Origin of the sequence: Pseudofrankia coriaricola (genome assembly GCF_001854805.1) — a bacterium.
Taxonomy (GTDB): domain Bacteria; phylum Actinomycetota; class Actinomycetes; order Frankiales; family Frankiaceae; genus Pseudofrankia.
This window is the reverse complement of sequence record NZ_MBLO01000069.1, coordinates 57,672-107,457: the sequence shown is the minus strand read 5'-3', so window position 1 is coordinate 107,457 and position 49,786 is coordinate 57,672. Positions and strand designations below refer to the sequence as shown.

Sequence of the window (49,786 nt, the reverse complement as noted above, 5' to 3'; positions counted from 1 at the left end):
TTATATATATAGATGATTAACCTGGCGGATGGAGGCGTCAAGTCTGAGCTGGCCGGGCGGCGGTCTCACCACCCCCGTCAGGCTGGCGACGGGTACCCTGGCGGGTCTTCGGGAGGCCGAGGCGCTGTTCGGCGACAAGGTTGCGGGCGATCTCGGTGGTGCCGCCCTGGATGGTGACGACGCAGGAGTGGCGGGCGGCTCGCTCGATCTCGCCGCCGGCGGCCGCTGGGACGGTGCCTTCGCCGGAGGGCGCGCGCAGGATGCCACCAAGGCCCACGGCATCCTGGAGCTCACGGCTGGCACGCTGGTAGGCGGTGGACGCGAACAGCTTCGCGATCGTGCCCGCGACCGCGGGGGACTGCCCGGAGACGTTCAGCCAGGCGGTGCGCTGGGTGAGCAGGAAGGCGGCCTCGGCGTCGACGCGGGCGTGCGCGATCGCGGTCAGCACGGCCGGGTCGTCGGCCGGTCGCCCCCCGCCTGGCCAGCTGCCGGCCGGCCCGGGGACGCGGGCCCAGGCCGTCACGTCGGCGAGCAGTGGTTCGAGCATCGCGGTGCTGCCCATGACGCCGCGTTCCAGGCTCAGCCCGATGGCCATGACCCGCCAGCCCTCGTCCACGTCGCCGACCCGGCAGGAGTCCGGGACGATCACGTCGTCGTAGAAGACGACGTTGGTCCGCTCGTCGGCGATCGTGTGGATCGGCTGGATCGTGATGCCCGGGGCGTCCATCGGGACGAGGAACATCGTCAGGCCGCGGTGCTTGGGGACGTCGGGGTTCGTGCGGGTCAGCAGCAGGCAGTGGGCCGCGGTGTGCGCGAGGGTGGTCCACATCTTCTGGCCGTTGATCCGCCAGGCGGTGCGCGCGTCGTCCACGGGGGTGGCCCGGGTACGCGCGGCGGCGACGTCGGAACCGGAGCCCGGCTCGGAGTAGCCGAGGACCGCGGTGGCCTCGCCGGTCAGCAGCCGGGGCAGCACGTCGGCCCGCAGCGCCGGGCCGCCGATCTGGTCGAGCACCCCGGCGACGATCATGGTGGTGCCGATGCCGTGGTACGGAGCGTCGGCGAGCTCCAGTTCGCGGAAGAGCGCGCCCAGTTCGTAGGGATCCCTGGCGGCGCGCCCGCCCGGTGCCGAGGCGGCAAGCCAGCCGCGTTCGGCCAGGGCCTGGTGCAGCGCGGGGACGTGCACGGTGCCGGTCCGGCGTGCCTCGCGGCGAACCTCGTCGGTCAGCCAGGACCGGACGAAGGCCCGGACCTCGGCGGCGAACGCGGCGACCGACGGGCTGTGGGCGAAGTCCGTCCCGCCGACGCCGTCGGCACCGGGCTGGGCCGGCGTGCCGGCCGACGACGCGGGGGCGGCGTCGGCGACGGAGCTGTCGACGAGGGCGCGGCCCAGCTCGCGCGCGAGGGCGAGGGGGGCGCCGGCTAGCACCGGGTAGGCGCGGGCGCGGCGGAAGAACAGCTGCGCGTCGTGTTCGACGGCGACCCCGAGGCCGCCGTGGTACTGAACGGCGCGGTCGGCGGCGTGCCGGGCGGCGTCGGTGGCCATCAAGGCGGCCATCCCGGCGAGCTGGCCGCCGTCGGCGCCGGTCTCCGACCGCCGCCCGGTGTCCAGGCTCCAGGCCGCCTCCCGCGCCAGCAGCGCCGCGGCGTCGACCAGTCCCGGCAGGTCCGCGAGGCCGTGCTGCACTCCCTGGAACGAGCCGATCGGCACGCCGAACTGGACGCGCTCCTTCACCCACCGGGTCGCCAGCTCCAGCGCGCCGTCGGCGAGCCCGGCCAGCCATCCGGCCATCAGGACCAGCCACTCCGAGCGTGCCCGTTCGAACGCGACCACCGCCGGACCGCCGCCGAGCACCATCGCGCCGCGCAGGTCGCGGTCGGCGATGGGCAGGTCGGCCTGATTGGCGACGGCGACGCCGGGAGGAGTGGAACGCGCCGCGACCAGTCGCCCGTCGACGACGGCCAGGACCAGGCCGGCGACCGCCCCCGCTGGCACCGCCACGCCGACGCCCGCGCGCACCCGCGTCGCCAGTGTCGCGACCAGCTCGCCGGCGACGACGGCGGGCAGGTCGGGATGCTCCGGCGCGGCCGTCGCGAGCAGCCGCGCGGCCGCGACGTGCTCCGCGAACGGCACCGGCGCGAGCACCCGGCCGAGCTCCACGGCCGCGACGGCCGGCGCGTGCAGGCCGGTACCGCCGCCGCCGTGCTCCTCGGCGACCGCGAGCCCCGGCAGCCCGGCCGCGCACAGCTCGGCCCACAGCCCCGGGTCGTGCCCGAGCGGTTCGGCAGCCCGCGCCGCCGCCAGCCCTGGACGCCGGGCGAGCACCGCCAGGACCAGCTCCCGCGCCGCCCGCGACGCCTCGTCCAGCGACAGGTCCATCCGCGTCTCCCGAGGGTCGGCCGCCATTCGGCTGGGACGGCGGGGCCGTCTGGCCCGACACCGTCCGTTGATATGTATATATTATTCGGGTCGGCGCCTCGTCCATCGAGGCCCGCCCAAGCGGCCCGCGCACTGGCCCCGGCGCACGGGACCCACCCAGGCCGCGCGACGGCCACCGGCCGCGGCCGCGCACCACCCTTGCCGCTTCGACCTGGCGCTAGATAAATCTAGAGCTTTTAGCGAGGGACGTCAGATGAAGGTTCCGTTCACCTGGAAGCCAACCGGCTGGTTCATGGTCGGCTGGTCGGCCGAGTTCCCCACCGGCCAAGGCCGCCCGCTGCGGTACCTCGGTGAGGACCTGGTCGCCTACCGGGACGACAACGGCGGGCTGCATGTCCTGCAGGCACACTGCCGACACCTCGGCGCGCACCTCGGCCACGGTGGCAAGGTCAACGGCGACTGCATCGAGTGCCCGTTCCACGGCTGGGGCTGGGGGCCGGACGGCCGGAACCGCTACATCCCCTACCAGGACCGGCCCAACCGCGCCGCCCAGCTGCGGGTGTGGCCCGTGCGGGAGCAGTACGGCTGCGTGTTCATCTGGCACCAGCCCAACGGCCAGGCGCCCCGCTGGGAGATGCCCGACATCTTCACGGTGTTCCCGCAGTTCGAGACCGACCCCGCCGCCTACTACCCGCCCTACCCGGCCCTGTCCCGCAAAGTGGAGCGCGAGCCGGTACACCCGCAGATCCCGGGCGAGAACGCGGCCGACAGCATGCACTTCCAGTACGTCCACCACGCCACCGTCACCCCGGTCCTGCTCAACTGGGAGTCCGACGACAACGGATGGCTGTTCGAGACCGGCTGGCCCGACAGGCGCAGCGACGACCCGGACGTGATGGCGCTGCGGATCCACAGCTACCTGTTCGGCCTCGGCGGCGCGATCAGCGCGTTCGCCGGCGCGGACAACTACCGCCTCATCTTCGCGACCACACCGGTCGAGGACGGCTGCTCGGACATGTTCTACTCGATCTGGTGGCCCCGGATCCCCGGCGACGAGTCCGACGCCCCGCCGCCCGACGTCCTCGAACGCCTCGAGAAGGAATTCCTCTCCACCCTCGACGACGACCTCGAGATCTGGCGCTACCAGGACTACATCGAGCACCCCACCCTGGCCATCCAGGACGCCAAGCCCTACATGGCCTACCGCCGCTGGGCAACCCAGTTCTACGAGATCCCGGCCGGCGAATAGCCACCACGGACGCCGGACATCCGCATCTCGGCACCGCCCGCGCGAGGCGCTGGCGCCCGTCCATCCGGCCGGATGGACGGGCGCCCGGGGCCGGTCAGGCGGGCCAGCCGGCGTGGTCGCGGGCCCGCCTGATCAGCGTGGAGAGCGGTGGCAGCTGGGTCGGCGTGCCGACGAGGAATCTCGAGCTGACCTACAAGAGGATGCGGATCCGAACTGGATAGGGGATCAGAGCTCGGATCTGGGTACAGTCCTGGCGATCTTTCGTGGCGAGAGGCGGGTGAACGTTGCCGGGACGGCACTGGTCGCAGTCGTCGCCCTGACGAGGCGCGGCCAGATGCGTTGCGCTCAGTTCGTCGCCTGGCGATGAGCCGCGAAGCGCAGGGGAGTCTGTTCCGCACGTCGGTCGCGGCGTCGAGGCTCGGAAAGGGGACTTCATGATTATCGTCGCGGGGCAGATCCTGGTAGACCCTGCCGAGCGAGATCGCTACCTCGTCGGCTGTGTCGGCGTTGTCGAGCACGCGCGCCGGACGCCGGGATGCCTCGACTTCGCCCTGAGTGCCGACCTGATCGACGCGGCACGGATCAACGTGTTCGAACGCTGGGAGACCCTGGAAGCCGTCGAGGCCTTCCGCGGCAGCGGCCCGAGCGACGAGCAGACCGCGGCGACACTCGCGGCGTACGTGGCTGAATATGACGTCGTGGATGTCCGCTCGCTCACCTGAGCCGCGGGCAGAGGCGCGGGCGGGCGGGCGCGGAGGCTGGTCAGGCCACGGTGGGTTTGACCAGGGCCCAGGTCGAGTGCTTCGCGTCCCGCCCGTCGCCGGAGGAGCGTCCGGTAAGTCGCCGCGCCAGCCAGGGGCGGACGTGGCGCCAGTAGTAGCCGGCCTCGGCGAGACGGCGAGACCGCGGCAGCACCTCGTCGGCCGGCGGGGGCGGGGGCGCCGCGACGCCGAGGGCCGCGAGGACGAACGTCGCGGCCCGGTGGTGGCCGAGCGGGTTGAGATGTAGCCGGTCCTCGGACCAGTAGCGCGCCTCGCGGATCTCGGTGTCGGCGAAGACGTTGACGAACAGCACGCCGCGGTCCCGGGCGAGGTCGGCGGCCGCGTCGGTCAGCTCGGCCGCGCGCCGGTGCAGCGTCCGGCCGAAGGGAAGCCGGTTGGAGGGGTCCGCGCCGGCGAGCAGGAGGGGAGTGACGCCCGCCTCCAGGCACCGGTCGACGGCCCTCGCCGTCAGGGCGCTCAGGCGCGCGACGTCGGCGCCCGGGCGCATCATGTCGTTGCCGCCGCCGTTGAGCGTCAGGATCGTCGGCGCCGGGTCGAGGGCGAGGGCGGCGTCGAGCTGCTCGGTGATGATCGGTTCGAGCAGCCGGCCGCGGACGGCGAGGTTGGCGTACCAGACCTCGGCCGGGTGGTGGTGCACGGCGAGCCCGGCCGCGACGAGGTCGGCCCAGCCGCGGGGAGCGCCGTCGTCTCGCTCGTCGCCGACGCCCTCGGTGAAGCTGTCCCCGATCGCGACATAGCGCACAACCGCCTCCTCCGCGACATGCCCGGCGGCGCGGCCGCGCCCCGAGGCCACCTCGCTGGTGACCGTCGGTGGCTGTCGCTCGACACGCACGGCGGCCGACGCACCTGAATGCCCAGCTCATCCGGTCTCGTATGCCATGATGCCTCGGTGGCACTCACGGGCCGCAACGGGGGTAAAGTGAATATGATCTTTGAACGATGTGTGGTCTGCGGGAATCGCCCGGAGCCCACCTGCCACCTAGCTGTCTCCTTGCCCGAAGGGCGGCCGGGAGTGGTGTGCGGCGACCATGACTCGACGGTGTCGGGCTTCCGCGAGGACCTGCTCTTCTGCCTGTTCCGCTTCCACGGCTTGGCGATCGGTGACGCCGGTGCCATGGCCACCGCGGAGGCGATCGCCGATCGTGTCATCGAGGCGCTCGCCGCGGACGGGTCCGCCACCGGGTCTCGATCCCGCGCTGACCGTCCGCCGCGGCTGACGCCCCTGAAGGGGGCGGCCACGGCGGCCAGCACGGCCGCGCTCCGACGGCACGGACGCCCAGTCGACGCCTCCTGCGGATGCTCGTGAACGGCGCGGCAACCCGCGGTTAGCAGAACTCGGGCCCAGGAGTCGACCCGCGCTTCGAACCACCGGTTCGTATCCATTGATCAGATCGTCGAAGCCGAGCCATCGACCAACTCATCGACGTACGGAAATTCGGTCTGATCAGGTCCGGGCCAGATAGCCAGCTCGAGCTCCATCGGTACAGTGACCGCCGACAGTCAGCTCCGACAAGCGTCGCCCGAGCCTCATCACGGAAGATCGCGCGGACGGTACCCGGATTCGACTCCGAGCCCCCACCGGTTCGGATCCGGATACAGACCCGCCGCTGAGGCTCACGGCGGGGCGATGCCGGCGGTCCAACCTTCACCGAAGCGGCACCAGCCAGCCGAACGCGCGAAGGCGGCCGGCTCCATCGTCGCGGCCAGGAGACCGCCAACGTGCCGGCTCGTCGACGTTACAGTCAGCCCCACTCCCCCAACGGTCCGTCTATCTCCACTGAATTAGCCCAACACCCTGACGCGTCGGCGAAACCGGCGGCGTGCTCGCCTGATGCCCGGACATGCTGGCCACGGATCTTTGTCCTGATTGACGGTGGGAAGCGGGACCGGGATGGCGCGTTGGCGCGAACGGCGGGGGCCGGGTGAGCACACCGTGGGCACGCCGTCCTCGGCGACGCCCCCAGCCGAGGAGAAGACGCCGCGGAAGCCGGCCTCGTACACACCGGCGGACACACGGGCCTCAGGCCGGCCGCCCTCGAGCCGGCCGCCCGCCGGCCGGGCCGGCAGGCATGCCACCGCGCGCCGGCCGACGACTGGTCAGCCGGCTGGTCCGCCGCCGGGGGACGACGCGGCACTGGCCCCGCGGGCAGCCGGGCCGCCGCCCGGCCGGCCGCGGCGCCGAGTCCGGATCCTCATCGGCGCCGGGGTGGCCGTCGTGCTGGTGGCCGCGGGAACGGTCACCCTCACCGCCACGCCCGCCGGTGACGGGGCGCGGAGCTGGGTCTGCCACGACTTCGACTGGGGCTGCGCCACCCCGTACGCCCTCACGGTCCAGACCGACCCGGACCAGATGACGCTGGGCGCGGCGAGCACCCCGCGCGTCGCCAGCTACGTGGCCGGCGAGGACGTGGGCATGCCACCGGCGCCTCCGGGGGGCCGCGACGACTGCTACGGCCGTGCGGCCTGGGCCGCGTCGCTCGGCGCGGTACCGGCGGACACCACCCCGGTCCAGCTCAACCTCACCGCCGGCCCGGACGAGACGGTCGAAGTTGTCGGGTTCACTCCGCGCCTCGACGGCCTGGCCAAGGAACCGAGACGCGGGCTCCTGCTCACATGCGCCGCGCCACCCGGCCTGGCGGGAGCGGTGACGAGCATCAACCTCGACATGGTGCTGTCGGCCGCCGGGGCCCGCGTCGTCGTTCCCGCGCCGGCCGGGCAGGCGAGCGTGCTGCCCCCGGGCGCGAGCGGCTCGTTCCTGCTCGCCGTGACGACCGCGACCTGCGACTGCCGCTGGCGGGTCGAGGTCGAGCTCGAAGTCGGCGACGAGAGGCGGATGATCACCGTCGGCCCGGACGGCGCCCGCGACGGCACCGCCGCTGACAACCCGGGCCAGCCCTCCTTCGAGACCACCGGCTCGTCGCAGGCACGTCCTGCCCGCTACATCCAGGGAACATGGCAGTGAGCGGACGGCGAGCACGGCCAGCGCCGGCCGCGCCGACATCGTTCGCATACCGCTGAGCGCGTCCCGCGCGAAGCCCGAGACCACCGGAGGCGGCGTGACGTCCAGGGACCACCGCGGCGAGGCACGGACAGACGGGACCGGTCCCGGGCCGGGCGCCGCGCAGGGACCGCACGCCGGAAGCACTGGGGGCGCCGGGAGCCGCGACGGGAGCGCCGGGAGCCGCGACGCAGGGACGTTCGCCGGCGGGGTGGCCTCGGACGTGCGGCACGCCGGAGTCCGCGCCGGGGTGCGCCGGCTCGGCCAGCTGCTCGGCGAGGCGCTGACCCGGCACGAGGGCGCCGAGCTGCTGGAGCTCGTCGAGCGGGTGCGCGCGCTCGCCCGCGGCGGTGACCGTGACGGCGCCGACCGTGACCGCGGTAACCGCGGTGACCTGCACCGGGTGCTCGCCGCCGTCGACCACCCGACGGCGATCGTGCTGGCGCGGGCGTTCACCGCGTACTTCCAGCTCGCCAACATCACCGAGCAGCTGCACCGGGCGCGCGAGCTGACTGACCGCCCGCGCGGCGCGCTCGAGGAGACCGGCGCCCGGATCGCCGCCGCCGTGGCCGCGGGCCAGCTCGACCCGGAGCTGCCCGCCCAGCTGGTGGACCGCCTCGAGCTGCGCCCGGTGTTCACCGCGCACCCGACCGAGGCGAGCCGCAGATCGGTGCTCGACGTGCTGCGCGGGATCGCCGAGCTGCTCGACGCCGCCGACGACCCACGCGCGCACCCCTCGCGGCGCGCCGTCGTCGACCGCCGCCTCGCCGAGGCCGTCGACGTGCTCTGGCAGACCGACGAGCTTCGGGTGGAGCGCCCGAAGCCGACCGACGAGGCCCGATCCGCCGCCTACTACCTGACGTCGATCGCCACCGACGTGCTGCCCGGCCTGCTGGAGGAGCTGGACGGCGCGCTCTCCCTGGTCGGGGCCGGGCTGCCGGTCACCGCGCGGCCGCTCCGGTTCGGCTCGTGGGCCGGCGGCGACCGGGACGGCAACCCGAACGTCACCCCGGCCGTCACGCTCGACGTGCTCACGCTGCAGCACGAGTTCGGCATCCGGGTCCTGCTCGGCGCCGTCGACGGCCTGATCAAGGACCTGACGGCCTCGACGCTGGTCGTCGAGGTCAGTGACGAGCTGCTGGCCAGCCTCGACGCCGACCGGGCCGCCCATCCGGAGGTATACGACCGGTTCATCCGGCTCAACGCCGCGGAGCCGTACCGGCTCAAGTGCAGCTACATCCTCGCCCGGCTGGCGGCGACCCGCGACCGGCTGGCCGCCGGCGCCGCGCACGTCCCCGGCCGCGACTACCTGAACCCCCGCGACCTGCTCGCCGACCTGACCGTGATGCACCGGTCGCTGTCGGAGCACCGGGGCGAGCTGGTGGCCGACGGGCCGCTGCGGCGCGCGATCCGGGTGGCGGCGGCGGTCGGGATGTCGCTCGCGACGCTCGACATCCGCGAACATGCCGAGCGCCACCACGCCGCGCTGGGCGCGCTCTACGACCGGCTCGGCGAGCTGCCCCGCCCGTACGCCGACCTCGACCGCGCCGAGCGGATCGCGCTGCTCTCGCGGGAGCTCGCGGGACGCCGGCCACTGTCCGGCGCGGCGGCGCCCGTCCCGGCCGACCCGACGGCGGCGGCCGTGCTGGAGCTGTTCACCACGATCCGGGTCGCGCTGGACCGGTTCGGCGACGACGTCATCGAAAGCTACATCGTGTCGATGACACGCGACGTCGACGACATACTCGCCGTCGTCGTGCTCGCCCGCGAGGCCGGCCTCGTCGACGTCAACCCCGGCCCAGCTCCGGGTGCCGGTGCCGGCGCCGGAGCGCGGGCGCGGATCGGGTTCGTGCCGCTGTTCGAGACGGTCGCCGAGCTGCGCGCCGCCGGGCGGCTGCTCGACGGCATGCTCGCCGACCCGTCCTACCGGGCGGTGGTCGCCGCGCGCGGCAACCTCCAGGAGATCATGCTCGGCTACTCCGACTCGTCCAAGGACGCCGGCATCACCGCGTCCCAGTGGGAGATCCACCGGGCGCAGCGGGAGCTGCGTGACGTCGCCCGCCGGCACGGCGTCGTGCTGCGGCTGTTCCACGGCCGCGGCGGCTCGGTCGGCCGGGGCGGCGGGCCAACCGGCGAGGCGATCCTGGCCCAGCCGTTCGGCACCCTCGACGGCCCGATCAAGGTGACCGAGCAGGGCGAGGTGATCTCGGACAAGTACACGCTGCCCCAGCTGGCCCGCCACAACCTGGAGATCGCGCTGGCCGCCGTGCTGGAGGCGTCGATCCTGCACCGCGCGTCCCGCCAGCCGGCGGACGTGCTGGCCGAGTGGGACCAGACGATGGACGCGGTGGCCGACTCGGCGCGCTCCGCCTACCGGGCGTTGACGGCCGACCCGGCGCTCGTGCCGTTCTTCCTGGCGGCGACTCCAGTCGACGAGCTCGGCCACCTCAACATCGGTTCCCGCCCGTCGCGCCGGCCGGGCGGCGCCGGCGGGCTCGCCGACCTGCGCGCGATCCCGTGGGTGTTCGGCTGGACCCAGTCCCGGATCATCCTGCCCGGCTGGTTCGGGGTCGGCACGGGGCTCGCCGCCGCGCGGGCGGCCGGCGCGGGCGACACCCTCGCCGAGATGTACCAGTCCTGGCACTTCTTCCGCACGTTCCTGAGCAACGTGTCGATGACGCTGGCGAAGACCGACCTGCGCATCGCCGCCGACTACGTCACCACGCTGGTGCCCGCCGAGCATGCCGGCCTGTTCGAGGTGATCCGCGCCGAGCATGAGCGCACGGTCGCCGAGGTGCTGGCCGTCACCGGGACGTCGACCCTGCTGGAGCACACGCCGGTGCTCCGCCAGACGCTGGAGGTACGCGACCTGTATCTCGCCCCGCTGCACGCGCTGCAGGTCTCCCTGCTCGCCCGCTCCCGCGCCGACGCCCAGGCCGACCCGGCCGGCGAGACCGACCCGCGCCTGCGCCGGGCCCTGCTGCTGACCATCAACGGCATCGCCGCGGGCCTGCGCAACACGGGCTGAGAAGGACCGGGCTCTGGGACGGGCTCACTGCCGCTGGGCCTGGTCACGGGCGGAGCGGCCGGGCCGCCGGCCGAAGGGTTCTTGGCGGGAGACTTCCCTGAACGCCCACTAGATTGGAGACTTTCGTTCCGTGAGCATCCTCGACGACGCCCGCGAGGGCATGGACCTCGACGTACGACCGCAGGACGACCTCTTCGGCCATGTGAACGGACGGTGGCTCGCCGAGGCGGAGATCCCGTCCGACCGCTCGAGCTGGGGCCCGTTCGTGCAGTTGGCCGACGCCGCCGAGCAGCAGGTCCGCGACATCATCACCCACCTTGCCGCGCAGGACCCGGCTACCCAGGGCGAGGACGCGCGGAAGATAGCCGACCTCTACAACTCCTTCCTGGACGTCGAGACGATCCGGGAGCTCGGCCTGGGCCCGGTGCGGCCGCTGCTGGACGCCGCCAGCGGCCTGAACGACATCCGCGACCTGGCCGCGTTCCTCGGTGAGCTCGAGCGGATCGGCGGCCATGGACTGTTCGGCTCCTACGTCGACACCGACGACCGCAACTCCGACCGCTACCTGTTCCACCTTGTTCAGGGAGGCCTCGGCCTGCCGGACGAGTCGTACTACCGCGACGAGAAGTTCGCCGAGATCCGGCAGAAGTACGTCGCCTACCTGACGCGCATGCTCGGCCTGGGCGAGCACCCCGACCCAGAGGGCGCCGCGGGGCGGATCCTCGCCCTGGACACCCTGCTCGCGAAGGGCCACTGGGAGCGGGCCGAGACCCGCGACGTCCAGAAGACCTACAACCTGATGACGACCGAGCAGCTGACGGCGCTCTGCCCGGCCTTCGCCTGGGACGTCTACGTCACCGGCCTCGGCGGGCAGCTGACCGGCCCGCACGCGACGCTGGCGGAGGTGTGCGTGCGGCAGCCGTCGTACCTCCGGCACCTGGCGACCGTGCTGACCGATACGCCGATCGAGGTGTGGCGCGAGTGGGCGCGCAGCCACGTGCTGCGCTCGGCCGCGCCCTACCTGCCGGACGCGTTCGTCGAGGCTCATTTCGACTTCTACGGCCGCACGCTCACCGGCACGCCCGAGCTGCGGGCCCGGTGGAAGCGCGCGGTGTCGTTCGTCGAGGGCGCGATCGGTGAGGCTGTCGGCAAGGAGTACGTCGCCCGCCACTTCCCGCCGCATGCCAAGGCGCAGATGGACGACCTGGTCGCGAACCTGCTCGCGGCCTACCGCGAGTCGATCTCCCGGCTGGACTGGATGACCGAGGGGACCAAGCGGCGGGCATACGAGAAGCTCGAGACGTTCCGGCCGAAGATCGGCTACCCCGACCAGTTCCGGGACTACTCGCGGCTACTCGTCCGCCGTGGCAACCTGATGGGCAACGCCCAGGCCGCCGCCGCGTTCGAGACCGACCGGGATCTGGCCAAGATCGGCTCTCCGGTCGACCGCGACGAGTGGTTCATGCTCCCGCAGACCGTCAACGCCTACTACAACCCCGGCACCAACGAGATCTGCTTCCCGGCCGGCATCCTGCAGAAGCCGTTCTTCAGCCCTGAGGCGCACCCGGCCGAGAACTACGGCGGTATCGGCGCGGTCATCGGCCACGAGGTCGGTCACGGCTTCGACGACCAGGGAGCGCAGTACGACAGCGCCGGCAACCTCAACGACTGGTGGTCCCCGGACGACAAGGCCGCCTTCGAGGTGAAGTCGAAGACGCTGGTGGAGCAGTACAACGGGTTCGAGCCGCGCAACCTGCCGGGCGAGAAGGTGAACGGCGCGCTCACCGTCGGCGAGAACATCGGCGATCTCGGCGGCCTGACCATCGCGCACCAGGCCTATGTCATCTCCCAGAGCGGCGAGGCGTCGCGCGACGACCGGCGGCGGCTGTTCATGAACTGGGCCTTCGTGTGGCGCACGAAGCGCCGGCTGGAGCTCGAGCGGCAGTACCTCACCACCGACCCCCACAGCCCGCCGGAGCTGCGCGCCAACATCGTGCGCAACCTCGACGAGTTCCACGAGGTCTTCGACACCGCACCGGGCGACGGACTATGGCTGGACCCGCCCGACCGGGTCCGCATCTGGTAGCCGGGTAGCCACCGGGGGCGCGGCGAGGCTCATCGCCGTCGCTCCCTCCCCGAGGCCCGGGCGACGATCTCGCCCGGGCCTCGGCGCCGGCTTCGCCGGAGCGTCTCCCCGTACCCGACGAGGCGTACCTCCGCTCAGCTGCCTTCAACGCTCAGGTCTTGGCCGACGGGCCACCGGGCGCGCCGGTCGTGCCAAGATCCGTCCATGCTCCGCTCCGTTGAGGTCACGGCTGCCCTGGCAGTACCCGTCTCGCCGTTTCACAACCTGCACTGGCGTCCCAGAATCGAGTTCCAGCTCGACTGCTTCGTCTGCGAGCGGACCGGCCGCACCACGGTGTTCGAGAACGGCGCGGAGCGAGCTGTCTGCTCCGGTGACTCGGAAAGCGGGCCACACTTGACTGCCGCGCGGATCACGTCCTTCGACCCCGCAAGCGAGAACGAGCGGAACACCGAGAACGTGACGTGCGGGTGGTAATCGGCATTGAGAATGCTACCCAGCGACGGGATGCCGTGTTCGTCCAGAGCGGCCCAGATCTGTCTGACCTGGCGGTCGGCGTGCTCGTCGAGGAAGAGTTCGATGGCATACGGCAAGGCAGTCTCCGACCCGCCGCGGCGACGAACGTTCCCAGTGGCCGCAGCTGGGCCAAGGCGAGCGGCAGGCCCAGCTCCTCGGCGACCTCGCGCACCGCGGCCTGCTCGAAGGACTCGCCGTGTTCCAGCTTCCCGCCGGGAAACATGAACCGCGACGTCCCGCTCTTGCGGACCGTCAGCACCCGGCCGGCAGCGTCCCGCAGCACCACGGCGCTCACTCGGATCACCGGGGATCCCGGCGAATCAATCGTCACGCGCTCACCCTGGGACTCCAAACCAGCCGACGAGCTCACCTGGGCTCGAACCTGGCGACGAGGCGGTGGGACCTGCGGTCGGGCTCGAAGGCGCGGGCGACCAGGTAGCTCGAGCCCATCCAGCCGCGGCGGGTCCACTGGCCGAAGGAGATCGTCGTTCCCGGGGCGCCGGATGCCGCCGGCACGAGCTTCACGCGTTCGAGGGCGTCCCGCACGCCGCGCGGCGACAGTGGCTCGGCGCCCGCGAACGCGCGTGCCAGCGCCGCGCCGGCGTCGTGGCACAGCCCCGGCGCGTAGTACTCCGGCCGGCGGCCGTACGCGGCCTCGAAGCGGTCCAGGAACCGCTGGCCGACCAGGTTCTCCTCGTCGTACTGCTCCAGCCCGACCCAGCCGACGTACGCGTCCCAGATCTCGTCCGAGAAGTACGCGTCCTCGAACGCGGTCCCCATGTACCGCGGCGGGTCCCACCCGGCGGCCTCGAGCGCCTCGTTGATCCGGATCACGCCGTAGCCGAAGCCGAGGTGCACGAGCGCGTCGGGCCGCGACCCGTGGATGGAGCGCACCGCGTCGGCGATGTCCTGCCCGGTCTGCGCGATGGTCTCCTCCGCGAGGATGCGCAGTCCCTGCTCGCGGCAGGCGTCGCGGAAACTGCGCCCGTACAGCTGGCCGATCACCGAGCGTTCTACGAGCACCCCGACCGTGCGCGCGCCGGCCCTGGCGGCGAGGTGCGCGAGGACGATCGGCTCGTCGGTCATCGACCCGTTCGGCAGCGCGAAAGTCCACTTCCCCAGCCACTGGTCGGCGCCGCAGACGCTGATCGACGGCACCCGGAACCGCCGCTCGATCTCCGGCCGCAGGGCGAGCGTGTTCTCGGAGATGTGCGGGCCGAAGACAGCGAGGCAGCCCTCGTCGACGAGCTCCCCGTAGGTGTCGATGACGGACTTCACGCTGCCGGTAGGTAACCCGTCGGCGTTCCGCTCGACGAGCTCCACCGACCGGTCGAGCAGACCGGACTCCCGCGCCTCGCGGAAGACCAGCGCCAGCGCGTCGAGAAAGTCCTGCCGGGTGTCGTACGCGCTCCCGGGCGGGATGGTGAAGTCCTGAAGCACCCCGAGCTTGATCGGCTCCGCCTGGTGTCCCACGGCCATGGTTCGTCTCCTGTCTCGTCGGCTGCCCCAGCCGGCGGCGTTCGCCTGTTGCCAGCCGTCTCGCGGAGCCGACGACCTCGATGCCATGGCGGTCTGCCGCCGGATGACTCGGGACAGCCAGGTCCGCCGACAGCCGAATCGGCGATGCGGGCGGTTCAGGTGTGCTACGTCGGGATCCAGGATGGCGGGCTGATGCCGGCGGTCAGGTCGTCCACTGTCCGCCGTTGACGCTCAGGTGCTGTCCGGTGACGGCGGCGGCCAGGTCGGAGCAGAGGAACAGCACGGCGCCGGCGCACTCGTCCGGTGTCGGTATGTGCCGCAGCGGCAGCGTGGCGCCCCGCCGGTCGAGCCACTCGTCGACGGTGATGCCCTCGGCCGCCGACTGGTGCTCGGCCGCGTGGAGGATGTTGTCGCCGAGCACGCCGCCGAGGAACACGCCGTTGACACGGATGCCCCACTGCCCGGCCTCGACCGCCAGGGTGCGGGCGACGGCGGCGAGTGCCGCCTTGGAGGCGGTGTAGGCCGCGAGGTTGGGCGGGTTCGACAGCACCGCGCCGCTGTTCACCAGGACGATCGCTCCACCGCCGCGCGCGCGGATCGCCGGGAGCGTGGCCTGGACGAGGTACAGGGTTCCGAAGAGGTTGACGTCGAAGACCGTCCGCCAGCTCGCGGGATCGGCATCGGCGACGGGGGCCCAGTCGCCCTCGTGGTGGGCGTTCTGGACCAGGAAGTCGACGCCGCCGAAGCGTTCCACCGCGGCCTCGACAAGGGCGGTGCAGGAGGCCCGGTCGGTGATGTCGGTCGGCACCACCAGCGGCTCGCGCCCGGCCTGGCGCACCTCGTCGGCCGCCGCCTCGAGGCGGGCCCGCTGCCGGGCGGCGAGGGCGACGTCGACACCCCGCCGGGCGAAGCCCAGCGCGATGCTGCGGCCCATGCCCGGGCCGACGCCAGTGACGATCGCGACCTGGTTGTCCTCGAACATCAGCCCTTCCTATCACCCGCCCGCTCCCTAAAGCTATATATCTTTAGGGAGAGGTGTTCGGGGAGGCTCCGACCCGCGGACCGCGGGCCACGGCGCCGGCACCGAGGGGTGCGCCGCGCGTGGAACACCCAGAGACGAGGAGATCGATCATGGCGACCTCACCTCCGCTGCGGGTCATCCAGTGGGCGATGGGCAGCATCGGGCAGATCTCGGTCCGGCACATGGTCGACAACCCGGCCTTCGAGGTGGTCGGCTGCTACGTCACCTCGGACGAGAAGGACGGCAGGGATGTCGGCGAGCTCGCCGGGATCGACCCGGTCGGCGTGGTCGCGACGCGCGACGCCGAGGCGCTCCTGGCACTGGACGCCGACTGCGTCAACTACGCGCCCCTGTACGTGGACCTCGACGAGATCGTCCGGATCCTTCGCAGCGGCAAGAACCTGGTGACGCCGTCCGGCTTCACCTTCCCGGCCGCGCTCGACGCCGACGTGCGCGAGCGGCTCGAGGCGGCCTGCCAGGAGGGCGGGGTGTCGCTGTTCGGTTCCGGGATCCACCCCGGGTTCGCCGGCGACCTGCTGCCCCTGACCTTCGCCCGGCTGGCATCCCGCATCGACGAGCTCGTCGTCCAGGAGGTGGGCGACTTCCGCAACCATCCCTCGGCGGCGATGATGTTCGACGGCCTCGGGTTCGGCCGGGACCCCGACGACCTGAAGGCCGACCCCCCGCGGATGTTCGACACCATGGGCCGGACCTTCAAGGAGTCGATCTACCTGCTGGCGTCGGGCCTGGGGATCGAGGTCGAGGACTACGACTTCGTGTGGGACACGGCGGTCGCGGTCCGGGACGTCACCGTGCGGGCCGGCTCGATCAAGAAGGGGCACGTCGCCGGGATGCGCCTCGAATGGCGCGTCTGGAATGGCGGCAAGCCGGTGGTGATCTTCCGGTCCTACTGGCGGATGGACGACACCACCGACCCCGACTGGGGGTACGAGAACGCCAAGTACGCCCTGTACTTCACCGGGCTGCCCTCGTTCCGGGTGAACTACGAGCCGACGGAGCCCGGCCCGAACGGCGACATCGGCTACTGGGGGCGGATCTGGACGGCCATGGCGGCCGTCAACGCCATCCCCACCGTCGTCGCCGCGCCGGCCGGCCTCCGGACCCACCTGGACCTGCCGCTGACCCAGCCGCCGCACCTGCACCGCTAGCCGATCCGGCTCATCCGCGTCGAGGGGCGTCGAGTCGTCGCGACGAAAAATCAAGCCCGTCCTGCTCCCGTCGGCGGCTTCCTGAACGACCGGCGCGGCACCATCGCCCCGCCGGGCTGATGGTCGGCAGCCGTAAGGCGGGGACCGCTGGTTCAGACGCCGTCGCCCCCGTCGCCCCCGTCGCCCTGTCCGCGGTCGGCGGAGGGTTCCGCCCCGGTGACCTGGGCGCGGATGACGGGCTTGAGCAGCTTGCCGGTCGCCGTGCGGGGGAGCGGGTCGTGGGCGAGGTGCCAGCGGGTGGGCACCTTGTAGTGCGCGAGGGTGGCCCGGCACCACGCGTCCAGGTCGCTCTCGTCCAGCCTCGCGTCCGGCCCGGCGACGACGGCGGCGCAGACCGCGTCACCGGTCAGCTCATCGTCGACCGCGAAGACGGCGGCCTCGACTACGTCGGGGTGCGCCTCCAGCCGGTGCTCGACCTCGGTCGGCGTGACGTTCTCCGCGCTGACGATGATCATGTCGCGGGCCCGGCTGTCGATGTACAGCAGGCCGTCGACGAGCCGGCCGACGTCCCCCATCGCCAGCCAGCCGCCGTCCTTGAGCACCTCGGCCGAGGCCTTGGCGTCGTTCCAGTAGCCGAGCATGAGGTAGGGGCTGCGGACGTGTACCTCGCCCAGCGTGCCGTCGGGTACCGGCGCGCCGAAAGGGTCGCGCACCTCGGCCGCGGTGGTCACGCTCGCCCGGCCGGTGGAGGTGGGGTGCCGCTCGAGGGCCGGTCCGCTGAGGTTGGCGACGACCGCCACGCTCTCGGTGCTGGCGTAGCCGATGCTGAGTGTCCGGGCCACCCCGGGGAAGGTCTCCCGGATCGCCCGCTGGACGGCGGGGCTGACCGGGGCGCCGCCGACGCCCATGTGGCGCAGGCTGGTCGTGTCGAACCGGTCGCGGCCCGGGAGGGCACAGACCCGTGGAGCCGCGCTGCCCAGCGCGAGCCAGCTGGTGACCCGCTCCCGTTCGATCGTGGCGAGCACGCGCTCGGGGTCGAAGCGTCCCGGCAGCAGCACCCCCGCCGTGCCGGCCGCGGCCGCGCGCAGCACGACGCCGTAGAGCATCGACGTGTGGAAGAGCGGTGAGGTCACGAGCACGACGTCGTCGCGGACGGGCAGGTCGTCGGCGGACGCCGGGACCGGCCGGCCCATGGCGGCCATCGCCAGCATCTCGGTGAACCTGTTGACCTGCTCCAGGCCGCACAGCCCCCGGTGCGCGGTGCTGACGGCCTTGGGCCGGCCGGTGGTGCCGCTGGTGAAGATGAGGACCGCGGGGTCGTCCTCGTCGACCGTGACCGGCGCGGGCCGTGCGCCGCGGTGGGCCCGGGCGAGGCCGGGCACCTCGTCGAGATCGAGCAACGGGAGAGTGGTGGCGGCCTCGGCCGCGCGCGCCAGGCGCGGCGCGTCCCCGATGACCAGCGACGGCTCGACCAGTGCCGAGGCGTGGGCGAACTCGTCGGGTGTCCACCAGCTGTTGAAGGCGGCGGGGATCGCTCCCGTCGTCGCGACGGCCCAGAAGGCGACGACCCACTCCCAGCGGTTCGCGGCATAGAGCGCGACGCGGTCGCCCGGGCGCGGCCCGTACGTGTCCCGCAGGGCCGCGGCGAGGGCGTCGACGTGTTCCAGGTGGGCGGCGAAGCTGAGCCGCACGTCGCCGTCGACCAGGTAGGTCCGCTCGCCGAACCCGGCCGTCCGGTCGAGGAGCTCGCGCAGCGACCGGGCCCGGTGCCGGAACACCGGCATCCGGACGCCGCGGACATCCTCGTCCACGACCTCGAAGTACGACCCGGGCGCCAGCAACGCGGCTCGCGTGTCGGTCCCGGCCACGGTCATCAGCGGGTCCTCCGTGACCAGTCCCCGGCGGCCCCGATCACCCGGTCGCGCGGCGCGCGCGGGGCTGAACCGCTCGGTAACATGACTGAATAGTATAGATGTTTCGGCGGTCGGGGCCAAGCCGCGCGATCCATGCGATCTGGCTGTCCAGGGGCCGGGTGGCCCGCGTCAGCCGGGGACGGGACGCGCGGGTTGGTCATTGTTGGAGCAGCCTTCGGCGTAGGTCGCCGTCCTCCATGAAGACCGGGACGTCGTCCGGTCCGAGGTAGGAGGGACGGATGGTGGAGCCGCCGTCGACCGTGAGGGTCTGGCCGGTGACGAAACCGGCAAGGTCGCTGAGGAGGAACATCACGGCTCCCGCCAGTTCCCGTGGTGTGCCGCGCCGCCTGAGTGCGAGCACGGCGTCGCGGGCCTGGTCGGCGGCGTCGTTACCTCGGCTGTGCGGGGTGCGGATGGTGCCGGTGGCGACGGCGTTGACGCGGATGTTGCGCGGGCCCCACTCGGCGGCGGTCGTTCTCGTGAGCGAGATGAGCGCGGCCTTGGCCGCGCTGTAGGCGAGGCTGAACGGCGCCGCGAAGAACGCGGCGACCGACGCGATGTGCACGATGCTGCCGCCCTGGCCCGCCGTGGTCATCGCGCGGGCGGCGGCCTGGCTGGTGAGCAGCGCCGAGCGCAGATTGAGGTCGAGGACCTCGTCGAGGTCGGCGAGCGGGAAGTCGTCGGCGGGCTGCCAGTGCCGGGGCCGCTGGCCGCCGACGACGTGGACCAGTCCGTCGACCGAGCCGAACGCCGCCACCGCGTCGGCGACGGCGGCGTCGACCTCGTCCTTCACGCGCACGTCCGCGACCACACCCCGGAACGGCGCGGCGGCACCCGTGTCCGCGACCGCCGCCTCGGCGTCCGCCAGCGCCGCCCTGTCGACGTCGAGGCCGACGACGTTGGCCCCGAGCTCGGCGGCCGCCGCGCACACCGCCGTGCCTATGCCGCCGCCCCCGGCGCCCGCGACGACGACGGTCCGGCCGTCGAGTCGCAGCAGGTCGCCGATCATGGCCGGAACTGGCCGGCCGCGCGGACGAGGGGCAGCTCCATCAGGTTCACGATCCCCGGCTGCGCCGCGCACACCAGCGGGATGGCGTTGACCGCGGGCATGGCGGTGGTGACGGTGCCGTCGAGGTGGTCGCCCTGGGGCTCGAGGCGGACGCGGACGCCCGGGACGCCGTCGAGCTCGATGACGTAGCCGTGGGTGACGGGCCAGTTCGGGGTCATGTCCTCGCCGAGCTTCCAGACGAAGCTGCACTCGATGAGTGAGCGTCCGTCCTTGTCGCCCGACACGGTGCCCTTGAAGCCGGCGACGCGGCCCTTCTTCACGGTCATGAAGCCGAAGTCGGTGTCCTGGTTGGCGGTGGCGAACTCGACCCGGAAGCCGACGCCGTCGATCCTTACGCCGAGCGCTTTGGCGAGTACCGGGATCTGGTCCTTGAACGAGCCGCACGAGGCCTCGCATGCCTGGCGGGCGGCCGGGTCATCGGGGTCGAGGTCGAAGCCCTGGGCGCGGAACATCTGCTCGTTGGCGTAGCCGGAGATGTCGAGCGACTCGAGGACCGAGAGGCGTTCGATGCGGCTGCACATGGCGCTCGCGGCCACGGCGACCGTCGGCGCGTGGCCGGGATAGATGCCGGAGGCGTAGAGGGACGAGCCGCCCCGCAGGCAGGCGTCCCGCAGCCGGTGGGTGGCCTGCTCGCCGTAGCCGAAGCCGGCCATCATGTACATGGTCGACACGACGTTGGCGCCGGACTCGAGGATCCGTTCGAGGTGGTCGAAGTTCGGCCGGTACGCCATGTAGGAGACACAGTCGGGCTCGAGCGCCAGCAGCGCGTCGATGTCGTCTGTGGCGGTGACGCCGATCGGGTCGATCCCGCACAGCTCTCCGACTTCGCGGCCGACCTTGTCGGGTGAGTGGGCGTAGCAGCCGACGAGGTCGAGCACCGGGTGGTCGACCATGCCGCGCACGGCGGCGCTGCCCGTCTTTCCGGTCGTCCACTGGACGACCCGTAGCCGCCGGCTCACCGGGCGACCCGGTCGGGGCGGCGGGTGGAGGTCTCCTGCAACGCCCGCCACACCAGCGTCGCCTCGTTCCGGGGCAGCGCGAAGCACCGCTGCGACACGAACGCGTCGTCGGGGTGGGTGTACGTCACCGGACCCCGGCCGAGGCCTTCGTATGATGCGGTCGCTACCTCTTCTGGGGTGCTCGGCCGCATGAGCCGTGAGCGGGCCCGGTCGAGCGGGTCGTCCGTGTCGACGCGGCCGCACAGCTCGGTGTCGAGCGTCTCCTGGAACGAGTTGTAGTTCGGCGACGACGTGGCGCCGACGAACACGTTGACCGCGTCCACGCCGCGGTCGGCCAGCTCGGTCCACAGCGACTCGGTGAGGATCCACTGGAAACCCTTGCCAGCGTTGTAGGTGCTGAAGTTGACCGCTCCCTGGGTGCCGCCCATCGAGCTGATCATCACGATGCCGCCCCGCCCGCGCTCGACCAGCCGACGTCCGAAGGAGTGGCAGAGGATCACCGGTGTGCGGCAGTTGACGTCGACGCTCAGCAGGTGCAGGTCGAGGTCACCGTCGATGAAGCGGCTGTTCGGCCCGACCGCGGCGTTGTAGACGAACAGGCCGACATCGAGGTCCTTCGTCGCGTCGGCCACGACCGCGCCGATGTCGGGCGACGCCAGGTCAGCCGCGATCGTCCGTACCTGGACGCCGTGCTGGGCGGCGACCTCGGCCGCGGTCGCCTCGAGCTGGTCCTTGCCCCGGGCCAGCAGCACCACGTGTAAGCCCCGCCGAGCGGCCTCGTGCGACAGCGCGGCACCGATCCCCATCGACGCGCCGGCCACCATCGCCCACGGCCCGTAACGACCCTGGAACTCGTTCTCCACCATCACACGGGCACCTTTCAAGAGATTTTACCTCTATGGAGTGAATACATTATACGAATATTGGTTCGAGGACGGCCAGGTCGCGGACATGGCTGACATCGGGCTGGTGGGCCGTGAGCCTCCTCGGCTTCGCCCGGCGGGCGTCGGCCTGCCCGCCTGCTACGACCGTGCCGCCGTGGCCGGCCGGCCACGGGGCGTCGACCGCGGGCAGTGGACGACCTGACCGTCACACGCGGATGGGCAGGCGCAGCGGGCCGCGGACGGTGCTGGTGTACAGCATCTCGGTGGCCGCGCGGTCGACGGTCCACTTCGGCCAGCGCCGCAGCGTCTCCTCCAGGCCGATCCGGCCCTCACGGCGGGCCAGCGCCGCACCGAGGCAGAAGTGGATGCCGTAGCCGAAGGTCATGTGCAGGTCGACCTTGCGGTGGATGTCGAGCGCGTCGGGGTCCGGGTACTTGCGCTCGTCGTGGCCGGCCGAGCCGGTGATGAGGATGACGCGGGAGCCCGCCGGGATCGTCGCGTCCCGCAGGGTGACGTCGCGGGTCGTCCAGCGGGCGTTCACCGGCGACGGTGGCTCATAGCGGAGGATCTCCTCCACCGCTCCGGGGATCAGCGCGGGGTCCCGTGCCAGTTCGGCCCGCTGGTCCGGGTAATCGTCGAGCACGCTGGCGGCCCAGCCGAGGTGGCGGGCGACCGTCTCGCTGCCGGCGCTGAACAGCAGGATCGCGAAGCTGGCGAGCTCCTCGTCGGTGAGCCGGCGCGGCTCGCCGGTCAGCTCGTCGGCGACCTCGGCATTGACCAGGTCGGTGAACACGTCGTCGCGGGGATGCGTGCGCCGGTCGGCGAAGTGCGTGCCGAGGCGCTGCCCGAGCTCGGTCAGAGCATGGAGGGACACCTCGTTCGCCATGCCGACGCCCTCCTCCATGTGGAAGACGTTGTCGACGAGGTGGCGCAGCTCCTCGCGCTCGCTGCCGGGAACGCCGAGCAGGATCGAGATGACCGTCGGCGGGAGGATCGCGGAGAAGTCCTGGACGTAGTCGAAACCGCCGGAGCCGATCTGGGCGTCGAGGAGCTCCGCGCAGATCTCGTGGATGCGTTCCTCCAGCATCGTCACTCGGCGGACGGTGAACGCGCGTGACACCAGCTTGCGCAGTGTCGTGTGCTTGGGCGGGTCGAGCCAGATGATCATCGCGGTGTCGTGGGGCTCCGGCGACATCGTCTCGAGGGTGGTGCCGTGGCTCGAGCTGAACGTCTCGGCGTCACGGTGGGCCGCCTCGATGTCCTCGAAGCGGGACAGCGCGTAGAAGTCGAACCGGTCGTTGCGATACACCGGCGCCTCGTCCCGTAACCGCCGCCAGAGCGGGTACGGGTCGTCGCGCAGTTCGGGAGCGATCGGGTCCCAGTAGAGATCGGTCATAGGAGCCTCCGGCTGGTCTTGGACCAGCGACCGAGCGACCTCATCCGTGCCTGGCAGGCGAACGGACCATGTGGCCGCCAGGGTCGACCTGGCCGCTGTTGGTGCGCAGTACGTCTAGATCTTTGTGAGCGCCGCCCGCCGCGGTCGCGCCTGTCGTCAGGACGAGGTCTTGCCGCCGAAGAAGAAGGCGTCCGCATTGCTGTAGAGCCAGTTGTCCCGGACCTCGTCGGTCAGGTCGAGCGCAGCCGCCTCGCCCAGGGTCCGCTTGAACGACAGCACGGGATAGTCGGAGGCGAAGATGACGCGGTCCTTGCCGCGGGTCGACATGAAATGCAGCAGCGAGGCCGGCAGCCGCTTCGGCGACCAGGCCGACGTCATCAGCCGCAGGTTTCGGTACTTGATCATGAGGCGGATCGCGGTGTCCCACCAGGGGTCGGCGCCGTGGATCATGCACAGTTTCAGCTCGGGGAACCGGTAGCAGACCCGGTCGAGGTGGATCGGGTTCTGCGGCTCGGCCGGCAGTGGCGGGCCGGGGATGCCGGTGTTGACACACAGCGGCAGCTCGAGCTCGCAGCACTTCGTGTAGATCGGGTAGTAGACCGGGTCGGTGGGCGGGTACATGCCGTCGCCCCAGAAGCTGGGGCCGACGTTCGTGCACACGACGGGATAGTCGCGGACGTAGGACTCCAACGCCCGCACCGCCGGCATCGGGCGCAGCAGGTTGAAACCGCCGATCGCGAGGGCGAAGCGGTCCGGGCGGGCCTCGGCGAACTGGAACGCCCGGCCGTCGGTCTTCCCGACTTTTGCGATCAGGATCGCCCGCTCGACGCCGTTGGCGTCCATGTCGTCGAGAAGCTCGGGCAGCTCGGGGCTTTTGAAGAAGTCGTCGCCGCCCTTGAAGTAGTCCTCCTTCACGCGGATCATCCAGTCGGGCTGCTTCTTCTGGTCGCCGAAGTCGACGTTCACCAGACAGTCCATGGCGCGGGTCATCGCCGGTCTCCTCTCATAGGTGAGTGAGCCTTTCCCTCGTCTTTCGGCCCGGTGTCGCGCCGGCGCCGTGGGAGGGCGAGAGGAGAAGACTCGGTGATCTCGGTGATCTCGGTGTCGCGGAACGTGCGAGGAAGTACCTGGCGCCGGCCTGCTCAGGCCTTCGCCTCCGCCGCCCATTGGTCGCGGTTGGCCCGCATCGCTTCCAGGACGCGTCCCCAGCCGGGCAGACTCTCGGTGATCTGCATGTCGAAGGGGCTGCTGGTACGGAACTCGAGTATCTCGACGCCGGCGGGGCCCGCGGTGTAGGTGTAAGGGCGGTCCGCCGGCTGGAAGAACCCGTCGCCCTCCGCCAGCACGGTCCTGCCCATGCGCAGCTCGCCGCGGGTCACGTAGTAGAGGCAGTCGGCACTGTGGGAGTGGCGCGGAAGCACATAACCTGGACCGAACCGTGACCACACGAGGCTGGTCCCGCCGGCCTCGGGGTCGCCGAACAGCACCTTGACGAGCTGGCCGCCGCTCGACACCCACTCCATGAACTGCTCGGGCGCCTCCGGGGTCATGACCGGCATCGACATCATCCCGGTCTCGTGCAGCAGCGGCGCCTCGGCGAAGCGGAAGGTCTCGCGCCGGTGGCCGGCCTCCGTCGTTTCCTCCGCCACCGGGGCTGTCTGGGTCGTTGTCTCGCTCATGCCCGCACCTCACTTTGTTCCTGGCCAGGGTTTTGCCGTGAGACTGATTGGATGGTGAAGCCTGACTTTCGTTTCATGCATGGGAGCTGCCCTGGGCCAGGAGTACAAGGACGCTGATCAGTCCCTGGGGCAGTCGCAGAGTGACTGCTTTGGTCACCAGGCCCGTTCGGCGGCGGCGGCGACCTGGGCGCGCAGGGCGGTTTTTGCGATTTTGCCAGTGGCGGTCGTGGGAAGCTCGGCCAGGACGACCAGCGCTTCCGGGCACTTGAAGGCGGCGAGCCGGCCGGCCGCGAACGCCCGCAGGCTCGCCAGGGTCGGCTCGGTGCCGGGGCGGGGGACCACCACGGCGCAGACCCGCTCGCCCAGCGCCCGGTCATCGATCCCGACGACCGCGGCCTCCACCACGTCCGGGTGCTCGTGCAGGACGGCCTCGACCTCCGCGCAGTAGACGTTCTCGCCGCCGCGGATGACGACGTCCTTCAGACGGTCGACGACGTGGACGAAACCCTCGGCGTCGACACAGCCGAGGTCGCCCGAGTGGAACCAGCCATCCCGGAACGAGGTCTTGGTCGCGGCGGCGTCGTTCCAGTAGCCGCGCGCGACCTGTGGCGAGCGGAAGCAGATCTCGCCGACGTCGCCGAGGCCGAGGGGCGTGCCGTCGGCGTCGACGACTTTGACATCGGCGGTGAGGTTGGGTCGCCCGACGCTGTCGGGGTGCGCGGCGAACTCGACGCCGACGTTCGTGACCACCGCGGATGTGGTCTCGGTGAGGCCGTAGCCGTTCAGCAGCGCGACGTCCGCGCCGAACACCTGGGTCGCGAGCGTCACCAGGTCGGGTGGGACGGCGGCGCCGCCGATGGAGAACAGCCGCACGTCCAGCCCCAACTCGCCGACGCCCGGGTACTCGAGGATCTGGCGGGCGACCGCTGGGACGCCACCGAGCGCCGTCACCTCCTCGTCGACGGCGAGCCGCGCCCACTCCTGGGCGTCCCAACGGCGCATCAGCACCATCTTGCCGCCACCGAGCGGACCCCCGACGATGGCCGACACCCCGCCGATGTGGAACAGCGGCGCGGTGGAGATCGTCACCGACTGGCGGGGCGGCGCCGGCCGGCGGCCGGCGATGATGGCCTCGCGCGCGCTGGCGAAGGCCATGTTCCAGAGGTTGGCGATCGTGCCGCGGTTGGTGTTGAGCGCTCCCTTCGGGCGTCCGGTGGTACCGGACGTGTAGAGGAGCGTCACCGGGTCGTCCCGGTCGAGCCGGGCGAACTCGTCGTCCGCGAGCGGGGCGGCGGCCGTCAGCTCATCGAAGGCGAGGTCGCCGGCGTCCGTGCGCACCCCGACCAAAGCCAGGCCCTCGGGCCGGTCGGCCGAGCGGATCCGCTCGCACCGGTCGCCGTCGGCAAACAGCACCGAGACGCCGGCGTCGCGTAAGGCGTATGTCAGCTCCCCACCCGTCCACCAGGAGTTCAGCGGCACGACGACCGCCCCGGCCAGCGCGGCGCCCCAGAACCCGATGACGAATTCCGGCAGGTTGCGCATCGCGATCCCGACCCGGTCCCCCGAACGGACCCCGAAGGTCGTCCGCAGTTCGCGGGCCACACCGCGGGCCCGGCCGCGTACGTCGGCGAAGGTGAGCCGTTCGCCCTCGTAGACGACGTTGACGAGCGCGTCGTGCGCGGCGCCGGCCCGGAAGACGTCGACGATGGTGCGCGGCGCGCGGACGAAGTCCCGTAGTGGGATGCCGGCCAGCACGACGTTCTCGACCTCGAACGGTCCTCCCGGGTGGATGAGCGGCGCGAGCCGCGGGTCGTCGCGGTACGCCGGCGCGAGGCCGGTGTGCTCCAGGGTGGGTCTGGTCATCGGGTCGTCCCTCCTTCGCGACGTCAGGAGGCGGGTAGCCCGACCAGTTCGGCGCAGTTGGCGCGCATGATCCGGTGCACCTCGTCGGGGCTGAAGGCGGTGAGCTCGTCGGTGAACGACGCCGGTTCGGCCAGGCCCTCGCCGTGCGGCCAGTCGGAGCCGAACAGCACCCGCTCGACGCCGATCGTGTCCGCGAGCTTGCGCAGGTCCTCCTCGTAGTACGGCGTGACCCAGATGTGGCGCCGGATCGTGTCAAGGGGATCCTCGGCGAACAGCGACGGGGCCCGGTTCGCGAGCTTGCGCAGGCCCTTGAGCAGTGGGTGGACCCAGTCGGAGCCGTTCTCGATGCTGGCGACCTTCAGGTTCGGATGGCGGGTGAAGACGCTGCCGACGATGAGGCTTGCCATGGTGTCGTGGATAGCCCGGTCGCCGATGAGGACGCCGCCGAGGAGGTCCGGCGCGCGGAACGGGGCGAACTCCTCGGCGCCGCCCCACGGGGCGCCGATCATCGCGTTGTAGCCGCTGTCGCCGAGGTGGAACGCGACGGGTACGCCGGCCTCTGCGAGGCGGGCGAAGACCGGGTCGTGCAGCTTGTCGCCCAGAGAGCGTCCCTTGGGGGTCGCCGTCGGGACCGGCGCGGGGCGCATGTGGACGACGCGCGCGCCCAGTCCGAGCACCCGGTCGACCTCTACCAGTGCCGCGTCCGGGTCGGCCAGCGAGATCATCGGCGCGGCGATGATCCTGTCCTCGTAGGAGTAGCCCCAGTCGTCCTCGAGCCAGAGGTTGAACGCGGCGAGGCTCGCCATCGTGGCCGGGACGTCGTGGCGCAGCGCCTGCTCGACACCGCAGCCCAGCGTCGGGAAGAGCAGCACCGCGTCGAGGCCCTGGGCGTCCATTGTCGCCAGGCGGGCCTCCCGGTCGCGGTACTCGGGCCGGATGGGCTCGACCTTGGTGAGGCTGCGCGGGTCGACTCCCTCCGGGATCTGACCGCGGAACTGCAGGTCGAGGCAGCCGGGGACGATCACCGGGTCGAACGTCGGGTTCGGGATGAAGTTGTTGACCTTCCCGCCCATGACCATCTCGACGTGACGGCCGTCCTGGACGACACGTACCCCGCGGTGCCGGAACTTCCGGTCGAGGTGGCGGGTGAAGGCGTCGAGCGTCTCGTAGTAGTGGTTGTCCGCGTCGACCGGCCGCGCCGCCGCCGGCTCGGGCCCTCGTTCAACCGCCATGGCAGCCTCCCTACGAGCAATGAAGAGATATAGATGTTTCTACCCGCGTAGTCGGCTTGCCGCCAAGCCCCGTCGCGGCCGCGCCGCCGGGTCTGGGGCGGCGCGGGTGGCTGGAGCATGGGCCGGTCGGGCCGCGCGGTCAGTGGGCGCCGCTCGCCCGCGGTCCGCGGGGCACGTCGCGAAAGGCGCTGGTGTCGGCGCGGTGCTCGCGGGGCATGCCGAGGAGCCGCTCGGCGATGACGTTGCGGGCCATCTCGGTCGTGCCGCCGCCGATGCAGGCGGCCTGGCGGATCAGGTAGCCGAGCCCGACCTGGGCGGCGATCTCGTCGTCCGGCGCCCACACCACGCCGGCGTCGCCGTACAGCTCGGTCGCGATCGCGGCGCGGCGGGCGTTCGCTGTGCCGCCGAACAGCCTGGGCATCGCGGCGGCGTGGTGGGGGAGCGAGCCCGTGGCCATCTTGTGGGTGACGGATTCAACCAGGGCCCGCAGGACCAGGGAGCTCGTCTGGGCCTCGCCGATGAGGGCCCGGGTCGTGCTGTCATCGATCGTGCCGAGCCGGCGGGCGGCCTCGATCAGGGCCGCGAGTTCGTACGGGCCGGCGTTGGGCCGGTTCCCGCCGCCGGTCACGTAGGGGGAACCGCCGGAGATGGTCCGCTCGTGGTAGAGCCAGCGCGTCATGACGCTCCACCCGGCGTCGACGTCGCCGATCCGGTCGGCGTCGGGCACGACGACGTCGGTCAGGAACTCCTGGCAGAAGTCCTTCGAGCCGTTCACGAGCTCGATCTGGCGGATCTGCAGGCCGGGCGCGGACATGGGCAGGCTGAACACCGTCAGGCCGCGGTGCTTCTCGACGTCCCAGTTCGTGCGGGCCAGGCAGAGCGCCCAGTCGCCCCACCAGCCGGACGTGGTCCAGATCTTCGACCCGTTGAGCAGCCAGCGGTCGCCGTCGCGGGTGGCGCTGGTGACCGCGCCGGCGGCGTCGGACCCGCCGCCCGGCTCGGACAGCAGCTGCACCCAGATCTCCTCGCCGCGCAGCATCCTCGGGATGTGGCGCAGCTTCTGCTCCTCGGTCCCGAATTCCAGCAGCACGGCCATACAGGGGATGAACGTGGACGCCTGGATCTCCGCCGGGTAGTCGTAGCCTTTGATCTCCCGGTTGAACGCGGTCTGGTGCGCCGGGGTCAGCTCCTGCCCGCCGTACTGTCTGGGCACGCAGATGCCGGCGAATCCGCCGTCGAAGAGCCGACGCTGTAGCTCGCGGCACGTCGCGGCGCGCGCCAGCACCTCCTCGTCGGCGGGGTGGGTGGCGGCGTGGAGGAAGAACGTGTCCTTGGCGGGATCGGCCGGTGGCATGTTCTCGGCCAGCCATGCCCGGGCGCGCGCCGCGAACGCGTCGACGTCCTCCAAAGCCGCGCCGTCCTGTGCGATCGCGCTCACGCGCCCTCCTCCATGTCGGCCTCGACCAGCCGTACGACCCGCTCGGCGAAGTAGGCCGGCGTGCCGAACAGCTGCGCGTCGAGCGTGGCCCGGCGCAGGTAGAGGTGCAGGTCGTGCTCGAAGGTGACGCCGATGCCGCCGTGCAGCTGGACGCAGTCCTGGACCAGCTCCGGGCCGACCCGCCCGACGTACGCCTTGGCCGCGCTCGCCCACGAGCGGGCGTCGGGCCTGTCCTCGCCGACGTGCCGCGCGGCCTTCTCGGCGACCGCCGCGCTCGCCTCGAGCTGGGTGCGCAGGTCGGCCATCCGGTGCTTGATCTCCTGGTACGACCCGAGCGGGCGGCCGAACGAGTAGCGGTCGCGCGTCCACCGCAGGGTCAGGTCGAACGCGCGCTCCATCGCGCCGACGATCTCGCCGGCCTGCAGCACGGCCGCGAGGTCGAGCAGCACCTCGTCGTGGACGTCAGCCGTGCCGGGCTCGCCCACTCGGTACGCCGCGGGTACGACGACCTCCCGTAACGTCACCGCCTGGTGGCGCCGGACGAGGTCGATGCCGCCCAGCGGCGAGATCCGAACTCCGGGAGCGTCGAACGGGACGAGATAGTGCGACCGGGCGCCATCCTCGTCGGCCCCCGCGGCGACCAGGAGATAGCCCTTCGGCGCCCCGCTTTCGACGAGGGGCGCCGTTCCGTCGAGGACGACGCCGTCACCCGACCGGGCCGCCCGCACCACGGCGCTGGCGCACGACCCCATCCTCGGCGCGTGTGCCCAGGCGGCGGTGGCGTCCCCGTCGAGCAGCTGCGCGAGCGGCCCGCCGTGCAGCTCCCCGGAGCCCCACCGGCCCAGTGCCGCGGCGACGACGTTGGTCCCGATCAGCGGACCGGGCGCGGCATGCCGGCCGAACTGGAACGCGACCGCGAGGAGGTCGGCGAGGCCGTTGCCGCTGACCGAGCCACCTCCGGCGGCCTCCGGTACCAGCAGCGTCGTCCAGCCGAGCTCGGCGCCCCGCTTCCACAGCGTGGCGTCGAACGTCGAGTCCCGGCGCGCGAACTCACGGATGCGCTCAGGGGGAAAGGTGGCGGCGAGGTACTGCTCGGTGGTGGTCTCGAGCAGGTCCTGGTCCGCTGTCTGGGTGAACATCGTCCTCCTGGGCGTCCGGCGCGGTGTCTCGGTTCTCCCGGCTCTTCGGCCTCCGCCCGGCGGTCGCGACTGAGGGCAGGCACCTCAGGTAAAGCGCCGTGCTCCGTTAATGAAAGTGACAGTACCAGCGGCTGGCGGCGGGCGACGGCGCCAGTAGCCGGAAAGCATCATGATCAACATGGGTTCGTCGAGGCCGGCGGCGACCCGGACCCTCTCTTGGCCCGCCGCACCGCGACCGGGGGTGCCAGCATCGAGATCCGCACGATTCATGCGCGTGCACGCCCACGGCCTGCTCGGCCGCTGGGAGGCATGGGGAGGTGGGCGACGCTGGTGCTCGGACGGTCAGTGACCCGGCGCGGGGCCGACCTCGTCAGCCCTGCGTGGAGCTCGACGCCATGGAGCTCGACGCCGTGGAGCTCGACGCCCTCGCCAGGCGGCGCAGGATCGAATGCCCGTCGCCGGACAGCTCGAGGCGTTCATCCACCCTCTGGTGCCATTCCCGTGGGCGGTGGGCGCCGAGGCCGCTCAGGCAGAACAGGGAAAGGTCGATGAGGTCGGGTGGACTCACCCCGTACTCGTTGCCCACGGTCATCGAGGTGAGGAACGACGTTCGTGTCGACACCAGGAAGTAGGTCGCCGGCTCCACGGCAATCTCGGTCAGCGCGGCGTCGGCCGTGGCGGCCTCGATCAGCTCGCGGTACAGCGACGTCACCGGGGCCTGCGAGCGGGCGAGGAGGCCGGGATCAGCCTGGCCGAGCTGGAGGCGCAGGTACACCAGCCCGCGGTCGACGCCTGCTTTGTTGTGCATCGCCGGCAGGTGCGCCGCCGCGAGGATTGCCCCGGCCAGGCGTTCGAGCGGGTCGTCCAGGTCGGCGATCGCGGCGCGGATGATCCGCGCGTACGTGCGCATCGCCTCCTCGAACACCGCGAGCAGCAGGTCGTCCTTGCTGGCGAAGTACTGGTAGAGCGTCCGCAGCGACTGGCCGGCCTCGTCGGCGACGTCCTGGACCGTCAATGACTCCCCGTTGGAGCGCTCCAACACCTTCGCGGCCGCCCGGATGAACCGGTTCCCACGGTCGATCGAACGCTGCTGCGCGCCCTGCAACGACCGCGTGACAACACGCCGGTGCCAGTCCGCCGCGGCATCGTCGCTCTCGGCACGCTCAGTCACTGCCTCCAGTTCCATTGCCCTCAGGATACCCGGGCAGGTAAGTCCCGCTATCGCCGCTCGGGATCGTCGTGGCGGGCAGTCGCCTCGTAGATGCGCCCGCACATCGAGAAGCGGTTCGGCATGCCCCGTCAGCCCATGATCGCCGCGAACGTGCTGTGGTGGTCGCGATTTGCCCCGATTCACGACCACGGCGACACGGTGGTGGTGATCTACCAGTCGCGGGCCGGCGGGCCGGCGCGTGGCGAGGAGATCAGCCCGCGCCGCGCTGGAGCAGCAGGACGCCGGACGGGGTGCCGCCGCCGGTGGACACGACGGCGGTCCGCGCGTCGGCGACCTGGCGGGCGCCCGCCTCGTGGCGCAGCTGGGTGACCGCCTCGTAGAGGAAGCCGAAGCCGTGGGTGCGGCCCTCGGAGAGCTGTCCGCCGTGCGGGTTGAGCGGGAGCTCGCCGTCCAGGGCGATCCGCCGGCCCTTGTCGATCCAGTCCTGGGCCTCGCCGAACCCGCAGAAGCCGAGGGCCTCGAGCCAGGACACCGCGTTGAAGGTGAAGCCGTCGTAGAGCAGGGCGACGTCGACGTCGGCGGGGCGCAGGCTGGTCCTGGTCCACAGGTGCGCGGCCTGGCCGAGGACCTGGGGCTCGTGGGTGATCGTCCCCTGGTCCCAGGAGACGCGTTCGAGGATCTGGGTCCCGACGGCCTCGACCCGGATCGCCGGCCGGGGCCGGTCGGGCGCGGTCTCGGCGGCCGAGACGATGACCGCGATCGACCCGTCGCAGGGCACGTCGCAGTCGTAGAGGCCGAACGGCGAGCTGATCATCCGGGCGGACAGGTAGTCGTCCATCGTCATCGGGTCCCGGTAGATCGCCGCCGGGTTGCGGGCCGCGTTCGCCCGCCCGTTGAGGGCGATCGCGCCGAGCAGCTCCCGGGTCGCGCCGTAGCGGTGCAGGTACTGGTTGGCGTTCATGCCGATCCAGTTCGCCGCCGACATCGCCCCGAACGGCGCCCGGTACTCGAACATCCCGGAGACCCGGCCGCCGCCCTCGCCGCCACCGCCTCCGCCGCCGCCGAGCCGCAGGGCGGCGAAGGTCGAGGCCCAGACCGTCCGGAAGCAGAGCACGTGCCGGCACAGCCCGTTCGCGACCGCCAGCATCGCGGCGATCACGGCGCCGCCCGGGCCGGGCACGTCCATGCCGCCGTTGATCCAGGTCGGCTGCAGGCGCAGTGCCTCCTCGACGGCGGTGACCCCGCCCTCGCTCATCCCGCCGCCGGCACCGTCCCCGCCGGGATAGGTGGACAGCCCGTCGATGTCGTCGAGGGTCAGGCCCGCGTCGGCGACGGCCGCGAGGCACGCGTCGACCGTGAGCGAGAGCGGGTCGACCATGAGCCGGCGGCCGATCGCGGAGCGGCCGACGCCGGACAGCACCGCCCGGTGCTCGAACCGGTCCTCGCTCACCGGCGGGCGAGGGACAGGCCGACTGGGCGCGGGGACGCGGTCGACCGGGTCGGTGCCGCCGGTCGGCTCGAACAGCGGCAGCCAGACGTCCTCGTGCCGCTCGAACCGGACCGCGACCTCCTGGCCCACGCGCACGTCGTCCGGTGGGCAGCCGACGACGTTCGTGGTGAGGCGGACGTCGGGCTGCTCGGCCAGCGCGACGACGGCGACGACGTAGGGCGGCTCGAAGCCCGGCAGCCACTGGTGGGCGTTCACGGTGAAGCCGATGACGGTGCCCCGCCCGGAGACCTCGGTCGGCGCGCACGCCCGGCTTCGGCACTTCGGGCAGATAGGGGTCGGCGGGTGCACGAGCGTGCCGCAGTCATCGCAGCCCTGGATCCGCAGCCGGTCGTCGGCGCCCGACTTCCAGAACCACTCGTTCGCCGGCGTCAGCCGCGGAAGAAGCCGCACGTTGTTTGCTCCTCAGGACGGCGCGGTCGGGGCGGGCGGACCGGTGCATGCCCCCCGGCCCCTGGCAGTTACATATGGATGTATCACGGGCGGTCTGGCGTGCGGGTGCGACGCCGACGGCGGCGCCCCGCGGGAGCGGTGGCGGCGCGACCGCTCCGATCCGCGGTGGCGCGGTCACCCGTGGATGGCTCCGAGACCGTCGCTTGACGCCCTCGCCTTCGAACGAAAATATCTATACTTATCTTGGCGCACGACGAGACCGGCAGGGGCGTGGCTGTGAGCGGCATGGGCAAGTTGGATGGCAGGGTCGCGTTCATCACCGGGGCCGCGCGCGGTCAGGGGCGTAGCCACGCGTTAAGGCTGGCCGGGGAGGGCGCGGACATCATCGCGGTCGACCTGTGTGAGCAGATCGCGAGCGTCCCGTATCCGCTGGCGACGCCGGAGGACCTCGCGCAGACCGTGAAGGAGGTCGAGGCGCTGGGGCGGGGCATCGTGGCGGTGAAGGCGGACGTCCGGGAGCGTGCCCAGCTGCGGGCCGCGCTGGATGAGGGGCTGGCCCGGTTCGGCCGGCTCGACATCGTCCTCGGGAACGCCGGGGTCTGCCCGTGGGATGACCTGTCGCTGTGCGGCGGGTTCGTCGATGGCACCGACGTCGACCTGATCGGTGTCATGAACACCGTCGCGGTCAGCCTGCCGCACCTGACGGCCGGTGCCTCGATCGTCCTGACCGGCTCGACCGCCGGGATGATGAAGGGCACGACCGAGGTGATCGGGAACACGGGTGGGGTCGGGTACTCGTGGGCCAAGCAGACCGTGGCCCGGTACACCGAGGTCCTGGCCCTTCAGCTCGCGCCGCACAACGTCCGGCTCAACGCGATCCACCCGACGAACGTGAACACGCATCTGTTGCAGAACGACCGGATCTACAAGACGTTCCGGCCGGACCTGGAGAACCCGACCCGCGAGGACGCTGAGCTGGCCTTCCCGGTGCTGCAGTCCATGCCGATTCCGTACATCGAGCCGAACGACGTCAGCTCGCTGGTGCTGTTCCTCGCGTCCGACGACGCGAGGTACATCACCGGCCTCAACCTGCGCATCGACGCCGGCGGAATGCTCAAGGGCGAACCAGCCCTCTGAGCCCACTCCTGGCGCGGCCGCGAGCTGGCGGTGGGCGCGGCCGCGTCGACACGGACCGGCCGCGCCGCCCGTCGGGCTGGCGCCCCGGCTCAGACCCGGGACAGGACTCGATGCAGGCCCTGGCTGACCAGGTTGTCGTAGGGAAAGGTGCCGGGCATGAAGCCCATGTCGACGACCAGCTTTCCTATCCGGACCATGATCACTGTGAATCGGAGCCCGGCGAACACCTCGAAGTAGTCGAGGTTGTCGGTGGAGCGCCCGGTGGCCGACCGCCAGAGCGCGGCGGTCTCGTCGCGCGACGGGAAGCCTGGCAGGCGGCCGAGGCCCGCCCCCGTGGTCAGCGTCTCGTCGGCGAAGACCCACCAGCCGAGATCGAGGAGCGGGTCGCCGACGGTCGCCATCTCCCAGTCGAGAACCGCGGCGACCTCGAAGTCCTGAAAGATGAGGTTGCTGAGCCGGGCGTCGCCCCAGCACAGCGCCGGCGCGCCGGCGGGTGCCGAAGGCTGGTTGCGCCTCAGCCAGGCGAGCGCGTCCCTGGCCAGCCCGAACGGCTTGTCGTCCTCGGCCCAGGCGAGAAATCTTTCGTAACGGTCGATCTCGGCGGCCAGCGGGTCGTCGGGCGTCGCGAGCATGCCCGGGGGGAGGCCCAGGTCGGCCAGCGGCGTGCTGTGGACACCCGCCAGGGCGCGCACCCCGCTGACCCAGGCGCGATGCTGCTGCTCGGGCGTCGCCTCGGCCAGCCAGCCGGCCGACGCGTACGGCGGGGTGTCGCTGGGGATCTGCCCCGCGACCCTGTCCATGATCCAGAACGGCGCGCCGAACCAGGACGGGTCCGGCTCGAACCAGTGCATGCGGGCCATCGGCACGCTGGAGGCGTCGGCCAGGGCGCGCATCACGTGGAACTGCAGCGCGAACGTGTCGTCGGGGAACACCACGTAGCTCGTCGGCGCGATGCGGGCGACCAGGTGGTGTTGGTCGGGCCCGTCGGGGCCGGACCACGTCGCGTCGAAGAGGACCGTCTCGTTGGACGCGCCGGTGCCGGCTGGAATGGCCGTGTTCCCGACCTCGACGTCCGCCAGCCCGCGGACGTCGGTGAGCCAGGTGCGTAAGCGGCCGGCGGTCTCCGCTGGGTTGCGTAACTGAAAGTCCATGAGCTGACCTCACGTTGGTGCGGCCGGAATAGATCTATATGTATCACTCGTGGGGTGTCGCTCGCCCGCGGCCCGCGCGGGATGTCTCATCCGTCGCGGTGCGGCGGGAGTAGAGCGCCGAGGTGAGCAGCGCCGTCTCGGCGTCGCGCCACCGCCGCCGGTCGTTCTCGTCGTCGAAGTCCAGCCGCAGCGCGTGCTCCAGGTGCGGCCGCAGCAGCACCGGGGCGAACCCCAGCAGGGCCAGCATCGCGGCCGTCACGTGGACGTCGGCCGATGGCCGGGCGATGCCGAGCGCCTCGCGCTGGCTCAGCCCGGCCACCGAGGCGTCGACCGCCAGGGTGAACCATTCCAGGCCGTTCTCGGTGCCGTCGAGCAGCATCCGGCGCAGGTAGGCGCCGAGCAGGGGCGCCTCGGTGGTCGTCCGCTCGAACCGGAGCTGGCGGCGGCGGTGCGCCTCGGCCGGACCCGCCGTGGAGTCGGTGTCCCGCGTGACGTCGCCGAGGACGTCGGTCACCCAGGTCGCGACCTCGTCGACGACGCCCTGCTTCGAGCCGAAGTGGTGCAGGACGAGGCTGGGCGAGACACCCGCCCGCCGGGCGATGGCGCGCACCGTCGCCGCGTCGACCCCGTCCTGGGCGATCAGCGCGAAGGCCGCGTTGCGGATGCGTGCCTTGGCTGTGAGGTCGTCCGGTCGCACCGGTGTCCGTTCCTCGGGTTCGCGCTCCACCGCTTGTCGCTCCTCTCGGCTGCTTTCCGTCCGCTGCTTTCCGTTCCGCCGCGCTTCCGCTCCACGGCCCCTCCGCGACTGTACAAATGTTCAGCTTGCTGAACGCCGATTGACCCGCCGGAAACACGTGGTGACGATGGGCCGGCCGCGCTCCCGCCGGCACGGAGTGGTCCGTGAGCGGGGCCCAGGCCTGCTCGGAAGGGGTGGTCAGATGGGCATTCGGGTTGTCGTCTGTTACACGGGAGGCGTCGGGTCGCAGGCGATCAGGCTGCTGGCCGGCGAGCCCGGTCTGGAGCTCGTCGGCGTCCTCGTCCACCACGAGGACAAGGACGGACGCGACGTCGGTGAGCTGGTCGGGATCGGGCCCGTCGGGCTCGTGGCGACCCGGGACGTCGACGCGCTGGTCGCGCTGCGCGCGGACTGCGTGCTCTGGCACTCGCTGACCTGGGAGCCGGAGGTCATCGCACGGTTCCTGGCCGCCGGGACCAACGTCTACTCGAGCATGGGCGGCTGGTGGCCGCCGTTCATCCCCGCCGAGCGCGAGATTCTCGACCGGGCGTGCGCCGAGGGCGGCTCGACGTTCCTCGCCGGCGGCAACATCCCCGGGCTGGTCAGCGACGTGCTGCCGCTGTTCGTCTCCGGCTACGCCGGCCAGGTCGAGAAGATCCGCTGCTGGCAGAGCGACTACGTGCCGCACTACCCGGGTGCCCAGCAGCTCCAGGGGGCGCTGGGCATGGGCCTGCCTGTTCCGGAGGACCAGTCACCCACCGAGGCGGACCAGGGCTGGATCTGGGGGATCCGCCAGTCGGCGGAGATCGTCGCCGCGGGTCTCGGGTTCGAGCTGACCGACGTGCGGGTGACCAGGAAGGAGTACGCCGCGGCGCTCGAGGACGCCGTGCTGCATCCCAGCGGGCTGGAGGTGAAGAAAGGCACGATCGCCGGCGCCCGCTGGACGTTCACCGCCTACACCGGCGCGGACGGCGACGTGCCGTTCTACGAGGTCGTCAACGAGCAGACGGTCGGCCTGGGCCTGGCGCCCGGCTGGCGGGTCAGCGAGGACGAGCCCAACTGGAAGGTCGAGATCAGCGGCATCCCGACCATCACCTGCGTGTTCGACCTGGCCTTCGACCCGGACCTGGAGCCGGTCTCGGCGCTCAACGCCGCCCGCGCCGTCAACACCATCCCGATCCTCGTCGCCGCCGAGCCGGGAACGAAGACGGTGCTCGACGTGCCGGCGCCGCGCGCCGCCACCCTCGCTCACCGCGCCACGTCGGTGGCGAAGCCGGCGGCGACGCGACCGTGAACGCGGCGACGAGCGCGGCGACAGGCATGACAGACGCGGCGAGCGCGACAGGCTCGGCGGGCTCGGCGATGCGGACGCTGCACGACTACCGGGAGACCCGAGCGCTGCTGGACGCCCACCGGGCCGCCGGCCGCACCGTCGGCATGGTCGGCACCAGTGGCGCCATCCACGAGGGCCACCTGTCGCTGGTCGAGCGGGCCCGGCGCGAGAACGACGTCGTGGCCCTCTTCTACGCGGGCGTGGTGCGGCTCGACTGGGCGCCGGTGTCGGCGCAGATCTATGAGCGCGACATCGAACGGGACAAGGAGCTGCTGGCCGCCGCCGGCGTCGATCTCTTCCTGGTGATGCGGCGCGACGACCTGTACCCGCGGCGTCCGGTCACCTTCCTCGCCCAGTCGGAGCTGGTGCCAGACCTGCCCGGGCTGCTCGGGCCCGACCACGCGAGCATTCTGGCCACGATGGTGTTCACGATGCTGAACGTCGCCGGTCCGTGCACGAACTACTCCGGCGAGAAGGACTGGCAGCAGCTCGTCCTGTTCAGGCGGGCGGCCGAGGACCTGCTGTTGCCGTCGACGGTCGTCGGCTGCCCGACGGTGCGTGAGCCGGACGGCGTCGCGAGGTCGAGCCGAAACGTGCGGCTCACCCCGTCCCAGCGCGCCGCCGCCCCCGTCATCCACCGGGCGCTCACCGAGGCCGCCCGGCTGGTCCGCGCGGGGGAGCGGAACGCGAAGACGGTGACCAGCCTGGTCGCCGACCGGATCGGCCGGGTCGCGACCGTGGACTACGCGCACGCCGTCGAGGCGGACACGCTGCGCCCCCTCGATCTTCTCGAGGGCGACGTCCGGCTGCTCGTCTCGGCCACGTTCGGCGACACCCCACTCGTCGACAACATCGGCGTGACCGTCCCCGGAAAGGCCGGCCCGGTTGCGGCCGGCGACGGTACGGCCCCCGCCGGAAACGACACGAAGAAAGGCGCGGAATGAGGCTGCGGGGAAAGGTCGCGCTGGTCACCGGGGGCACCGCCGGAATCGGCGCCGGAATCGTCAGGATGTTCGCCGAGCAGGGCGCCTCGGTCGCCTTCACCGGCCGCAACCCGACCCGAGGCAAGGAACTCGAGGCGACGCTGCGCGCGGGCGACCACACCGTCACCTACGTCGAGGCCGACAGCTCGGTCGAGCAGGACGTCGCCCGCGCGGTGGCGACGACCGTCGAGACCTACGGCCCGATCACCGCGCTCGTCAACAGCGCGGCGGCAACCGACGTGACTGCGAGCGGCCGTGACAACCACGTCGACGAGATCAGCACCGAGGACTGGGATTACATCGTCCGCACCGCGCTCTACGGCACGATGTGGGCCTGCAAGTACGCCATCCCGCACATGCGGGCCGCGGGCGGCGGCTCGATCGTCAACATCTCGGCGTCGTCCAGCCTGCGCTCGCTGCGTTCCCGGCCCGCCTACCAGTCGGCGAAGGGCGGCGTGAACGTGCTGACCCGCCAGCTCGCCGTCGACTACGGCGCCGACGACATCCGCGCCAACGCGATCATCGTCGGCTTCATCTACACCGGCGAGGAGGGCATGCGCAGGCTGCTCGCCGACGAGGAGTACATGCAGGTCATCCGCGGCATGCTGGTGCTCCCGCGGCTGGGCGAGCCGGCCGACATCGCCGCCGCCGCCGTCTACCTGGCCTCCGACGAGTCCAAGTACGTCACCGGCACCCAGATCACCGTCGACGGCGGAGCCACCGGCTTCCAGCCCACTCTGCAGCGCTTCACCCCCAACGCCGCCCACAGTGCAAGCTGAGGGCCGGCGATCCGGGCCGCCGCGGCCCGGATCGCCGGCCGCGGCCGCAGCCGCGGCGGCCATCGGCCAGGCCTCGCTCGCGGCGCGCCGCGCCGCGGCCGACATGACCATCACCGACACGTCACCTGTCGAGGAGCACGTATGTCGACACCCGTGATCACCCCCTCCGGCCTGTTCGTCGAGGAGCGGCTGCTCATCGGCGGCCAGTTACGCCCGGCGACGGGCGGGCGGACCTACGAGAACGTCAACCCGGCGACCGAGGAGGTCATCGGGGTCGCGGCCGACGCGACGGCCGAGGACATGCGCGACGCGATCGCCGCCGCCCGGGCCGCCTTCGACGAGGGCACCTGGGCGAGCGACGTCGAGCTGCGGGTGCGCTGCCTGCGCCAGCTGCACGCCGCGTTGCTACGGCACGCTCCCGAGCTGCGCGAGACGATCCGCGCGGAGGTCGGCGCGACGAACGTCAGCCTGGACGTGCCGCTGTTCGCCCGCGCGCTGGACAACCTCACCTATGCCGCCGACCTCGCCGAAGGCTACGAGTTCGTCCGTGACCTGGGCGTCGGCGAGTCGATGGGCCGGATGAGCCGGCGGCGCCAGTACCGCGAGCCGGTCGGCGTGGTCGCGGCGATCACGCCGTGGAACGCGCCGATGCAGGTCAACCTGGCCAAGGTGGCCTTCGCGCTGGCCGCCGGATGCACCGTCATCCTCAAGCCCGCGCCGGACACCCCCTGGAACGCCACCGCCCTGGGCCGGCTGGCGGTCGAGGAGACCGACCTGCCGCCGGGTGTCCTCAACGTCGTGCCGACGTCCGACAACGCGGTCGCCCAGCTCCTGGCCGAGGACCCGCGGGTCGACCTGATCAGCTTCACCGGGTCGACGGCCGTCGGTCGCCACCTGATGGCCACCGCGGCGAGCACCGTCAAGAAGGTCTTCCTGGAACTCGGCGGCAAGTCCGCCTGGATCCAGTGCGACGACGCCGACGTCGACACGAACGCACTCATGGTCGCCTACCAGTCGCTGGCGCAGTCCGGGCAGGGGTGCTCGATCAACACCCGGCTGCTGGTCCAGCGCTCCCGCTACGAGGAGATGGTCACCAAGGTCGCGGACGCGTTCCGTTCCATTCCCTACGGCGACCCGGCCGACCCGAACACGTACATGGGCCCACTGATCAACGCCAGGCAGCGCCAGCGGGTGCTCGACTACATCGAGATCGGCAAGGCCGAGGGCGCCCGCCTCGTCCTCGGCGGCGGCAGGCCGGCCCACCTGGAGCGCGGCTACTACGTCGAACCGACGATCTTCGCGGACGTCGACCCGAACTCTCGGATCGCGCAGGAGGAGATCTTCGGCCCGGTGCTGGTTGTCATCCCGTTCGACACCGACGAGGAGGCGGTGCGCATCGCCAACTCGACCATCTTCGGCCTCGCCGGCACGGTCGAGAGCGCCGACGCGGCGCGGGCCCGCGCGATCGCCGAGAAGATCCGCTCGGGCGTCGTGAACGTCAACGGCGGGATGTACTTCAGCTGCGAGGTGCCGTTCGGCGGCTACAAGCAGAGCGGTGTAGGCCGCGAGATGGGCACCCTCGGTTTCGAGGAGTACACCGAGGTAAAGATCATCAGCGAGGGAGTCGCGTAGAACGCCGGCGAGGACCTTCGGCGTTCAGGCTCGCCTCCGTCGGGGCGCTGTCACCGGCCCGACCACAGGGGCGGCCGGCGCTCGAAGAAGGCGGCGATGCCTTCGGCGAGGTCCGCGGTCTCCAGTAGCCGAGCGTGGGCGGCGTCGCTGCGTGCCCAGCTGGCGGTCTCGTCGGGGGAGACCTCCTGATGGGCGACGTCCAGCGCGGCGCGGACGGCGAGCGGCGCGTTCGCGATGACCCGTTCGGCCAGCGCGAGCGCGCCGTCGAGGGCTGCGCCCGGCTCGGTGAGGAGGTTGACGAAGCCGAGCCGTTCGGCGCGTTCGGCGGTGAGGTTGTCGCCGGTGGCGAGCAGCTCGTAGGCGACGTTGCGCGGCAGCACCCGGGTGATCCGGAACGCGCCGCCGAAGTCGGGCATGAGACCGCGCTTGACCTCGGGCAGCCCGAACTGGGCGGTGCGCGCGGCGACGACCATGTCACAGCAGAGCACGAGCTCGACGCCGCCACCGAGCGCCAGGCCCTCGACCGCCGCGATCAGCGGCTTGGTCCGGCGCCGGTGGATGAGCCCGACCAGGCCGCCGCGCTCGGTCGGCTCGCCCGGCCCGCTGGCGAGGTCGGCGCCGGCGGAGAACACCCGGGTCCCGCCGGTCAGGACGCCGCACCAGAGCTCGGGGTCGTCCTCGAGGGTGTTCATCGCCGCGTCGATGCCGGCTGTGACGGCCGCGTTGAGCGCGTTGCGCTTCTCCTCCCGGTCGATCCGGACGACGAGCACCCGGCGCTGCCGGCTGGTCACCACGCTCACTGCTTTACCCCACCTCTCCCATACACCCACTCCGCCAGCACCGTGCGACGACGACCGTCAGAAGCCGAGCTAGAAGCCGAGCTTGCGATGGTCCCAGGAGGCGGCCTTCTCTGGCGTGAGACGCAGCCAGGCGTGCCGGCCGTCGTGGTACATCGACCCGTCCGGGTTGGCGATGTACTTGGCGGCGAACAGCCGCTCGGGTGCCGCCAGCTCGGGGACGTCCGTCTGGCCGGTGCGGGGCGTCTCACCGACCGGCTCGAACCGGCCGCGCAGCTCCACGCCGTGCAGCTCGCCGAAGTCGCCGCCGGCGTCCACGACGACCGCGGCGCGCCCGTCCCGGAGCAGGTCGGCCCACCGCTGGCTGCGCACGATCGAGTAGAGCCACAGCGAGGTGCCGTCCCAGACGAACCACAGCGGGCTGACGTGCGGCGTCCCGCCGGCGGTGAGGGTCGCCACGTGGCACACCCGCTGCTCGGTCAGCAGCGCGTCGACCTCGTCGCCGCTGAGGGCGATCTTGCGCCCCCGCCGCTGGGTGTCGATCAGTTCGGACCGCATGATGCCTCGCTCCTCGGACTCCGGTGGACACGACAGGGCGGGTGCCGGCCGGCGGATGACCCGCGGCCCTCCGAAACGTATCGATATATGGGATGGCCTGTCGCGCGGCGCGGAGCGCGTGACGCGGCGCCGATCCCGCGGGAGAGCGCTTCGGCGGCGGCGGACCGCCGTAAACTGGGCGTTGTCGGACGTGGACGGCATCAGGGGCGGGCCTGATCAGGGCCGTGCGTCACGTCTACATGGTCACGGTCCGAGCGGGAGGGCGTGATGGCGGAGAACGTCGACGACGTCGCCGCCTACCTGCTGGAGCGTCGTGGCGCGATGCGGACCGCGCGGCTTCAGAAGCTCGTCTACTACGCGCAGGCCTGGCATCTCGCGGACCACCGCGAGCACTTGTTCGAGGACGACATTGAGGCGTGGATGAACGGGCCGGTCGTTCGCCGGCTGTACGACCGGCACCGCGGCCGGCGGGAGGCCTCCGGCTGGCCGGCCGGCGACCCGCGGCGGCTCGGCCCGCGGGCGCGTGACGCTGTCGAGCGGATCCTGCGGTCGTACGGCCCCCTGCCCGAGGGAGAGCTGTCGCGGATCGTGCGCACCGAGCCGCCGTGGCGGCTCGCCCGCGCCGGGCGTCTCGTCGCGCGGCGCTCCGCCAAGGTGATCGATCCGACGGTGATGGCCGACTACTACGGCCGGCTTCGCACCTCGCCGGAGGTCGCGGTGGTCGTCGCCGTGGGCAGCGCGCGTCTCGAGGGCCACGAGTTCGGCCCGTACATGGTGGACCGGCTGCGTGAGGCGGCCGCTGGGACACGCGCGGCGGACGACATCATCGCCGAGATGATCGTCCAGTACGGGACGTCGTGACGGCGGTGGAGGACGAGGACCCGTACTGCTGGCCGGGCGCGGCGTGCCTGCGCAACCTGCTCGACATCCGGGACGCCGACGAGCTGAGCAAGGCCGAGCACGAGCTCGTCGGCATCCGCACGGCCGAGCTCACGGCGTCGGTCGTTCCCGGCGCGTACGACACGGCGCATCTGCTGAGGTTCCACCGCCTGCTGTTCCGCGACGTCTACGACTGGGCGGGTCAGCTACGCACGGGCAACATCTCGAAGGGCGACGTGTCGTTCTGCGACGCGCAGCTCGTCCCCGAGCGGCTCGACCAGCTGTTCGCCAAGCTGGCCGTGCGCAGGTTCCTGGTCCCGCTGGAGTGGGACGGTTTCGTCATGTCCTTCGCCTCGCTCTACGGCGAGCTGAACGCCATCCACCCGTTCCGGGAGGGCAACGGGCGGACCCAGCGCGCGTTCCTGCGCCAGCTCGCCGCGCACGCTGGCTGGACAGTCGCCTGGCAGTCGCTGGAACGACGCGCGAACGACAAAGCCTGTGGGGAGTACCTCAGGACCTCCAGGCCGCACGCGCTGATCAGACTCCTCGCTCCGGCCATCGAGCCTCGGCTGGAGTAGCCACGGCTGGAGTAGCCACGGCCGAGCCGAGAGGCGGTCCGATCTACTGGGTTCTTCCGCCGCGCTCGGGGGTCTGCTCGACGAGGGTGGCGGTGGCGCGGTCGAGAAGGTCGCAGAACTGCCGGTGTTCCGCCGGGGTGAACCGGTCGGTGAGGGCGCGTTCCAGCACGATCACCTCCTGGTAGGCGCGGTCGAGGATGTCGTGGCCGGCGTCGGTGAGGGTCGCGATGAGGACCTTCGCGTGCACGGGCGACGGCCGGCGGTCGAGGAGCCCCTTGTTCTGGAGGCCGGTCAGCACGCTGGCCATGCTCTGCTGGGTCACCCCGCACGCGCGGGCCAACTGTGCTCCGGACATGGCCTCCTCGCGGGAGAGGGCCAGCAGCACCGTGTACTGGGGCATGGTCAGCCCGTAGCCGCGGAGCACCGCTTCGTGGTGGCCGATCAGGGCCTGCTCGGCGCGCCGGATGCGGGTGCACAGATATTCCTCGACCGGTACGTCGGCCATGTCACAGACCTCTTAGTTGACTCAGGTATCTGATACAGATTGGGTTCCAAGTGTCAGGATACTGAGTTGAGACAGGGGCTTGATGTGATGAAGGCCGTCGTTCTGGGCGTCGATGATTGCTTCCGGGTCGTCGAGGTGGCCGAACCTGTGCCTGGCGCGGGCGAGGTCGCGATCCGGGTCGCCTATGCGGGAGTGCAGTACGGCGATGTACTCGTGCGCGCGGGTCATTTCCCCGTCGAACGCCCGTTCGTGCCGGGTTTCGAGGCGGCAGGCGAGATCGTCGCGGTGGGGGAGGGCGTGGCGGACGCCCGCTTGGGCGAACAGGTCGCCGCGCTGATCGGCGGCGGTGGCTTCGCCGAGGTCGTGACCGCGCCCGCGGTGCTGGCGATCAACGCCGACCGAGTCGACCCACGTGCGGCGGCCGGGTTCGGATGGGTCACGCCGACCGCCTACGACCTGATCAACTCCGTCACCGCCGTTCAGCCCGGGGACAGTGTGCTGATCCATGCCGCCGCCGGCGGAGTCGGGTCGCAGGCCGCGCAGTTCGCCACCGCGGCGGGCGCGGCCCGCATCGTCGGGGTGGTCGGCAACGCCGACCAGGTCGACTACGCCCACCAGTTCGGCTACCACCAGGTGCTGGTGCGTGACGAGTTCCCCGACGCCCTGGACGGGGAGACGTTCGACGCCATCCTGGATCCGATCGGCGGCCCCACCCGCCTCGCGAACCTGGAGCGGCTGGCCCCGCACGGCCGGATCGTGGCCTACGGCAACATCGCCACCTTCGAACCGGTCACCGTCTCGACCAACGACCTGCTGACCCGGGGGCAGTCGCTGATGACGTACAACAGCAACCTGGCCAGCCAGACCAGCCCGAAGAAGCTGGCCGACAGCGCCACCCGCGCCATGAGCCTGGTCGCCGACGGGGCGGTGCGCATCGACATCACCGCGGAATACGAACTGGGCGACGTCGAGACCGCGATCGCGAACCTGGCGGGGGGTGCCACCCGCGGCAAGAGCGTCGTCCGCGTCGGGTGAGTCCCCGCACCTGGCGGCCGGGCCGGGTGCTCGACGCTTCCGCTATTCCCGCACGTACTTCATGAGCGTTTTTGCCTCCCGGCGGAGCCGGTCGGCCGCATCCGTTTGTCCGTGTGCCTCGTAACGCTCGGCCTCGGTGATACGTTCGCCGACCTGCGCGCGCAGAATGGCGATCACGATGCCCGCGGTCAGGTCACGACGTTCCGCTTCGGTCGCGCCGACTCCCGCCCGCGCGCCCGCGACGTGCTCACCGGCCCACGGCTGGCCGTGACCGGGCGCGTCCACCGCCTCCGCGTTGTCGATGGCGGCGATGGCCGTGCGAAGCGCGGTGACGGCATCGCGATTCCGTGCCTTCATCGCGGTGACGAGATCTTCACGGAGCGCTGCTCTCATCAGCCGTCCATCGTGCGCGGGCATATCTCTCCCTCTCGAGGTACCGAATTCTCTGGAGAAGACACGTCCACAGGTGGCCAGCCCAGTGAACGCCTACTCGCGATGCGTGCGAGTGGACAACGAAAACCGACCGACGTCGCCGGCCTTGTAGGTGGCGCTCATGACTCGAGTACCGCCTTGACGTACTCGAGCAGCCGCACGGTGTCGTCGATGTCAGCCAGAACGACGATCTTCATGCGAGCCCGCTCCTCGTCGTAGACCGTTTCGATCCGTACGGGCGCGTCTCCCCGATGCACCGCGACGCCCGTGAGCAGGGTGCTCACCCGGCTCGCCGTGTCGACGCTGATCGCCTCGACCTCGACGATGCTCGACACCTCGACGTGCCGCTGGCGCGCGGCCGTCTCCGGGGTGGGTGTCGACACCGAACGGCCGGTGAAGACCTCGAGGTCCTCGTGCGCGATCCGGTACTGCTTGCCGATCCGCACCGCCTTCAGCCGTCCGTCACGCACGTAGCCGCGCACGGTCCGCACATGGAGGCCCAGCAGGTCGGCGACCCGATCCACCGAGTAGAGACGTTCCACAAACGCACCTTAACATGACCTCGTCGAGGGTTGTTTGAGTAACGATAGGGAATGATCGCGGCATCTGGATCGACCGCCTCTCCGGCGATGCGGTGGCGCGCCGTCCCGCGGCCGGCGGCGTCGAGCCCATGAGCGCGGGCTGGCGCTCCGAGCCAGACCGTCCCCGATCGGGACATGGTCTTCAGCCCTGTCCGCACGCCTAGGCGGGATTGTGCGATCACCACCTAATCAATATCTCGACTGAGTTCAAATATGCTGGCTTGCGGAGGCGGTCGTGGTTGATCGGGTCACCCAGTTCGAGGGACGCGTCGCGCTCATCACCGGCGGCGCGCGCGGCCTCGGTCGCGCGTTCGGTCGGGCGCTCGCCGAGCTCGGCGCGCACGCGGTCCTGACCGATGTCGATAAAGCCGAGGTCGACAAGGCCGCTCGCGAGATCACCGAGGCGGGTGGCCAGGCGGCATCCGCCCACCGCCTCGACGTCGCGGACGACGCGGCCTGGGACGCGGTGCTCACCGACGTCGCCGCCCTGCACGGCGGTGGCGTCGACATCCTCATCAACAACGCCGGCCTGCACTCGCTCGAGTACGGCGTCAACTGGGCGCAGCTCCCTGTATCCAAGCTGCGTCGCCTCTTCGACGTGAACGTGATGGGCGTGATGATCGGGACCCTCGCCGCGCGACCGCACCTGCAGGGCCGGCTAGGCGCCAACATCCTCAACATCTCCTCGTCGGCCGCGTTCAACGGCATGGGCGCCTACAGGGCGACGAAGGCTGCCGTACGCGCGCTCACGCTCGCCTGGGCGCGCGAGCTCGGGCCCAGCGGAATCCGCGTGAACGCGCTGGCACCGGGCCTGCACGTCACCGACACGATCCGGAACGAGTTCACCCCGCAGATGATCGAGGGCCACCGGCACCACCAGTTCCTCGACCTCGAAGGCACCGAGCAGGACATCGTCGACGCGATGCTCTACCTCTGCTCCGACAAGGCCCGCTTCGTCACCGGCGAGACGATGCGCGTTACCGCCGGCTACGCGAGCTCCCTCTGACCCTGCTGACGCCTGCGCGATCGCCTTACCCGGCCGCGTCCCGCTGCCCCTGATGCCGAAAGACGGCCGCAGGATCGATGCCGCCATCGTCTTCGACCCGGTGCTCCCCGACGAACAGCGCCTGGGCATCCGACCGGACTACGCACGTCCGCAGCCGGGACAGTCACCAGCGGAATAAAGGGAAAACCTGGTGACGATGAGCGGCTGCTCCAGCTTGCGCAGGAGTGGCCGGACATGACGCTGGCGCAGCGGCGACGCCTGTTGGCCCGGGTGATGGAACGCATCGACGTCATGGCGGATCATCACCTACCGGCAGAGGACCGGATGTGCGTCAGGCCGCATCCGCAGCTTGGACCGGCCGACTGACCCCGTCGATGATCGCTACCACGTCCCGGGCCACCTCATCCGTCAGCGGACCCGCCGCAACCGCAGCCCGACGACCTGCCAGCCAGCCCGCCAGATAGTCCGCCCGTGCCGAGGCAGGCACCCAGTCCGGAACCGTCACCTGCGCGCCGTCCGGTTCCGCGGAACCGAGCCCCGCCGCCGCTACTCTGTCCGCACCGCATTGACGGGCCGTTTCGGATCTGGGCGGGAGGCGGTCCCACCCGCCCACCCCCACCGGTCGCGCGCAGTCTTCCGCGACCGCCGCAGCAGGGACAGACAACGAGCCGGAACCTGCGGTACTCGTCCTCTCGGCGGCCATAAGCCCCGCCAGGTTCGCTGCGCCGGTCGTCTCTTCGTGGTCGTCGAAGGGCAGCACGATCTGTCCAGCCAACGGCCCCGACCCGCGCCGCCGACTCACGGCCCCGCCCCGGGCGCATCCTCCGCCCCAGCAGGATCACGGCCCCGTCCGACGTAGCGCCACTGCCCGACAATGAGCGTGCGCTCGTCCCCGTCGGGACGGCCGAACTCATCGAGCACCAACGGCCCGCCATCGCCGTCCAGGCCCAGCGGACGGCCCGACAGCGCGGCGGCCAACAGCCGCGCCCACCGGCGCCGGACCAAGCGCACCGCGCCGAACGTCGTGGAATACTGCCGCGACTTCGACAACCAGTGCCCGCAGTAAAACGGCGAGCCATATAGCGAATGGTGGCTCAGGTCACAGCACAGCTGGCCGCTGGACCACGCTGACGCCGACGCCCGCGCCCACCAGACAGTGGTGAGTGCGCTTGATCGCCAGATCTGTATGGCAATCCGAACTAACGAAGGCTCGTAGTTCGGATTCGGCTACAGATCTGGCGATCTTCAGCGGTGGCGGGTGGGCAGACAGTGCCCGACACAGCGCCGGCAGCGCAGGGGGCTGCCTACCTGCCCACCTGGCCAGCCGGCGGCCCTCTGTTCGCGGGCACTGCCATTGGCTAGTCGCCGCACCTGACCACGAAGACCGACAGCCGGGTGGGTGACTGGGCCCAGGCTGCCAACGTCGAGATCGCCTACACCCCGACCTACTCGTCCTGGCTCAACCGGATCGAGGCCCAGTTCACCGCGTTGCGCTATTTCCCGTTGGACGGCACCGACCACCGCAACCACCGCGCCCAGGCATCCATGATCCGCCGCTACATCATCTGGCGGAACCAGCACGCCCAAGATCAGCGGTTACGCCGGATCGTCGACCGGGCCAACGTTGCCTGAAGCGGCACCAGCCGCGCACCACCCCTTCGCGCCGCTGGCCGTCGAGGCGATCAGCCGGCTGCGCGCCCTGCCCACCCCCGGATAACCGGAGCGACCTCCCTGCCCCACCGACCTGGAAGAACTCCCGGACGTGGACCGAGCGCCCACCCCGCGCGACAGCGGGACACTCGGCCACGGACCAACCCGGCCGAACACCACAACTCAACATCGACGAGGCTCGGAGGACAGCCCACGATCGCCCAAGCCCAGGCCGCGAAAGCTCGAGGCTAGTGGTTGTCACAACGCCCCAGCTCAGAGACAGGCACGCCATGGGCATCGCCCATGGGCGCTCGTGGGCCGTTTTCCATGGGATATAACTGCCTATACAGAAGAAGCCCTTCAGTCTGGGGAAAGAATCGGACCTGGGTCTTCCGGTCGGGGGGTAACGTTGATCGGGCTGTCGGACGTGGCGCCGCTCGACGAGTCCGACCCTAGCGTTCTGGGCCCCTACGCCGTGCTCGGTCGTCTTGGTGATGGCGGCATGGGCAGCATCTATCTCGCCCGCCGTGGCGGTCATGCGGGCGATGCACTGCTAACGGTTGAAGAACTGATAGGGCTCCTTGAACGGCACCAACGCACCCCTCTGACCTTGCTTGATCTGAAGGGTCTATTTGAGCATCCCGGTAATAGCCTGGCCGAGATAGATGA

General features: G+C 71.4%; 46 protein-coding genes and 1 pseudogene (1 of these 47 running past the window's edge). 20 read left to right on the top strand and 27 right to left on the bottom strand.

Going from position 1 to position 49,786, the window contains the following annotated elements:
• Positions 1–37: 37 nt before the first annotated feature.
• Positions 38–2,377 carry an acyl-CoA dehydrogenase family protein gene (locus tag BCD48_RS12645; RefSeq protein ID WP_071048560.1) on the bottom strand — a complete coding sequence of 780 codons (2,340 nt, stop codon included), beginning with the start codon at positions 2,375–2,377 and terminating at the stop codon, positions 38–40.
• A gap of 253 nt (positions 2,378–2,630) precedes the next feature.
• Between BCD48_RS12645 and BCD48_RS12640 the strand changes: the two genes are divergently transcribed.
• Positions 2,631–3,626, top strand: coding sequence for an aromatic ring-hydroxylating oxygenase subunit alpha (locus tag BCD48_RS12640; protein ID WP_071048554.1), 996 nt, complete (start codon positions 2,631–2,633; stop codon positions 3,624–3,626).
• 434 nt (positions 3,627–4,060) lie between these two features.
• The gene (locus BCD48_RS12635; RefSeq protein WP_071048553.1) at positions 4,061–4,348 is read left to right on the top strand and encodes a putative quinol monooxygenase; all 288 of its coding nucleotides are present in this window, start codon (positions 4,061–4,063) and stop codon (positions 4,346–4,348) included.
• Between the two features lie 40 nt (positions 4,349–4,388).
• Here the strand turns inward: BCD48_RS12635 and BCD48_RS12630 are convergent, their stop codons facing one another.
• Positions 4,389–5,240: an SGNH/GDSL hydrolase family protein gene (locus BCD48_RS12630; RefSeq protein ID WP_241841677.1), complete on the bottom strand. Its 852-nt coding sequence runs from the start codon at positions 5,238–5,240 to the stop codon at positions 4,389–4,391.
• Between the two features lie 159 nt (positions 5,241–5,399).
• On the opposite strand from BCD48_RS12630, the gene BCD48_RS12625 reads away from it, so the two are divergent.
• From BCD48_RS12625 to BCD48_RS12610, 4 genes are all read left to right on the top strand, one after another.
• Positions 5,400–5,714 carry a hypothetical protein gene (locus BCD48_RS12625; RefSeq protein ID WP_131803952.1) on the top strand — a complete coding sequence of 105 codons (315 nt, stop codon included), beginning with the start codon at positions 5,400–5,402 and terminating at the stop codon, positions 5,712–5,714.
• Between the two features lie 627 nt (positions 5,715–6,341).
• Positions 6,342–7,370, top strand: a complete 1,029-nt coding sequence (locus tag BCD48_RS12620) for a hypothetical protein (protein WP_131803950.1) — start codon at positions 6,342–6,344, stop codon at positions 7,368–7,370.
• Positions 7,371–7,464: 94 nt separating this feature from the next.
• The gene (ppc, locus tag BCD48_RS12615; protein ID WP_083418534.1) at positions 7,465–10,434 is read left to right on the top strand and encodes a phosphoenolpyruvate carboxylase; all 2,970 of its coding nucleotides are present in this window, start codon (positions 7,465–7,467) and stop codon (positions 10,432–10,434) included.
• Between the two features lie 130 nt (positions 10,435–10,564).
• Positions 10,565–12,520: a M13 family metallopeptidase gene (locus BCD48_RS12610; RefSeq protein WP_071048549.1), complete on the top strand. Its 1,956-nt coding sequence runs from the start codon at positions 10,565–10,567 to the stop codon at positions 12,518–12,520.
• Positions 12,521–12,777: 257 nt separating this feature from the next.
• Here the strand turns inward: BCD48_RS12610 and BCD48_RS53455 are convergent, their stop codons facing one another.
• The 4 genes and pseudogenes from BCD48_RS53455 to BCD48_RS12595 all read right to left on the bottom strand — a co-directional run bounded on the left by BCD48_RS53455 (position 12,778) and on the right by BCD48_RS12595 (position 15,494).
• Positions 12,778–13,110: a hypothetical protein gene (locus BCD48_RS53455; protein ID WP_071048548.1), complete on the bottom strand. Its 333-nt coding sequence runs from the start codon at positions 13,108–13,110 to the stop codon at positions 12,778–12,780.
• Positions 13,111–13,154: 44 nt separating this feature from the next.
• Positions 13,155–13,316 (bottom strand): annotated as a pseudogene (locus BCD48_RS55555) (NUDIX domain-containing protein); the annotation flags it as partial.
• Between the two features lie 83 nt (positions 13,317–13,399).
• Positions 13,400–14,512, bottom strand: coding sequence for an ABC transporter substrate-binding protein (locus tag BCD48_RS12600; RefSeq protein ID WP_071048547.1), 1,113 nt, complete (start codon positions 14,510–14,512; stop codon positions 13,400–13,402).
• A gap of 202 nt (positions 14,513–14,714) precedes the next feature.
• The gene (locus BCD48_RS12595; protein ID WP_071048546.1) at positions 14,715–15,494 is read right to left on the bottom strand and encodes an SDR family oxidoreductase; all 780 of its coding nucleotides are present in this window, start codon (positions 15,492–15,494) and stop codon (positions 14,715–14,717) included.
• Between the two features lie 149 nt (positions 15,495–15,643).
• Between BCD48_RS12595 and BCD48_RS12590 the strand changes: the two genes are divergently transcribed.
• Complete coding sequence (locus BCD48_RS12590) at positions 15,644–16,702, top strand: NAD(P)H-dependent amine dehydrogenase family protein (RefSeq protein ID WP_071048545.1); 1,059 nt, start codon at positions 15,644–15,646, stop codon at positions 16,700–16,702.
• Between the two features lie 152 nt (positions 16,703–16,854).
• Here BCD48_RS12590 and BCD48_RS12585 read toward each other — a convergent pair whose 3' ends face one another.
• The 4 genes from BCD48_RS12585 to BCD48_RS12570 form a co-directional block, all read right to left on the bottom strand.
• The gene (locus tag BCD48_RS12585) at positions 16,855–18,576 is read right to left on the bottom strand and encodes a class I adenylate-forming enzyme family protein (RefSeq protein WP_071048544.1); all 1,722 of its coding nucleotides are present in this window, start codon (positions 18,574–18,576) and stop codon (positions 16,855–16,857) included.
• 196 nt (positions 18,577–18,772) lie between these two features.
• Entirely contained in the window at positions 18,773–19,624 is an 852-nt protein-coding gene (locus BCD48_RS12580) for an SDR family NAD(P)-dependent oxidoreductase (protein WP_071048543.1), read from the bottom strand.
• Positions 19,621–20,643 (bottom strand): NAD(P)H-dependent amine dehydrogenase family protein, encoded by a 1,023-nt coding sequence (locus BCD48_RS12575; protein WP_071048542.1) that lies wholly within the window; start codon positions 20,641–20,643, stop codon positions 19,621–19,623. The genes BCD48_RS12580 and BCD48_RS12575 overlap by 4 nt, the downstream gene beginning before the upstream one ends.
• Positions 20,640–21,509 carry an SDR family NAD(P)-dependent oxidoreductase gene (locus BCD48_RS12570; RefSeq protein ID WP_071048541.1) on the bottom strand — a complete coding sequence of 290 codons (870 nt, stop codon included), beginning with the start codon at positions 21,507–21,509 and terminating at the stop codon, positions 20,640–20,642. The genes BCD48_RS12575 and BCD48_RS12570 overlap by 4 nt, the downstream gene beginning before the upstream one ends.
• 85 nt (positions 21,510–21,594) lie before the next feature.
• Here BCD48_RS12570 and BCD48_RS54840 point away from each other — a divergent pair, with 85 nt between their 5' ends.
• Complete coding sequence (locus BCD48_RS54840) at positions 21,595–21,729, top strand: hypothetical protein (protein ID WP_274536515.1); 135 nt, start codon at positions 21,595–21,597, stop codon at positions 21,727–21,729.
• A gap of 3 nt (positions 21,730–21,732) precedes the next feature.
• Here the strand turns inward: BCD48_RS54840 and BCD48_RS12565 are convergent, their stop codons facing one another.
• The 9 genes from BCD48_RS12565 to BCD48_RS12525 all read right to left on the bottom strand — a co-directional run bounded on the left by BCD48_RS12565 (position 21,733) and on the right by BCD48_RS12525 (position 33,345).
• Positions 21,733–22,923, bottom strand: a complete 1,191-nt coding sequence (locus tag BCD48_RS12565; RefSeq protein ID WP_071048540.1) for a cytochrome P450 — start codon at positions 22,921–22,923, stop codon at positions 21,733–21,735.
• A gap of 156 nt (positions 22,924–23,079) precedes the next feature.
• Positions 23,080–23,913, bottom strand: coding sequence for an amidohydrolase family protein (locus tag BCD48_RS12560; RefSeq protein WP_071048539.1), 834 nt, complete (start codon positions 23,911–23,913; stop codon positions 23,080–23,082).
• A gap of 152 nt (positions 23,914–24,065) precedes the next feature.
• Complete coding sequence (locus tag BCD48_RS12555) at positions 24,066–24,602, bottom strand: cupin domain-containing protein (RefSeq protein WP_071048538.1); 537 nt, start codon at positions 24,600–24,602, stop codon at positions 24,066–24,068.
• Between the two features lie 153 nt (positions 24,603–24,755).
• On the bottom strand, positions 24,756–26,465 hold the full coding sequence (locus BCD48_RS12550) for a class I adenylate-forming enzyme family protein (RefSeq protein WP_083418533.1): 1,710 nt from the start codon (positions 26,463–26,465) through the stop codon (positions 24,756–24,758).
• A gap of 23 nt (positions 26,466–26,488) precedes the next feature.
• Complete coding sequence (locus BCD48_RS12545) at positions 26,489–27,697, bottom strand: amidohydrolase family protein (protein ID WP_071048537.1); 1,209 nt, start codon at positions 27,695–27,697, stop codon at positions 26,489–26,491.
• Positions 27,698–27,836: 139 nt separating this feature from the next.
• Positions 27,837–29,051 carry an acyl-CoA dehydrogenase family protein gene (locus BCD48_RS12540; RefSeq protein ID WP_241841679.1) on the bottom strand — a complete coding sequence of 405 codons (1,215 nt, stop codon included), beginning with the start codon at positions 29,049–29,051 and terminating at the stop codon, positions 27,837–27,839.
• 80 nt (positions 29,052–29,131) lie between these two features.
• Entirely contained in the window at positions 29,132–30,274 is a 1,143-nt protein-coding gene (locus tag BCD48_RS12535) for an acyl-CoA dehydrogenase family protein (protein ID WP_071048535.1), read from the bottom strand.
• Between the two features lie 370 nt (positions 30,275–30,644).
• Entirely contained in the window at positions 30,645–31,445 is an 801-nt protein-coding gene (locus BCD48_RS12530; protein WP_083418532.1) for a TetR/AcrR family transcriptional regulator, read from the bottom strand.
• A gap of 250 nt (positions 31,446–31,695) precedes the next feature.
• A complete protein-coding gene (locus BCD48_RS12525; protein ID WP_071048533.1) occupies positions 31,696–33,345 on the bottom strand; it encodes a thiolase C-terminal domain-containing protein in 1,650 nt (549 codons plus the stop codon).
• A gap of 285 nt (positions 33,346–33,630) precedes the next feature.
• Between BCD48_RS12525 and BCD48_RS12520 the strand changes: the two genes are divergently transcribed.
• Positions 33,631–34,482 carry a mycofactocin-coupled SDR family oxidoreductase gene (locus tag BCD48_RS12520; RefSeq protein ID WP_071048532.1) on the top strand — a complete coding sequence of 284 codons (852 nt, stop codon included), beginning with the start codon at positions 33,631–33,633 and terminating at the stop codon, positions 34,480–34,482.
• Positions 34,483–34,571: 89 nt separating this feature from the next.
• On the opposite strand, the gene BCD48_RS12515 is transcribed toward BCD48_RS12520, so the two are convergent.
• A complete protein-coding gene (locus BCD48_RS12515) occupies positions 34,572–35,633 on the bottom strand; it encodes a phosphotransferase family protein (protein WP_071048531.1) in 1,062 nt (353 codons plus the stop codon).
• Between the two features lie 43 nt (positions 35,634–35,676).
• Positions 35,677–36,360: a TetR/AcrR family transcriptional regulator gene (locus BCD48_RS12510; RefSeq protein WP_071048530.1), complete on the bottom strand. Its 684-nt coding sequence runs from the start codon at positions 36,358–36,360 to the stop codon at positions 35,677–35,679.
• A 211-nt stretch (positions 36,361–36,571) separates the two neighbouring features.
• Between BCD48_RS12510 and BCD48_RS12505 the strand changes: the two genes are divergently transcribed.
• From BCD48_RS12505 to BCD48_RS12490, 4 genes are all read left to right on the top strand, one after another.
• Positions 36,572–37,663: a dihydrodipicolinate reductase gene (locus BCD48_RS12505; protein ID WP_071048529.1), complete on the top strand. Its 1,092-nt coding sequence runs from the start codon at positions 36,572–36,574 to the stop codon at positions 37,661–37,663.
• Positions 37,664–37,731: 68 nt separating this feature from the next.
• Positions 37,732–38,646, top strand: coding sequence for a pantoate--beta-alanine ligase (locus tag BCD48_RS12500; RefSeq protein ID WP_071048557.1), 915 nt, complete (start codon positions 37,732–37,734; stop codon positions 38,644–38,646).
• The gene (locus tag BCD48_RS12495) at positions 38,643–39,464 is read left to right on the top strand and encodes an SDR family NAD(P)-dependent oxidoreductase (RefSeq protein ID WP_071048528.1); all 822 of its coding nucleotides are present in this window, start codon (positions 38,643–38,645) and stop codon (positions 39,462–39,464) included. Before BCD48_RS12500 ends, BCD48_RS12495 begins: the two co-directional genes overlap by 4 nt.
• Before the next feature lie 141 nt (positions 39,465–39,605).
• Complete coding sequence (locus tag BCD48_RS12490; RefSeq protein ID WP_071048527.1) at positions 39,606–41,096, top strand: aldehyde dehydrogenase family protein; 1,491 nt, start codon at positions 39,606–39,608, stop codon at positions 41,094–41,096.
• A gap of 50 nt (positions 41,097–41,146) precedes the next feature.
• Here the strand turns inward: BCD48_RS12490 and BCD48_RS12485 are convergent, their stop codons facing one another.
• Both BCD48_RS12485 and BCD48_RS12480 read right to left on the bottom strand, forming a co-directional pair.
• Positions 41,147–41,896: an enoyl-CoA hydratase-related protein gene (locus tag BCD48_RS12485; RefSeq protein WP_071048526.1), complete on the bottom strand. Its 750-nt coding sequence runs from the start codon at positions 41,894–41,896 to the stop codon at positions 41,147–41,149.
• A 69-nt stretch (positions 41,897–41,965) separates the two neighbouring features.
• Complete coding sequence (locus tag BCD48_RS12480; RefSeq protein WP_071048525.1) at positions 41,966–42,451, bottom strand: pyridoxamine 5'-phosphate oxidase family protein; 486 nt, start codon at positions 42,449–42,451, stop codon at positions 41,966–41,968.
• 267 nt (positions 42,452–42,718) lie between these two features.
• On the opposite strand from BCD48_RS12480, the gene BCD48_RS12475 reads away from it, so the two are divergent.
• Together BCD48_RS12475 and BCD48_RS12470 are read left to right on the top strand one after the other, a co-directional pair.
• Positions 42,719–43,312, top strand: coding sequence for a Panacea domain-containing protein (locus BCD48_RS12475; protein WP_071048524.1), 594 nt, complete (start codon positions 42,719–42,721; stop codon positions 43,310–43,312).
• Complete coding sequence (locus BCD48_RS12470; protein ID WP_083418531.1) at positions 43,309–43,908, top strand: Fic/DOC family protein; 600 nt, start codon at positions 43,309–43,311, stop codon at positions 43,906–43,908. Before BCD48_RS12475 ends, BCD48_RS12470 begins: the two co-directional genes overlap by 4 nt.
• 43 nt (positions 43,909–43,951) lie before the next feature.
• Here BCD48_RS12470 and BCD48_RS12465 read toward each other — a convergent pair whose 3' ends face one another.
• Positions 43,952–44,413 (bottom strand): MarR family winged helix-turn-helix transcriptional regulator, encoded by a 462-nt coding sequence (locus BCD48_RS12465; RefSeq protein WP_071048523.1) that lies wholly within the window; start codon positions 44,411–44,413, stop codon positions 43,952–43,954.
• A 66-nt stretch (positions 44,414–44,479) separates the two neighbouring features.
• Between BCD48_RS12465 and BCD48_RS12460 the strand changes: the two genes are divergently transcribed.
• Positions 44,480–45,448: a quinone oxidoreductase family protein gene (locus BCD48_RS12460; protein ID WP_241841676.1), complete on the top strand. Its 969-nt coding sequence runs from the start codon at positions 44,480–44,482 to the stop codon at positions 45,446–45,448.
• Positions 45,449–45,490: 42 nt separating this feature from the next.
• Here the strand turns inward: BCD48_RS12460 and BCD48_RS12455 are convergent, their stop codons facing one another.
• Both BCD48_RS12455 and BCD48_RS12450 read right to left on the bottom strand, forming a co-directional pair.
• Positions 45,491–45,865: a GatB/YqeY domain-containing protein gene (locus BCD48_RS12455; RefSeq protein WP_071048521.1), complete on the bottom strand. Its 375-nt coding sequence runs from the start codon at positions 45,863–45,865 to the stop codon at positions 45,491–45,493.
• 134 nt (positions 45,866–45,999) lie between these two features.
• A complete protein-coding gene (locus BCD48_RS12450; RefSeq protein WP_071048520.1) occupies positions 46,000–46,422 on the bottom strand; it encodes a helix-turn-helix domain-containing protein in 423 nt (140 codons plus the stop codon).
• 274 nt (positions 46,423–46,696) lie between these two features.
• Between BCD48_RS12450 and BCD48_RS12445 the strand changes: the two genes are divergently transcribed.
• On the top strand, positions 46,697–47,467 hold the full coding sequence (locus BCD48_RS12445; protein ID WP_071048519.1) for an SDR family NAD(P)-dependent oxidoreductase: 771 nt from the start codon (positions 46,697–46,699) through the stop codon (positions 47,465–47,467).
• Positions 47,468–47,701: 234 nt separating this feature from the next.
• Positions 47,702–47,833 carry a hypothetical protein gene (locus tag BCD48_RS54835; protein ID WP_274536514.1) on the top strand — a complete coding sequence of 44 codons (132 nt, stop codon included), beginning with the start codon at positions 47,702–47,704 and terminating at the stop codon, positions 47,831–47,833.
• A 432-nt stretch (positions 47,834–48,265) separates the two neighbouring features.
• On the opposite strand, the gene BCD48_RS12440 is transcribed toward BCD48_RS54835, so the two are convergent.
• Entirely contained in the window at positions 48,266–48,565 is a 300-nt protein-coding gene (locus BCD48_RS12440) for a replication initiator (RefSeq protein ID WP_349308012.1), read from the bottom strand.
• A gap of 297 nt (positions 48,566–48,862) precedes the next feature.
• Between BCD48_RS12440 and BCD48_RS12435 the strand changes: the two genes are divergently transcribed.
• The gene (locus tag BCD48_RS12435; protein ID WP_241841675.1) at positions 48,863–49,099 is read left to right on the top strand and encodes a hypothetical protein; all 237 of its coding nucleotides are present in this window, start codon (positions 48,863–48,865) and stop codon (positions 49,097–49,099) included.
• 445 nt (positions 49,100–49,544) lie between these two features.
• Positions 49,545–49,786 carry the 5' portion of a hypothetical protein gene (locus BCD48_RS50615; protein ID WP_131803948.1) on the top strand. Its footprint extends 301 nt past the window's final position, so only the first 242 of its 543 coding nucleotides appear in the window; its start codon is at positions 49,545–49,547; its stop codon lies off the right edge, out of view.

Bases quoted from the DNA above. Each gene is read 5' to 3' on its own strand.
- BCD48_RS12645 (WP_071048560.1), bottom strand. From the start codon at position 2,377: ATGGACCTGTCGCTGGACGAGGCGTCGCGGGCGGCGCGGGAGCTGGTC.
- BCD48_RS12640 (WP_071048554.1), top strand. From the start codon at position 2,631: ATGAAGGTTCCGTTCACCTGGAAGCCAACCGGCTGGTTCATGGTCGGC.
- BCD48_RS12635 (WP_071048553.1), top strand. From the start codon at position 4,061: ATGATTATCGTCGCGGGGCAGATCCTGGTAGACCCTGCCGAGCGAGAT.
- BCD48_RS12600 (WP_071048547.1), bottom strand. From the start codon at position 14,512: ATGGCCGTGGGACACCAGGCGGAGCCGATCAAGCTCGGGGTGCTTCAG.
- BCD48_RS12595 (WP_071048546.1), bottom strand. From the start codon at position 15,494: ATGTTCGAGGACAACCAGGTCGCGATCGTCACTGGCGTCGGCCCGGGC.
- BCD48_RS12590 (WP_071048545.1), top strand. From the start codon at position 15,644: ATGGCGACCTCACCTCCGCTGCGGGTCATCCAGTGGGCGATGGGCAGC.
- BCD48_RS12585 (WP_071048544.1), bottom strand. From the start codon at position 18,576: ATGACCGTGGCCGGGACCGACACGCGAGCCGCGTTGCTGGCGCCCGGG.
- BCD48_RS12580 (WP_071048543.1), bottom strand. From the start codon at position 19,624: ATGATCGGCGACCTGCTGCGACTCGACGGCCGGACCGTCGTCGTCGCG.
- BCD48_RS12570 (WP_071048541.1), bottom strand. From the start codon at position 21,509: ATGGTGGAGAACGAGTTCCAGGGTCGTTACGGGCCGTGGGCGATGGTG.
- BCD48_RS54840 (WP_274536515.1), top strand. From the start codon at position 21,595: ATGGCTGACATCGGGCTGGTGGGCCGTGAGCCTCCTCGGCTTCGCCCG.
- BCD48_RS12565 (WP_071048540.1), bottom strand. From the start codon at position 22,923: ATGACCGATCTCTACTGGGACCCGATCGCTCCCGAACTGCGCGACGAC.
- BCD48_RS12560 (WP_071048539.1), bottom strand. From the start codon at position 23,913: ATGACCCGCGCCATGGACTGTCTGGTGAACGTCGACTTCGGCGACCAG.
- BCD48_RS12555 (WP_071048538.1), bottom strand. From the start codon at position 24,602: ATGAGCGAGACAACGACCCAGACAGCCCCGGTGGCGGAGGAAACGACG.
- BCD48_RS12550 (WP_083418533.1), bottom strand. From the start codon at position 26,465: ATGACCAGACCCACCCTGGAGCACACCGGCCTCGCGCCGGCGTACCGC.
- BCD48_RS12545 (WP_071048537.1), bottom strand. From the start codon at position 27,697: ATGGCGGTTGAACGAGGGCCCGAGCCGGCGGCGGCGCGGCCGGTCGAC.
- BCD48_RS12540 (WP_241841679.1), bottom strand. From the start codon at position 29,051: ATGCCACCGGCCGATCCCGCCAAGGACACGTTCTTCCTCCACGCCGCC.
- BCD48_RS12535 (WP_071048535.1), bottom strand. From the start codon at position 30,274: ATGTTCACCCAGACAGCGGACCAGGACCTGCTCGAGACCACCACCGAG.
- BCD48_RS12520 (WP_071048532.1), top strand. From the start codon at position 33,631: ATGGGCAAGTTGGATGGCAGGGTCGCGTTCATCACCGGGGCCGCGCGC.
- BCD48_RS12515 (WP_071048531.1), bottom strand. From the start codon at position 35,633: ATGGACTTTCAGTTACGCAACCCAGCGGAGACCGCCGGCCGCTTACGC.
- BCD48_RS12505 (WP_071048529.1), top strand. From the start codon at position 36,572: ATGGGCATTCGGGTTGTCGTCTGTTACACGGGAGGCGTCGGGTCGCAG.
- BCD48_RS12500 (WP_071048557.1), top strand. From the start codon at position 37,732: ATGCGGACGCTGCACGACTACCGGGAGACCCGAGCGCTGCTGGACGCC.
- BCD48_RS12495 (WP_071048528.1), top strand. From the start codon at position 38,643: ATGAGGCTGCGGGGAAAGGTCGCGCTGGTCACCGGGGGCACCGCCGGA.
- BCD48_RS12490 (WP_071048527.1), top strand. From the start codon at position 39,606: ATGTCGACACCCGTGATCACCCCCTCCGGCCTGTTCGTCGAGGAGCGG.
- BCD48_RS12480 (WP_071048525.1), bottom strand. From the start codon at position 42,451: ATGCGGTCCGAACTGATCGACACCCAGCGGCGGGGGCGCAAGATCGCC.
- BCD48_RS12475 (WP_071048524.1), top strand. From the start codon at position 42,719: ATGGCGGAGAACGTCGACGACGTCGCCGCCTACCTGCTGGAGCGTCGT.
- BCD48_RS12465 (WP_071048523.1), bottom strand. From the start codon at position 44,413: ATGGCCGACGTACCGGTCGAGGAATATCTGTGCACCCGCATCCGGCGC.
- BCD48_RS12455 (WP_071048521.1), bottom strand. From the start codon at position 45,865: ATGCCCGCGCACGATGGACGGCTGATGAGAGCAGCGCTCCGTGAAGAT.
- BCD48_RS54835 (WP_274536514.1), top strand. From the start codon at position 47,702: ATGACGCTGGCGCAGCGGCGACGCCTGTTGGCCCGGGTGATGGAACGC.